This is a genomic window from Vreelandella glaciei, from assembly GCF_013415125.1.
In the GTDB taxonomy this organism is placed as follows: Bacteria; Pseudomonadota; Gammaproteobacteria; order Pseudomonadales; family Halomonadaceae; genus Vreelandella; species Vreelandella glaciei.
Map to the genome: position 1 here is coordinate 1 of NZ_JACCDE010000035.1, position 52,568 is coordinate 52,568.

The window sequence follows — 52,568 nt, forward strand, 5'->3', positions numbered from 1 at the left end:
ACGCCTGACGACCATAGCACGCGTGAACCACCTGATCCCTTGCCGAACTCAGCAGTGAAACCGCTTAGCGCCGATGGTAGTGTGGGGTCTCCCCATGCGAGAGTAGGTCATCGTCAGGCACTTATTAAGAAAAACCCCGAGCACTCTGTGTTCGGGGTTTTTTGTTGCGTGGAAGAAAAGCAGGGATCTCCCCATGGAGAGCAGCAGGGAGCCGCCTTCCGGCTGATTTTTTTGTTGGGCGTTAGGCATGCATGGCGCGTAGCACCTTTTAGTCCAACTTATTTATGAGGCGGGCTTAATGCTCTTCATGGGCTGCTGCGGTACGGAACCATCCATCCGATGAAGTTTTGATGTACTTCGCGACTATGAAACTAAGCCCGCTTTTCAAGCTCTTTAGATAAAGAGTGGAAGATGGCAATCATCGCTTTGTCGGCTGTGAACTATTGCGATTTACTAGCGAGATGAAGAGCCTCTTTGGCACGGGTTGGCCAAGTTTTTTCGAGCATGTACAAGGACATATGCTGACCGAGCTGGATTTTAAACTGATTTGGCCGTGAGCTGAATACCATTGAGTTCTATGCCCAAGACTATAATGTTATATATTTTAATATGAGCCGAGTCTACAGAACTACATTGGTATAACAATGTAGTTACGCTCAGGTTTGAGCCTCCTCTTAACGTTTCTTAAACCGACGCAGCTTATACCCTAAACCCTTCAACAATATGCTCGGCCAAGCTATTAATAATCGGTGACTGGGTTGGGGAGGTGCGCAATAAAACGATGGATGATTCGGGTAATTCGGGAAATCCTTCTTTTTTACCCAATATCTGCATATCGGCGGTGACTAAGCTGCGCATCCAGGCAGACACTGCCAACCCCGCCCCCACAACTGCCTGTAACGTCGCTAAGCTCGGGCTGCTGTAAGCGACGCGATAGGCCCGGTTAGCGCGATCCAGCGCATTACAGGCATGGCGGCGACAAAAACAGGGTGCCTCAAATAGGGCAAGCGGCACCGGCGTCTGTAAATGTGTGCAATGACTCTCAGCCGAGACCCACACGGTAGCCTCACGCCTTAAAATGGTGCCAATTTCGTCGCCTATCTCCCGCGTCATAATAATCAGGTCTAGGCTCCCCTGCGGCTGCTGGGAGAGCACTGATGAGGGTGCGCAGTGCACATCGACATCCACCAGCGGCCAAGCTTGGGAAAAGGTTTTCAGAATGCCGGGCAGAAAACGCATCACATAATCATCCGGCACACCCAGGCGGACACGACCCACCATATCGGGTTGGCGCAGAAGCGTTAGCGCCTCTCCCTGCAGCGAAAGAATTTTGCGCGCATAGCCCAGCAGCGTATGTCCTTCGCTGGTCAGTTGCAGCGGCTTGCTCTGACGCACAAACAGCGGGCGCTGAATAACGTCCTCTTCCAGCCGCTTAATTTGCATACTCACGGCGGATTGCGTGCGGTTCACCGTTTGGGCAGCACGGGTAAAACCGCCCTGGTCAACAATGGCAACAAAGGTACGCAGCAGTTCGTGATCAATCGTGGGTAGCATCGCCATAGATATCAATCTTATTGATGTGGTGCATAAAGAGTATTCGTTGGATTGATTGTAAGTGCTGCTCAATACTTGTTCCAACACTTTATCACCGCGCTAAATGAGTAGGGCGATAAAGCAGGCAAGCACCGCAGATGGGAGGGGTTGAAATGGAATGCTTACTACAAAACCAGCAGGTCGATAGCCGTCAGCAGATCGATCAACGTCAACAAGTTGAACAGCACCCATGCCGCGTAACATGGCGAGCTAGGTTTAATCGCTGGCGCCAGCTTAGTCGCGAGCGTGATGCCTTGCGCCACTTAAGCGACGATATGTTAAAAGACATTGGCATCAGCCGCGAAGCCGTTCAGCGGGAAGCACGCCGCCCGTTTTGGGATGACAGTGGCTGGCGCCGCTAATGCCTCAAGCCATGCCAGCCGTGACGCGTTTGTGATACCTTGTTGTCACTTAAAAATGCTGCATGAGTTAGTTGCAATTTATGGATGTCAATCAGCGTATTATTTCCCGCCTAGCGACTGAGCTAGGCGTTCGTCCCGAGCAAGTATCCGCCACGGTGGAGCTACTGGATGGCGGCGCCACCGTGCCGTTTATTGCCCGTTACCGTAAAGAAGTCACCGGCGCGCTGGACGATATTCAACTGCGCCAGTTAGATGAACGCCTGCGCTACCTGCGCGAGCTGGAAGAGCGCCGTGCCACCGTGATCGCCGCCATCGATGAGCAGGGTAAGCTGGACGGCCCGCTGAAAGCGAGCATTGACGCTGCTGAAACAAAGCAGCGACTGGAAGATTTATACCTGCCCTTCAAGAAGAAGCGTCGTACCAAAGCGCAGATTGCCCGCGAGGCGGGGCTTGAACCACTGGCCGATGCGCTGCTGGCCGATCCAACGCTTACTCCGGAAAGCGAAGCAGAAAAGTATCTGCGACCGGCAGAGGGTGATATTCCCGCCATCGAGGATGCCAAGGCCGCCCTGGATGGCGCCAAGCAGATTCTAATGGAGCGCTTCGCCGAAGACCCCGAACTGATCGGCCAACTGCGTGAACGGCTTTGGCAAGAGGGCGAACTCAGCGCCCGCGTGCTGGAGGGCAAGCAGCAGGAGGGCGCCAAGTTCTCCGACTACTTCGAGCACGATGAAAAACTCGCTAAAGCGCCTTCTCACCGCGCTTTGGCAATGTTCCGTGCCCGTAACGAAGGCGTATTGAGTCTGTCGATTCGTCTACCCGGCGAAGACGACGCCCCTATTCATCCTGCCCAGTTAGCGATTGCCAAGCAGTTTGGTATTAGCGACCAGGGCCGTGCAGCGGATAAATGGTTAGCCGAAGTCGTACGCTGGACCTGGCGCGTGAAACTCTACACGGCGCTTGAAACCGAGCTATTGGGTCGCTTACGTGAACAGGCAGAGCTCACCGCCATTGAAGTGTTCGCGGCAAATCTAAAAGACCTGCTGCTAGCCGCACCGGCGGGGCAGAAAGTGACGCTTGCTATCGATCCCGGTCAACGCACCGGCTGTAAGGTCGCTGTGATCGATGCCACCGGGCAGTTTGTCGACCACACCACAATCTACCCGCACGCACCACAAAACCGCTGGGATGAGTCTCTCAGCGTGCTAGCTAAATTAGCGAAGCAGTATGGCGTGCAACTCATTGCCGTGGGTAATGGCACCGCCAGCCGCGAAACCGATAAGTTGGCGGGCGAGTTGCTTAAAGCCCTGGCGCCTGACTATCGCTTAAGCAAAGTGATGGTCTCGGAGGCGGGAGCGTCGGTTTACTCTGCGTCCGAGTACGCTTCACGAGAAATGCCGGATCTCGACGTTACCGTTCGTGGCGCTGTCTCCATCGGCCGTCGTCTCCAAGACCCGCTGGCCGAGCTGGTGAAAATCGAACCCAAATCCATCGGTGTGGGTCAGTATCAGCACGATGTTTCCCAGGTACAGCTATCGCGTAGCTTGGAAGTCGTGATTGAAGACTGTGTAAACGCCGTCGGCGTCGATCTGAATACCGCCTCCAGTGCACTGCTTTCACGGGTGGCTGGGTTAAGTGCTGCGCTGGCTGAAAATATCGTTGCCCAGCGCAACGTCAAAGGCGCCTTTAAAAACCGCAAAGAGTTGCTAGAAGTCAGTCGCCTGGGCGCGAAAACGTTCGAGCAGTGCGCCGGTTTCTTACGCATTCATAATGCTGATAATCCCTTGGATGCCAGCGCCGTTCACCCCGAGGCCTACCCCTTGGTAGAGCGGATCGCCAAGCAGAGCGGCCGTGAAGTACGCGGTTTAATCGGCGATAGCGCTGCGCTAAAAGCGTTAAAGCCTGCCGACTTTGCCGATGAGCGCTTTGGTGTGCCCACGGTGAGCGATATCTTGAAAGAGCTGGATAAACCCGGCCGTGATCCGCGCCCGGAATTTAAAGCTGCCGAGTTCCGCGAAGGTGTCGAAACACTTAACGATCTTAAGCCCTCAATGGTGCTCGAAGGCACGGTCACCAACGTGACACATTTTGGAGCTTTTGTGGATATCGGTGTCCATCAGGATGGCTTGGTGCATATCTCAGCACTATCGGACCGCTTTATCGACGACCCACGTAGCGTGGTCAAGGCGGGGGATATTGTGACGGTTAAAGTCATGAGCATCGATATTCCCCGCAAGCGGGTTGGGCTATCCATGCGTCTGGATGACCAGCCGGAGGCCGAAAACGCTAATAAGGACAATGGCTCCCCTAAAGATCAACCCAGCGCTAACCGTAAGCATTCTCGGGGGCAGCGCAATAGTGCTAAATCTGCCGAAACGGAAGCGCCCATGGGCGCACTCGGTGCTGCGTTGCTAAAAGCACGCGGCGGCAAATAGTCGCGCGCCTTGAAAAAACCATGGTTGCCGCCATATCCTGTTGTCTATTTTGAGACAGCGATGATGGCGATGCCACCTGACTACACCAAGGCCCGCTCACCGCGGGCTTTACTGACAAGGAGTGTTCACCTTGCCTGAACCACTCACTGTGCCATCCGCGCTGACCGCGCAAGTTGAACGCCTAATCCCCAGCGCGCGCCTTGGTCGGTTGGGCCGCCTGCGTCGTGGGCTTGAAAAAGAGGGGCTGCGGGTTGATGCCAATGGACACATTGCCCAAACGCCGCACCCGCACGCGCTGGGCTCCAAGTTAACCCACCCGCATATCACCACCGACTATTCAGAGTCGCTGCTGGAGTACATCACCCCGGTCTACTCCCAGCCGAGTGAAGCGCTGTCGTTTCTGTCTGACCTGCATACTTTTACTTATCACCACCTGCAGGATGAATGGATCTGGCCTGGCAGTATGCCTTCAAGGCTGTCCGGTAACGACAGTGTGCCGATTGCCGACTACGGCTGCTCCAATGTCGGCACCATGAAGCATGTCTATCGCAAGGGGCTGGACATACGCTACGGCCGCATCATGCAGGCGATTGCGGGTGTTCACTACAACGTATCGTTGCCCGATGACATGTGGCATGCCCTGCGCGAGATGGAAAAAGCCACCAATATTCCGTTCAACGATTACCGCTCCACCCGCTATTTCGGCATGATCCGTCACTTCCGCCGCCATAGCTGGCTGTTGCTGTACCTTTTCGGCGCTTCACCGGCCATCGATAGAAGCTTTTTGCCTGACGACAAAAAAGTGCCTGAAAAGCTGCAGTCACTCAGCGACGACACCTATTTTGCGCCCTACGCGACGACGCTACGTATGTCCGATTTGGGCTATCAAAACAAGGTGCAGTCGCAGCTCAAAATCTGTTTTAACTCGCTCTCGAATTACGTCAACACCCTACGCCACGCGATCTCTTCACCGTGGCCTGATTATGAAAAAATGGGTGTTAACGTCGATGGCGAATGGCGGCAGCTAAACGCCAATATTCTGCAGATTGAAAACGAGTACTACAGTGATATTCGCCCCAAACGGGTCGCCAAACACAACGAAACCCCCAGCCAGGCACTCGAAGCCCGCGGCGTGGAGTACATCGAAGTTCGCTGTTTGGATCTAAATCCTTTTGATCCACTTGGCGTAACGGAAACGCAGATGCGCTTTGTGGACACCTTCTTGATGTGGTGCCTGCTCAGCGACAGCCCGTGGATCTCCGATGAAGAGTGTGACCGCTTGGACGACAACCGTCGCTGGGTAGTCGAGCGTGGCCGCGACCCTGAGCTTAAGCTGTTTAATCACGGTGAAACGACGTCGGTGCGTGAGTGGGGCGAACAAATATTCGCCGAGATGGGGGAAGTCGCCCGCCTGTTAGATGCCGTCGAAGAGGGAAGTCCTCATGCTGACGCACTGGCAGAGCTCGCTCCACGCCTAGCAGACCCTTCGCTAACGCCATCAGCACAGGTGCTCGAACGTCTCAAAGCGAACGGCGGCTCGCTAAGTGATTTAATGCTTAGCCTGGCCCAGGAGCAGGCGGAGCAGCTGAAAGCAGAACCGATGCAGCGCAGCCGTGAAGCGCTACTTGCTCAACTGATTGAAACCTCGCACCAGCAGCAGCGCGATATTGAAGCCGCTGATAAGGAAACCTTTGAAGCGTTTCTAGAGGCCTATTTCGCTAAGGCTCGCGAGTCCCGAGCTTTGTCCGCGCTGCCATCTGAGGCTCATCAATGATCCTGCATACATATCGTTCGGTTGCCCTGGCCGGTTTGGCCTTCTGCGTTCTAATGATGGCGGTGGCGCTTGGCCTGGAGCATATCGGTGGCTTTGAGCCTTGCCCGCTATGTATCTTCCAGCGTGTCGCGGTCATCGCGGCGGGCATTGTGTTTGCCATTGCCGCCATCCACAGCCCGGCAGGGCGGGTCGGTAAAGTAATTTACGCAGTGCTGGCGCTGGCTGCCGTAGGCACCGGTGCCTTTATCGCCGGGCGTCACGTCTGGCTGCAAGGCTTGCCCGCCGATGAAGTGCCTTCCTGTGGTCCCGGGCTTGATTACATGATGGACATCTTGCCCATGCAGGATGTCGTGGCCATGGTGTTAACGGGCTCGGGCGAGTGCGCCAATATCGATTTCTCGTTGCTCGGCCTATCACTGCCCGCCTGGACGCTAATCGGATTTGCCATTCTGGCAATCGCCCCGCTGCGTATGCTGTTGATGAAAAGCCGGGGTTAGTAGGGCGTCAGCGATAAGGAGACGTACATGCTTTATCAACATTTTGCGACTCAAGAAGAGATCGATCGCGCCTACGAACCGATGATGGGTCGTGACCCGGCGGTGTTGGTAAAGGATTGGCGTGAGCGCAGTGAGGCATCAAGAGTTAACAACCGCACAACGCTCGATCTGCCTTATGGCCCAACGCTTGCTGAGCGCATGGATCTCTTTCATGCCGATGCATCTCATGACGAGCATCCAAAAGCCCCGGTGCATGTGTTCTTCCACGGCGGCTACTGGCGCTCGCTGAGCCATCGTGAATTCAGCTTTATTGTCGATGACTTGGTGAATGCCGGTATCACCGTCGCGGTGGTCAACTACGCGCTCTGCCCACAGGTTCGCTTTAGCGAACTGGTGCGGCAGAGCCAAGCAGCGGTGGCCTACATTTATCGCCATGCCGCTGAGTTGGAAGTTGATCCTGAGCAGCTGAGTATTTCGGGACACTCGGCGGGCGGGCATTTATGCGCGATGTTAATGTCGACGGACTGGGAAGGCACCTTTGGCTTACCCAACCAGTTGATTCGCGGCGCGCTCTGTATCAGCGGTTTATACGACCTGCGGCCATTTCCTTGGTCATGGCTGCAGCCCAAGCTTCAGCTTAGCGGGCGCGATGTGCAGGAGTTCAGCCCCTTATGGCTACCGTGCCGAGTGCCTGCGCCTATCAAGCTGGTAGCAGGGAACCTGGAGTCTGAGGAGTTCGAGCGCCAGATGAGCAGCTATGCTGAGCATTTAAGCCAGCAAGGCCAAACAGTGGCTCAGCAGCTTCTTCCCAACGTAGACCACTTCTCGATTCTTGAGCACTATCTAAACGATGGTTGTTTTGTTGAGTGGATTAAAGGGTTTCACTGCTAATACCAAGCAGCGTCCAGTTAGGGCGCTGAAAGTTCGGCTTCCAGCGAGGGGCTGGGGCAGGGTATAGCGGGGGTCTTTTTCCAGGGATGGAAAAAGTAGCGCCCATGGATGGGTTCACAGCGCCCCCGCGGCACCCTGCCGCTGCCCCTTACTCATAACGCTATACGGCCGGAATCACCGCAGTCGCTTCGATTTCTACCTTGGCCTGATCTTCGACAAGCCCCGCCACCTGAACCATCGTCATTGCCGGAAAATGCTTGCCCAGCACCTCGCGGTAGGCGGCGCCCACCTCCTTAAGCCGCGCCAAATACTCCCGCTTATCCGTCACATACCAGGTTAACCGCACGATATGCTCCGGGCCTGCATTAGCCTCTTTTAAGATCGCCACGATATTTTGCAGCGCCTGGTTCACTTGCACGACAAAGTCATCACTTTCAAATACCTGGTCGGCATTCCAGCCAATCTGGCCGCCGACAAACACAGTTTGGCCCGAAGCCAGCACGCCGTTAGCGTAACCGACCGCTGCTTTCCAATGCGAAGGGTGAAGAAGCTGATGAAAGTTGGCGTCACTCATTATGGCTATCCTTATAGGTTATCAACGGTAATATGCTGGCGTATTGCCTCTGTCCATGGCATCGGCTTACCGCTACTTAAATCCACAAATACCAGGGTTGAATCACTGGTTAAGCGCTTTTGCTCTCCGCAATAAGCGACAATCTGCAGCGTTAAACTGCTGCGCCCCATGGACTGAACCCTTAACTCAAAGGTCAGCCGTTCGCCTAATCGGCTAGGCGCATGAAACTGGGTATCGATAGCAGCAGTGGGCACGCCCGTACCGGTCTCCACATGCAGTTGGTTAAAGTCGTGGTGCACGACCTCCTCAAACCAATCCTCTACCACCGAGTTGATCATCTCGAAATAGCGAGGGTAAAAAACGATACCGGCCGGGTCACAGTGCTGAAAACGAACCTTCCGCTGCGTGGTAAACGCCATTATTATTTTCCTCCCTACACACCCAGGTAACGGTCACGCACAGCACTGTCCAGTGCCGCTGGTTTCCCATCCCACACCGTGCTGCCCTTTTCAAGAATGGTGCAGCGGTCAGCGATAGGCAGAATCTCGCTTAACGACTTATCCACCAACAGCGTGGCCTGGCCTTGCTCTTTAAGCAGCCGAATCGCTCGCCAGATCTCCTGGCGAATGACCGGCGCCAAGCCTTCGGTGGCTTCATCAAGTACTAGCAAGCGCGGATTGGTCATCAATGCCCGGCCAATGGCCAGCATCTGCTGCTCACCGCCAGAAAGGGTTTTGGCCATTTGTGCTCGGCGCTCCTCCAAACGCGGAAACAGCGTTGCCACTTTTTCCAGCGTCCACTCGCCGGGGCGAGCGGTGACCAGCAGGTTTTCGCGTACCGATAAATTGGGAAAGCAGCGACGACCCTCCGGCACCAAGCCAAGCCCTGCCTTGGCGATGCGGTAAGCGGGCAAACGGCGTATCTCTTGAGATTCAAATTCAATAGTGCCGCGGGTAGCTTGCGTCAGACCAAATATCGAGCGAATGGTGGTGGTTTTACCCATACCATTACGGCCCATCAACGCCACCATTTCCCCGGCGTTCACCTCAAGGTTGACGCCAAAGAGCGCCTGGGAGGGGCCATAAAACGTTTCAATGTCAGCAACCTTAAGCATCAGAATCTCCCAGGTAGGCTTCACGAACGCGCGGGTCCTGCCTAATCGCCTGGCTATCGCCGTGGGCGATAACGCTGCCAGAGACCAGCACCGAGATGCGATCGGCAAGCCGAAACACCGCTTCCATATCGTGCTCGATTAGCAAAATGGGCACTTCCAGCTTTAGCGTTTCCAGCAGCTCGGTCAGCTTCGCCGAACCTTCCGGGCCCAGGCCCGCCATGGGCTCATCCAGCAAAAGGGCGCGGGGCTTAAGGGCCAGGGCGCAAGCCACCTCCACTTGACGGCGCTCACCATGGGAAAGCTCAAAGACCGGCGTCCAGGCGCGATGGCTAAGCTGCATGCGCTCCAGGGCCGTATAAGCGGGTTCAAGCAGGTGCCGGTCACGGGCGACGGGTTTCCAGAAGCGAAAGCTATGACTCTGCAGCGCCTGAACGCCCATCATCACGTTGCGCATCACCGAAAGCGGCTCAGCCAGCGAGGAGACCTGAAAACTACGTCCCAGCCCCAAACGGGCGCGTTGGGCAATGCTCATACCGGTGATTTCGGTATCAGCTAGAAAAACGCGGCCCTCATCCGGGCGTATATTGCCGGCAATTTGGCCGATCAACGTCGATTTACCCGCCCCATTGGGCCCAATCAGGGCGTGGATTTCTCCTGGCTTAAGATCCAGCGAGACATCACCGGTTGCCTGCAACGCCCCAAAACGTTTATTCAGGTTTTGCAGTGAAAGAACGATATCACTCATTGCGCTCCCTCCCAGCTAACCAACCCATCACCCCGTGTTTGGCGAACAGCACCACGCCAAGCAGGACTAAACCCAGGAATAGCTGCCAATACTGGGTAACGCCTCCGAGGAATGTCTCCATCATTACAAACAGCACTGCACCGGCCAGCGGGCCATACAGGCGCCCTACGCCGCCCAGAATCACAATCACCATCAGTTCACCGGAGAAGTGCCAACTGAGCATGGTAGGGCTAACAAAGCCATTTAGATCCGCATAGAGCGCACCGGCAAGCCCGGTAATTGCCGCAGAAATCACAAACGCCACCAGGCGAATGGGGTAGGGGCTAATCCCAGCAGTGGCCAAACGCACATCGTTAAGCCGCGCCATGGTGAGTGCTGCACCAAAACGTGATTTCATCAGCCGTGAGGTGATCGCCATCGCCAGTATTAACCCGGTGAAGCAGATCAAAAAATAGGTTAGCGCATCGCTGCTATCGACCACCGGAAGAGTATTGCGTATATAAATCGGCAGGCCGTCTTCGCCGCCATAGGTTGGCCAGGAGTTGGCAAAGTAGTAGATCATCTGCGCAAAGGCGAGGGTGATCATAATGAAATAGACCCCCGTGGTGCGCAGCGAGATAGCGCCGATGGCTAGCGCCAGCAGTCCGCACAGCAGCATAGCGGCGAGCCATATCACTAGTAAGTTGTCGCTGCCCGGCACGCTGAAAGGCCACGTCATAAAGGGGGTCAAATCAAAAGCGTGATAGGCACTGATGCCCGCCACATAGCCGCCTAGGCCGAAATAGGCCGCATGGCCAAAGCTTACCATGCCCCCATAGCCAATCGCCAAGTTAAGCCCGACGGCGGCCATAGCAATAATGGTGATCCGCGAGGCCAGATTGACGTAATAAATTTGGCCAGAGAAATAAGCCACCACCGGTAGCAGTAATAGCAGGCCGAGTAGGGTCATCTGAACCAACCCTTTGCGGTCAAAGTGGCGGTCCGCTTTGGGCGCTGGCGCAGCGTCAACTGTGGTACCTCGCGACGCGCTATTCGAAAGGGAAGTGTTATTAGTCATTGGCAGAGAACAGTCCCTTAGGCTTGAAGGCGAGAATAACGGCCATGAGGATATAGATCAGCATCGCGGCCAGCGCCGCGCCGACACCTGTCGCCTCAGAGGGCGGCATAAACGCACGGAAAAAGATCGGCAAATAGACCCGCCCCAACGTATCGACCACACCCACCAACAGGGCACCCAGTAGCGCCCCTTTAATGGAGCCGATACCACCAATCACGATCACGACGAAGGCCAAAATCAGCACCGGTTCACCCATGCCTACCTGTACAGACTGTAGCGCCCCCACCAATGCACCGGCTAAGCCTGCCAACCCCGCGCCCAACGCAAAGACCACGGTATACAGCTTGGAAATATTCACCCCCAGCGCACCAATCATTTCGCGGTCACTTTCTCCGGCCCGAATGCGCATGCCTAAGCGTGTTTTAGAGATCAAAACGTAAAGGGCAATCGAAATAACAATGCCCACGCCAATAAGCATCAGCCGATAAATGGGATAGCGAGTATCGCCGGGCAGGGTGACAAACCCGGTTAGCCAGGAAGGCGGGCTAAGTCGCATCGGCGACGAACCAAAAATCCAGCGCGTGCCTTCCGAAAAAATCAGTATCAGCGCAAAGGTCGCTAATACCTGGTCAAGGTGAGGGCGGTGATAAAGTCGACGGATCACCAACAGCTCTACCAACGCGCCGACCATCGCGGCGGCAGCCATGCCAGCCCCAAGGCCAATTAAAAAAGAGCCCGTTGAAGCAGTGACCGCCGCCGTGGCGTAGGCCCCCACCATATAAAAAGAGCCGTGGGCAAGATTGATGAGCCCCATTACCCCGAACACCAGAGTGAGGCCGCTAGCCATCAAAAACAGCATCGTGCCGAGCTGCACGCCGTTAAGTAATTGCTCAATTAGCAGGGTAACGGACACGTTAGTTAACCTTAACGAAGGTGAAGAGAAATGGCTGGGTGTAGGCACCCAGCCGAGACGAGTTTACATTTCGCACTGCTCGTAATAGACGTCTTGAATATCTTCAATAGCAATACCAATCAGGCGATTGGTGGGCTGGCCATCGTCACCTTCCACGACTTCACGCACGTAAATATCCTGGATAGGGTGCTGGTTCGGGCCAAAGCGGAATTCACCGCGCACGCTATCAAAGTCGGCGGCCCGCAGTGCTTCGCGGAAGGCGTCTTTGTCATCGGGGTGGGCAGTTTCCAGCGCACTCAGAATCAGGTTGGCGGTGTCGTAACCCTGTGCCGCGTAAAGCGTCGGCATACGGTCATAGGCCGCCTGGAAACCCTCGACAAAGCGGTCGTTGGCTTCGTTTTCAAGGTCATAAGCCCATAGCGAAGTATTGCGTGCGCCGATTGCCGCGCTACCTACTGCCTTGATCAGGATTTCATCAAACGAGAAGGCGGCGCCAAAGATCGGCATATCAACGCCGGAGCTTTCCCACTGCTTCATAAACGAGATGCCCATGCCGCCGGGGAGAAAGAAGAACAGGCTGTCGGCATCGCTATCACGAATTTGGGCGATTTCGGCCGCGTAGTCGGTCTGACCCATCTGGGTGTAAAGCTCGCCAACGACCTCACCTTCATAGAGGTGCTTGAAGCCCGCCAGCGCATCGGTGCCCGCAGGGTAGTTGGGCGCCATGATGATCGGGCGCTCATAACCTTGTTCACGCATGTAGGCACCCATGGCGCCGTGCAGGTTGTCGTTCTGATACGCCACGTTGAAATAGTTTTCGTGGCACATGCGGCCAGCCAGGTCGGAAGGGCCGGCATTAGGGGAGAGATAGAAGGTGCCCTGACGTGTGACGGTAGGCACCACCGCCATTGCCAAGTTGGACCAGATAATGCCGGTTAGAATATCGACCTCATCACGCTGCATAAACTCATTGGCCAAGCTGCGCGCCAAGTCAGGACGGTTAGCGTCATCTTGAATCAACACTTCTACATCGTCACGGCCAGACTGCTCAAGAGCGAGCATAAAGCCATCGCGAACGTCTACGCCCAGGTGCGAACCGCCGCCTGAAAGCGTGGTGATCATGCCGATCTTGACGTCATCGGCGTGAGCCGTTACCAAGCTGGATGAGAGCAGTAAGCCAAGGCCAAAGCGGGATATCATTTTCATGGATCATTCCTCATTTTTTAATCGTTTATTGCTTAGAGGGTCATACGTTGGTGTCGGTACTATTTGTGTCGGTACTATTTGTATTGGAGCTATTCATGTCGGAGCCAGGAGAGTCAGCGCTCGGGTAATGTTCCTGGCTCAGCCGAAAGCGCTGAACCTTACCCGTGGATGTTTTAGGTAGCGCCTCGATAAAGCGTAGGGAGCGAGGGTACTTATACGGCGCGATGGTCTGCTTCACGAAGTCCTGCAACATTTGCTGACATTCTTCATCTTGCTGAAAACCATCGTTTAGAACAACAAAAGCCTCGACAATTTGGCCACGCTCCTGGCTAGGCGCCCCGATCACCGCACACTCTTTTACGGCAGGATGGGCCAGCAGCGCGGCCTCCACCTCAGGGCCTGCGATGTTGTAACCCGCCGAGACGATCATGTCGTCGTTGCGGGCGGCGAAATGAAAGTAACCCTCTTCATCCTGATAAAACGCATCGCCGGTGATATTCCAGCCTGTCTTCACATACTTATGCTGGCGCTTGTCGGCCAGGTAGCGGCAGCCGGTGGGGCCGCGTACGGCCAGTTTGCCGACCGTTCCGGGCGGGACATCCTGCATATCGTTATCAACAATACGCGCTTCGTAGCCTGCCACCGGCTTGCCGGTACAGTGGGGGCGGTGGTCGTCCAGGCGATTGGTGATGAAGATATGCAGCATTTCCGTGGCGCCGATGCCATCGAGAATCGGTGTGCCGGTTTGCTTGATCCAGTCATGATAGATCGGCGCGGGCAGGGTTTCGCCAGCGGAGACGGCAACGCGTAGGCTGCTCAAATCCTCATGGCGAGTAGGTGCTGAGAGCATCGCCCGGTAGGCTGTTGGTGCGGTGAAGACCACCGTGGCCTGATACTCGCGGATAATGTCCATCATATTAGGCGGGGAGGCGTGTTCGAGTAGCACGGCGGTGGCGCCGAAGCGCAGCGGGAAAATGGCCAGCCCGCCCAGACCAAAGGTAAATGCCAGCGGCGGCGAACCGACGAACACGTCCTCCGGCGTTACCTGCAAGACTTCCTTGGCGTAGCCGTCGGCAATCACCAACAGGTCGCGGTGAAAGTGCATGGTGGCTTTGGGTGAGCCGGTAGTGCCAGAGGTAAACCCCAGCAGCGCCACATCGTCGGCGGCGGTATCTACGGCATCAAAGGTAGCGGGTTTGCTCAACGCCAAGCGGTCAAGCTCTGCGTCGTGGTTAGCGGTGCCATCAAAGCCGACGATACGTTTGAGGGCGGGGGTAAGCTCCTGGCAGGCGATGAGCTCATCCAGCAATCGGGTATCGCACAGGGCGAGGCTGATATCCGCTTTATCGATTACCTGGCATAGCTCTTTGGTGCGTAGCATCGGCATGGTGTTGACGACCACGGCGCCTGCTTTGGTGGCGGCCAGCCAGCAGGCCACCATGGCCGGGTTATTGGCGGAACGTATCAACACTCGCTGGCCGGGAACCACGCCCAGGTCTTCGACCAGCACGTGGGCAAGGCGGTTGGTCCACTCGGTGAGCTCGCGGTAAGTGCGGCGTCGGCCATTACCCGCTAAGGCAATCCGTTCACCGTGGCCCAGGTTGAGCAGCCGATCGCACAGTTCGACGCCTGCGTTCAGGCGTTCAGGATAATCGTAGCCCGCGAGCAGAAACTCAGGCTGACCATCAGTGGGTGGCAGGTTATCCCGCGCAAAAGTATCAGCATGAGCCGACTGGATAGTCATGACCAACCTCCGTATTTGGTGTCATTGTTTATTCCTGCCAACGCCTCGAAAGAAGAATCGGCAGGGATACGGTGTCTGGCGTTGTGTTTTATTGTTTTGAGAACTGCTGTACGGCTTTTTGCTGCTTACTCCTCCGCAAGCATGCTGCGGGCGATGACGACTTTCTGTACGTCGGAAGCGCCTTCGTAAATACGCAGCGCGCGGATTTCCCGGTAGAGGCTTTCAATAATATGGCCCTTGCGAACGCCGTCGCCGCCGTGCAGCTGTACCGCTTGATCAATCACCAGCTGGGCCTGGTCGGTGGCAAATAGCTTGGCCATTGCCGCTTCACGGGTCACTCGCTCAGCGCCTTGATCTTTCGTCCAGGCAGCGCGGTAGACCAGCAGGGCGGCGGCATCCACGTTTAGCGCCATATCCGCCAGGTGGCCCTGCACCATTTGTAGATCGGAAAGCGTAGCGCCGAAAAGCTCCCGGGAGCGGCTGCGGGAGAGCGACTCCTCCAGCGCCCGGCGGGCGAAACCCAGTGCGGCCGCGCCGACCGTAGAGCGGAAAACGTCCAGCACCGACATGGCAATCCGGAAGCCCTGTCCAGGCTTGCCAATCAGGGCGCTGGCAGGCAGCACCATGTCGTTGAAACCCAGCCGCGCCAGTGGGTGAGGCGCCACCGTCTCCAGCCGTTCGCGGATCTCCAGCCCTGGCGTGTCGGCGGGCACTAAAAAGGCCGAAAGCCCCTTGGCTCCGGGGCCTTCACCGGTACGGGCAAAGACTGTGTAGATATCGGCAATGCCGCCGTTGGAGATCCAGGTCTTTTCGCCATTCAAACGGTAGCTGTCGCCGTCGCGCTCGGCGGTGGTATCCAGTTGCGCTACATCGGAACCGGAGCGCGGCTCGCTCAGGGCAAACGCGGAAATTGCTTCACCACGCCGGGTTTTTTCCAGCCACTGCTTCTGTTCATCGCTGCCGTATAGGCTGATTGCACCGGTTCCCAGCCCCTGCATGGCAAACGAAAAATCGGCCAGGCCATCATGGCGGGCCAGGGTTTCACGGATCAGGCACAGGCTGCGCACATCGATATGCTCGCCAGCGGTGCCTTGCAAAAAGCCCGCTTTGCCCAGGTCGCGCACTAGCTGGATACAGGTGGCATCCACATCGCTGTGATCGCGGGGTAGTTCAGCATGGCACCACGCCTCAAGCTGCTCGGAAAGTTCGCGATGCTGGGCCTCAAAAAAGGGCCACGCTAGAAAACTCTTGTCGCTCATCAGTCCCCCTTAAACTCAGGTTTTTGTTTGGCTACAAAGGCGTGGTAGGCGCGCTCGAAATCGTTGGTCTGCATACAGATTGCCTGGGCCTGGGCTTCCGATTCGATGGCCTGCTCCAGACTCATCGACCACTCCTGGTTTAGCTGGGTCTTGGTAATGCTGTGGCCAAAGGTCGGGCCCTGAGCCAGCCGGGTGGCGTAGGCAATGGCGTCTTCTTCAAGGGCATCCGGCTCGACCACGCGGTTGTAGAAGCCCCACTGGAAGCCCTCTTCGGCACTCATGCTGCGGCCGCTGTAGAGCAGGTCTGCGGCGCGGCCTTGACCGATAATGCGTGGAAGAATCGCGCAGGCGCCCATATCGCAGCCCGCCAGGCCCACCCGGGTAAACAGGAACGCCGTGCTGGCGCGAGGGGTGGCAAAGCGAATATCCGAGGACATGGCGATAATCGCCCCCGCCCCCACACAAATGCCGTCTACGGCGGCGATAATGGGCTTGCCGCAATTCAGCATGGCCTTGACCAGATCCCCGGTCATGCGGGTGAATTCGAGCAGGCCCTTCATATCTTTGCCCACTAGCGGGCCGATAATTTCATGTACATCGCCGCCGGAGCAGAAGTTCTCGCCGTTGGAGGTAAACACCACGGCCTGCACATCCGCGGCGTAGGCCAGATCACGAAAGGTATCGCGCAGCTCTGCGTAGCTCTCAAAGGTCAGCGGATTTTTGCGCTCAGGGCGATTGAGCCGAATAACGGCGACATCGCCACGCATTTCCCAGATAAAGTGCTCGGGGGCCAGGTCAACCATGCTCTTCATATTGTTGTTCTCGCCTGTCAGTGATTAGTGGGTATCGTCAAGAGAAGCCGGTAAGCGGTGGAGCAGCTCGCCGATATGATGGGCATCCTCTTCGGTCACCCCTTCGAACAGCGCGTTGATCCAGCGCTCATGCTCAATGGCCATGGCACTGAAGCTCTCGCGGCCAGCGCCGGTCAGGCAGACCCGCGTGGCGCGACGGTCGCCCTCAATGGCAATACGTTCCACGGCGCCATCCTCCACCAAGCGATCGATGATGCCGGTGACATTGCCGTTGGAAACCCGCAGCCGCTTGGAGAGCTCGTTCATTTTTAGGCCCTCCGCACTGGCGTACAGGGCCGCCATGACATCAAAGCGGGGGAGTGTGGAGTCGTGCTCGGTACGCAGTCGCTCACGCAGCTCGGACTCCACCTGACGGGTAACCCGCAGCATGCGCAGCCATAAGCGCAGGCGTTCTTTACTTAAGCTTTCTGCCGTCATACTTCGCCCCCTGAGATGGAAATCGCCTGGCCGTTAATCGCGCCGCTGTTAGGCCCGCATAGCCATAGGGCGGTAGCGGAGACCTCAGCAGGAGTGACTAAACGTCCGGTGGGGTTGGTAGATTGAAAGTGCGCGGTAGCCTGTTCGGCGGACTGACCTGTTTTGGTCACAATGTTCTCGACGCTGGCGGCCAGCAGCGGTGTATCGGTAAAACCGGGGCAGAGCGCATTGACGGTCAGGTTGCGGGTGGCGGTTTCAGCCGCTAGTGAACGCACCAGGCCCACCACACCGTGTTTGGCCGCGCAGTAAGCGCCCACGTAGGCGTAGCCCTTCAGGCCAGCCGTGGAAGCCACGGCAATCAGTCGGCCGCCATCGTTCAGCTGTTTCAGTCCTTCACGCAGGGTTAGAAACACCCCGCTGAGGTTGACGTTCAGCATGTGCTGCCACTGCTCGAAAGAGGTCTTGGCGAAAGGGGCGCTTTCCGCGGCCCCGGCGTTGGCGATCACGATATCGACGCTGCCCAACTCCTCGAAGAGCGCCACCATGGCGGCCTCATCGGTGACATCCACCACGGCGACATGGATGCCTTCGTGCTGCTCGGCGACCGCTTGCAGGGCAGCTTCCCGGCGGCCGGTAATCGTGACCTCGGCGCCCGCTTGGGCAAAGGCCAGGGCCATATCGGCACCAATCCCGCTGCCACCGCCGGTAATCACAGCTTTCTTGCCGGTCAAATTCATATCCAACCCTCGCCACGTTCAGCCAAGCGCTGCAACTGATCGGCGCCTGCTCGATAGGGGGCAGGCCACTCCACTTCGCTGTCACCTAAGCCAGCGGCAACGTGCAGTAGCCAATAAGGGTCAGCCAGGTGAGGGCGGGCGATACAAACTAAGTCAGCGCGCCCAGCAATAAGAATCGAGTTCACATGGTCGGCCTGATAGATATTGCCCACCGCCATGGTGGCAATCGATGCTTCGTTACGAATCCGGTCAGAGAAGGGGGTCTGGAACATGCGCCCATAAACGGGCTTTGCCTGAGTCGAGGTCTGCCCGGCAGAGACATCGACGATATCCACCTCAGAATCGCGCAGCCGTTTGGCGATTTCCACCGCATCGTCCGGGGTGATGCCTTCTTCGCCGCACCAGTCGTTGGCAGAAATACGCACCGAAAGCGGCTTATGAGCGGGCCAAACGCGGCGCACGGCGTTGATCACTTCCAACGGGTAACGCAGCCGATTATCTAAAGCGCCGCCATACTCATCGTTACGATGGTTGGTCAGGGGTGTGATAAACGAAGAGAGCAGGTAGCCGTGGGCGGCGTGAATCTCGATCATATCGAAGCCCGCGCGGTCAGCCATTTGCGCTGCGCTGACGAACTCGTCGCGGATGCGATCCATATCCTCGCGATCCATCGCCTTCGGCACCTGGTTGCGCGCTGCCCAAGGTTGAGCAGAGGCTGACAGTATTGGCCAGTTGCCCTCCGCCAGCGGGGCATCCATCTCCTGCCAGCCGAGTTGGGTAGAGCCTTTAGGGCCGGAGTGACCTATTTGGGCACACAGCTTGGCGTTGGTTTCCGCGTGAACAAAATCACACAGGCGCTTCCAGGCTACTTCATGCTCGGGGGCGTACAGCCCTGGGCAGCCGGGGGTAATACGCCCAGTGGGGCTGACGCAGGTCATTTCGGTATACACCAGTCCCGCACCGCCTTTGGCCCGCTCGGCGTAGTGGCTAAAGTGCCAATCGGTTGGGCAGCCATCCACGGCTTTGTACTGGGCCATGGGCGAGACCACGACGCGATTAATCAGCGTCATCTCTCGCAGTTGGTAGGGGGCAAACATCGGTGCGCGGGCGCTGTCTGGATTGCCCGCCTGGGTTTGAAACCAGCGCTCGGCGCTCTCCAGCCACTCGGGGTCGCGCACCCGTAGGTTTTCGTGACTGATGCGCTGGGAGCGGGTCAGTAACGAGTAGTTGAACTGCACCGGGTCGAGATCCAGGTAGCGCTCTACCTGCTCAAACCACTCGGTGGAGTTACGTGCCGCGGACTGTAAGCGCAGCACCTCGAAACGGCGGTCTTCTTCGTAGCGGGCGATGGCAGCTTCCCTACTGCTTTCACTGTGTAAGCAGTTAGCCAGCGTTATGGCGCTTTCCAGGGCGAGTTTGGAGCCCGAGCCAATCGAGAAGTGGGCAGTCGCTGCGGCATCGCCCATCAGTACTACATTCTCATAGCTCCAACGCTCGCAAAGCACCCGTGGAAAGTTGATCCACGCCGAGCCGCGTATATGGTTGGCGTTGGTCATCAGCGCATGGCCATCAAGATGCTTGGCAAAAATACGCTCGCAGACTGCAATCGATTCCTGCTGGCTCAGCTCACCAAAGCCAAACGCCTGCCAGGTGGCTTCACTGCACTCGACAATAAAAGTCGCCGTATCGTTATCAAACTGGTAAGCGTGGGCCCACACCCAGCCATGCTCGGTGTGCTCGAAAATAAAGGTGAAAGCGTCGTTAAAGGTCTGGTGCGTGCCCAACCAAACAAATTTACACGCCCGCACATCAATATCGGGTTTGAAATGCTCAGCATAGGTTTGGCGGGTGCGGGAGTTCAGGCCATCGGCCGCCAACACCAAGTCATATTCTTGCCGGTACTGTTCAATGGCGTCTTCTGTGGCATCGGTTTCAAAACGCATGTCTACGCCGAGTTCGCGGGCGCGCTCCTGGAGCAGAATTAACAGCTGGCGGCGGCCAATACCGCAAAAGCCGTGGCCGGTGGAGACGGTTTTGACGCCTTTATGAACAACTGCAATATCATCCCAATAGGCGAAATGCTCACGAATTCGCTCTGCGCTAACCGGGTCGTTGGCTGCCAGGTTGTCTAGGGTTTCATCTGATAACACCACGCCCCAGCCAAAGGTATCGTCTGCACGGTTACGCTCAAACACCACGATCTCATGGGAAGGGTCCTGCAGTTTCATACTGATGGCGAAATAAAGGCCAGCAGGCCCTCCACCCAGGCAGGCAATTCTCATTATTTTTCTCCACAGGGAAATACACTCTGTTTTTGAAGATAGGAGAGGTATGTATAAAATTCAAGCTTAAACTGTTTATGTTTAAAATACTTTTCTATGCAGACACTTGGTGACCGTAAAGCGGCTTTGCTCGCAATGCTGGCTGGAAGATGAGAGCATAAATATAGGTAAAACGTGGCAAGACCAGTTGTTTGAGAACGCTGGTTATCAGCCATAGAAGAAAGCGTTATGGGTAATAAACGTTTAGTACCAAGGAAACCGTACTTGCCGGGATTGACAGCGATAGTGGGAGGCGCGACTCTAAGCCTATTCATTGTCCTGAGCGGCACTGGTACTTAAAAGATTAGTAGTTAAAAGGTGAGTTAAGGAGAAAGCCCCATGCTCGAAGATTGCAAAAATGCCCTGGAGCGCTGGGGAGGCGTGCATGTTTTGATTGACCGCTGGTTAGATCAGCGTCGTCAGCTGTTAGTCAGCTTTATTGAACTGAAAGAAGCATGTGACGCTGAACTGGAAGCCGTCAGCAAAGCGCCTATTGATACGTTCAGTGAGCAATTAATGGACTATATCAGCGCTGGTCACTTTGAAATTTATCCTCAGCTGTCGGAAGAGGCGCAGGCCTTCGGCGATGAGGCCGCGCTGGTCATTGCAGAGAAGTTGCTCGAACGTTTAGAAATGTCGACTGAGATGGTCTTGGAGTTCGATACCGACTTCGGTTCAACCCTCAGCTGCGAACAAAATATTGCCCGGCTACCGGCCTGGATCGATCGCCTGGCCCGTGGCCTCACCGAACGCTTTGCATTGGAAGACCAGTTAATTGCGCGCTTACACGCTGCGCACAGCCCGCAAAGCACCAAAGCACCTGCTTAACTAATTCTTGCCATGTAATGAGGGGCTTATGCGATGAGCCTCTTCTATGTCATTGCGTATAGGGACTCCTCCCCGGTTGCAAGCTCCGATGATGAACAACATAAGCCGATGCGTGCGTATAGTCGGTCTCTTAATGGGGACGCTATCCCCTGACCCTGATGAACGTCGCGCACCTTCTCTCCTCAACGAGGCGTAGGCTTTTTCAGCCATCGCAATGAGCAGGTTTTGAGAAGGTCGGTCTGACCTGTTTTTCATCGATCGTTGCCCGGCAACAAGGTAGCCGCCTGTCGGCGCTTAGCCGCTGATGGTGCTACCGCTTAGCTCACCATCAGCGCGGAACCGTCGTTAAACTCTCTACAATAGGACTGTCCGCTGTGCAGAACCGCCCAGGCGGTTCGCACTGTCTTGTTCGCTAACGCGACAGCCGCTTTGTTCTTGCCAACGCGAGCGACCAGGGATCGTAGCCAACGACTTTTAGCATCCTGTTTGTCACCCACGGTGTTGATGACCGAGTGTGCGCCACGTATCAGGGCGGCTTTCAGCGAGATTTGCCCCGTTCGGCCAATGCCCTTGATCTTCGCGATGCCACCACTGCTGTGTTGTGTCGGCGTTAACCCCAGATAGGCTGACGCTTGGCGACCTTTCTTGAACGCGTCGCCGTTACCGAGGGCGCTATAGAGCTGGGTGGCGACCACCGGCCCCACTCCCTCAATCGCCAACAGTTGGCGACAAGGCATCACCGCACGGCTCATCTGCTCCACGCGCTTATCCAGTGACTGAATGCGCTCGTTGAGTCGATCCAGCTCCGCCATTTGCTCGGCAATCAAGTCACGCATCAGCATCGAAAGCTCGTTATCGGCATCTTCTAGGGCGAGCCAGACACGTTGCTTTAATGCCTTCTGACCACGACCGCTGATAATCCCGTACTCCTGTAATAAGCCATGAACCTGGTTGATCAACTGGGTGCGCTGATGAATGTACCTTTCCCGAATGCGGTGCAGGCTCTGAATATCCTGCTGCTCGACGCTTTTGAGCGGTACAAAGCGCATGTCTGGGCGCAAACCCGCCTCTACAATAGCGAGAGCGTCATTGGCATCTGTCTTGTGCCCCTTGCGAAAAGGCGTCACAAACTGGGGCGAAATGAGGGCAACGGTATGGCCGAGGGCCTGCAGCTGTCGCGCCCAATAATGCGATCCACCGCACGCCTCCATGAACACCCGACAGGCCGGTTGGCGGCGCATAAAATCCAAGACCTGATGCCGTTTAAGCTCTTTGTTGACCTGAACACGCGAGGAGTGTGTGTCGACAACACACACTTGAAAAACACGCTTTGCCAGATCAATACCGATTATCTTATGCTTGTTCATGACTCTTCCCCTCCGCATTGAAGTGGTTCAACTATCAATGTAGCTCTCTGAAGCTTCGAGAGGGGAGGAGTCCCTTTCATTGAGGAGCGCAGCGACGCGGCAATCTCTTTGGCTGTAGCTCAATCCCGAGATTGCTTCGCTTCACTTGCAATGACATGAGGGCTGGCAATGGCACGTTTATCCGCCATTAATGATGTCTACGCAGCTTCCCTCCAATCACCAACATACAAGGCGTAAGCAGCAGCGTGAGTGCGGTGCCGAAGGTGAGGCCGCCAGCGATGGCGCTCGACATTTGTGTCCACCACTGGGCGGAGGGCGCATTAAAGCCGAGGGCAGGGGTAAACAGATCGACATTGATTCCCAGCACCATCGGCATCAGACCTAAAACCGTGGTAATCGCCGTTAACAGCACCGGGCGCAGGCGTAAACAGCCCGCTTCCAGTGCGGCCTCGCCGGGCGTCATGCCTTCCCCGCGCAGCTCGTTGTAGGTATCGATCAACACGATATTGTTATTAACCACAATGCCCGCCAGAGCAATCACCCCCATCCCCACCATGACAATGCCAAAAGCCTGTCCGGTTATCAGCAGCCCCATCAGCACCCCCGCGGTGGAGAAGACAATTGCCGAAAGCACCAATCCCGCCTGATAGAAACTGTTGAATTGGGTCACCAGAATCAGCGCCATCAAACCGATAGCGATCATGAACGCGCTGGCCAGGAACTGCATCGACTCCTGCTGATCCTCCTGCTCGCCCGCCACATTGACCATTAAGCCATCAGGCAGGCTATCGCTACCCGCCTCTAACAGCGCCCGCAGGCGCTCATCGGCAAGATAACCGGGAGCGAGATCCGCATCGACGGTAATCGCCCGGCGGCCGTCGATACGGTTCAGGGTGCCCACTTTGGGGGCCGGTTCCAGGGTTACAAAATGCGAGATAGGCACCTGCCCCCGCTGGGTATTGATGGTCAAGCGCTCCAACTGATCCAGCGAACGCCAGTTTTGCGGCAGACGCACGCGGATATCCACCTCATCGCTGACTTCGGGCGGGCGATAGCTCGCCACTTGCAGGCCTGTAGTCAGCAGCTGCACCGCGCTACCAATGGTGGTGACATCAGTGCCCATGCGCGCCGCTGCTTCACGATCCACATTAACCCGCCACTCCACCCCCGGCACGCTACGGTTATCCTGAATGTCGGTAAAGCCACCCAGATCGCGCATTAACTGGGTAAGTTGGTTAACCCCTGCATCGGCAACGTCAGGATTCGTGGCGCTCACTTCCAGCACAATCGGTTTGCCGCCACCAGGGCCCATCTCCTGCTCCTGAAACTCCAGCGTAATACCGGGAATATCCCCTGCGCGCTCTGCCATATCGTCCAAAATAGCCTGGGCAGGACGGCGCTCATGCCAGTCGATAAACTGGAACTGCAGCATGCCGATCACGTCATTGCCCATCTGTTCGTTGGGCACCGCAAACGAGCGCGCATACAGCGCCCTCACTTCGCTCATGCCAGATAGCTGCGCTTCCACCCGCTGAACGATGGCATCGGTCTCGACGGCAGAAAAATCGCCCCGGGCGCGTACCAGCACCTGGGCGCTGTCAGGTTCCACGCTGGGGAAAAAGTCGACGCCGTGGTTGAAGCGTGCATAGCCGGTATACAGCAGCGCCATTAACAGCACCGTCACCAGCAGTACCCAGGCTGGGTGCTTGAGTAGCCTGGACAACAGGTGGCGATAACCCCGCCCAAACGACGTCGTCGCTTCTTCATGGTTGTTATCTGCATGTGTCGCGTCTGTTTGTTTGGCCTCCGATCGCGTAAACAAGCGCCCCAGCGTGGGCAAAAATATCAGTGCCATGGCCAAGGATGCTAAAAGGCACAAAATCACCGTGGCGGGCAGGTACTTCATAAACTGGCCGACCACGCCGGGCCAGAACAGCAGGGGAATAAACACCGCGAGCGTAGTGGCGGTCGAGGCGATGACTGGCCAGCTCATACGCGAAGCCGCGTTAAGCCACGCCTGATGGGGTGTTTGACCATCACGTAAATGGCGATCAGCAAGCTCACTGACCACGATCGCGCCGTCCACTAGCATGCCCGCCACCAGAATCAGCGCGAACAGCACCACGATATTGAGCGTGAAACCAAATGCCCACACCAGCAGGATGCCGGTCAAGAAGGCGCCGGGAATGGTCAGGCCTACCAACAGCGCCATGCGCCAGCCCATTACCGCGACCACCACAATCAGTACCAGTACCACGGCGGTGAGTACGTTGTTGAGCAGCTCGGAGAGCATATTTTCAACAGTGGTCGACTCATCCAGAATTGTGGTGAAGCGAAGCTGCTCAGGCAATAAATCATCGGCTTCCACCAGGCGCTCACGCACCGCGCCAATGGTGGCGATGATATTGGCCCCGGCACGTTTGGAAACTTCCAGCACCACCGCAGGCTGATCATCAATCCGAGCAAAGCCTTCCGGCTCTTTATAAGTAGGGTTGATCCAGGCCACATCGCCAAAGGTGACGACGCGATCCTCGTCCACCTTGACCGGCATATTCATGACATCCTCAAGGGACTCAATAATGCCGGGGACCTTCAATGCCAAGCGTCCCGCGCCGGTATCCAAGCTGCCTGCCGCCACCAAGCGATTATTGCGCGATACCTGGTTAAACAGCGCATCAAAATCGACCCCATAACTCTCTAACACTAGTGGATCAACGACAATCTCCAGCAGGTCTTCTCGCTCACCGGCTATGTCCACTTCCAGTACATCGGCGATGCCTTCGATCTCTTCCTGCAGGCGCCGTGCGATCGTCATGCGTTCGCGGGTATCCAGTTGCCCGGAGAGGCCGATAGTCAACACCGGAAATTCCGACACATTGACTTCCATGACCCGTGGCTCATCGGCCTCGTCAGGCAGCTCGCTGCGGGCGATATCTACGCGATCACGCACGTCGGTTAGCGCGGTATCGGGGTCAAAGCCAGGGTCGAACTCCAACGTAATCGAGCCATGGCCTTCGCTGGACTGGGCAGTAAACTTGCGCAGCCCCTCAATGCCGCGCAGTTCCTGCTCCATGGGGCGTATCAGCAGCCGCTCACCATCCTCGGGACTCACACCCTCTAGCGACAGCGAAACGTAAATCATCGGGATGGTGACGTCGGGATTGGCTTCTTTAGGGATCATCTGCCAAGCAGTGATGCCCGCCAACAGTAGGCTCACTAACAGCAGTAGTGTCGTGCGGGTGTGGTCTAGCGCCGCATTAATCAACTGGCGCATGAACGCTATCCTGTCCGGCTTGCGATTGCGAAATAATGGCGTCTTCAACCGGCACCGGTGTCACCGTTTCGCCGGCATCCACCATGCCAGCGCCTAGCGTAATGAGGCGCAGCGGGTCGGGTAGGCCGGTCACATAGGCGCGCTGTATATCGGCGCTTACCAGTTCTACGGCGGTCTGCTGCACCTGATCGTTCTCATCCAGGTGCTTGACGGCCAGTTGGCCCTCACTGTTCAAACTAAGCAGCGCAGGCGACAGAGTGTGCACCTGGCGGGGCGGCAGCGTAATCGTCAGTTCCGCGCTACCACCGGCTAGACGTTTACCCGCCGGGTTATCGAGGGTGGCTTCGATGTAAAAAGTGCGCGTGGCCTCTTCGGCACGGTGGCTGATAAAGGTCAGCTCGCCCTCCAGATGGTCGCCATTCAGCAGTCGCGCGGTGACCGGCAATCCCTCGCTCAAATCGCCTACCTGCTGCTGAGACACCCAGGCTATACCCTTCAACCGGCGATCATCCACCAACTGTGCCCACTCTTCTCCGGGTTGTAATAGGTCGCCTACCTCTACCTGCACGCGATCGATCACACCATCAAAAGGCGCAGTAGGGCGGCTGTCATCCAGTTGCTTCTGCAGTTGGGCCACCGACGCGGCGCTGGCGCTGAGGGAACTCTGTAGGCGCAAAAGCTCGGGCTGTGAAATCAACTCCCGCTGGCGCAGGTTGCGCGCCCCGGCATACTCCGCCTCGGCTACGGCTAGTTCGTCCTGGGCTTGCTTGAGTTGCTCGGGCAGGGCGTCGTTATCCAGTACCAGCAGCCTGTCGCCCGCCTCAACGCGGCTACCTTGGGCCACCGGTTTTTCGGCCACAAAGCCTGCGACGTTGGCACGCAGGGTGGTTTCGCGTTCAGCGGTCAACTGGCCTTGGATGATCTGTTGGGGAATAAACGGCGTACTCTGCTGCAGCGCAATTTCGACCCGTGGCCCCGTGTCGTTGCGGGGAGAGGCTTCCGGCGCACTGGTTTGAAAGCGCTGAAAATTACCAAAGGCGAGCCATAACACCAGCACCAGCACCAGTAAGCTAGCCAACGCATAAGAGAAGGGGATTTTCCGCATGGAGCGTCCATGTCCTTAGCAAAACAAGAAAGGAGGGCATAAAGCCGCAGATACCATAGCGCAACTCAGCCTTTTCAGCGAGCAGCAAGCCGTTGAGCGAATGGCAAGCGTGGTAAATGGGTAGTAGTCTCATGTCTGATTGAGTTTTTGCTCGACTGGGCATAACATCTTTGCGTCTTGAGTTCTGTTAAGCCACTCCTCAGGCGAGAACCATCCCTAGGCGAACCAATCAAGGAGCAATGATGAAAGATCCAGTACGTATTGCGATTACCGGCGGCGCCGGTCAGATCAGCTATTCTCTTATTTTCCGCATCGCCGCTGGCGACATGTTGGGGCCGGATCAGCCTGTCATTCTCCAGCTTCTGGAAATTCCCCAGGCAATGGACGCCCTGAACGGCGTGGTAATGGAAGTCAATGACTGTGCCTTCCCGCTAGTACAAGACATCGTTGCTACCGACGATCCGAATGTCGCGTTCAAAGACGCCGACTTCGCCCTGCTGGTTGGCGCACGTCCGCGTGGTCCGGGCATGGAGCGTAAAGACCTGCTGGAAGCCAACGCCGCGATCTTCTCCGTACAAGGTAAAGCGCTGAACGACCACGCTAGCCGTGACGTGAAAGTGCTGGTTGTGGGTAACCCGGCTAACACCAACGCGCTGATCGCTTCCTGCAACGCGCCGGATCTGGACGCTGGTCAGTTCACCGCCATGACGCGCCTGGACCACAACCGCGCCCTAACCCAGCTGGCACAGAAAACCGGCAAGCACGTCACTGACGTTGAAAACATGATCATCTGGGGCAACCATAGTGCCACCCAGTATCCGGATCTGGCCCAGTGCAAAGTCGACGGCAAAGCAGCGTTCGATCTGGTTGAGCGTGACTGGTACGAAAACGATTTCATCCCCACCGTGCAGCAGCGCGGCGCGGCGATCATCAAAGCACGTGGCGCTTCCTCTGCCGCTTCTGCTGCCTCTTCCGCCATCGACCATATGCACGACTGGGCGCTGGGCTCCAAAGGTATCGTCAGCATGGCGATTCCCTCTGACGGCAGCTACGGCATCGACGAAGGCATCATCTACTCCTACCCAGTGCGTTGCCAGGGTGGCAAGTATGAAATTGTTCAAGGCTTCGAAATTGACGAGTTCAGCCAAGAGAAGATGAAAGCCACCGAGAAAGAACTGCGCGAAGAGCGTGCAGCCGTCGAGCACCTGCTCGGCTAAACGCACCCGCTGACGCTGTAATATAAGCGGCAATCAACGCAACCCGCCCCTGCAAGCATAGCTTGCAGGGGCGGGTTGTTGGGCGGAAGAAAAGCAGCCGACAAAAAATGGCGCTCAAGTCTTACAACAAAGTAAATTATCAGGTCAGAGCAACCTTTGGCGGGGACACTACAAACCCGGTTATGGTCGCTATATTCGCCATCGGATCGCCATATGGATGCGGAATAGCATGGAGCCTTTTTCGGCCATGGCGAATGACCCCTGCTACGGGTTGGTTCTGCGCTAGTCCAAGATTGTTTCTAGTGCTTCAATCAAGCTATCCATCTCATCATCGGTGCCGATGGTGATGCGTAGGAAGTTGTTGAGGTCTGATGTATTAAAATGGCGCACCAGGATACCCCGCTCACGTAGGTCCATAAATAGCTGAGCACCTGCATAATCAGGGTGTTGGGCAAGCACGAAGTTAGCCTTCGAGGGCAATACCTCAAAGCCTAGCGCTTCAAGACGCTGATGGGTACGCTCACGCGTGGTAATGACATGCTCGCGGCAGGCTTCGAAATGCTCGACATCTTTCAGAGCGGCGATGCCTACTAAGCTTGCTAAGCTATCCACTGGGTAAGAGTTGAAAGAGTCTTTTACCCGCAGTAAGCCATCAATCAATTCCTCAGAACCCACCGCATAACCCAGCCGCAAGCCTGCCAAACTGCGGGACTTAGAAAACGTACCGGTGACAAGCAGGTTAGGGTAGCGATCAATCAGCGTTACAGCACTCTCTGCACCGAAATCGACATACGCCTCGTCCACCAGCACTACGCGATCTGTGACGCGCTTAAGCAGTGCCTCTATCGTCGCGAGCGAGTGAGCGTGTCCGGTAGGGGCGTTTGGATTAGCGAAAATAACGCCGCTGCGGTTAGTCGCCGCCGCAAGCGCATCAATATCGACTTCCCACTGCTTATTGAGCGGATGCTTACGCAGCTCAACGCCATAAAGATTGGCGTAAACAGGGTAAAAGCTATAGGTAATGGCAGGCAAGTCAAGCGGCGCCTGATGGCAAAAGAAGGCCTGAAATGCGAACGCCAACACTTCATCGGAACCGTTTCCGACAAACACTTGGCTGCTGGCTACCTTAAATGTCTCCGCCAGCGCTTCACGCAGTGCTTTAGAGGTAGGGTCAGGGTAGAGGCGCAGATGGTCTGTTGCATAATCGCGCAGTGCCTTACCGACGCCTGGAGCAGGTGGGTAAGGGTTTTCATTGGTATTGAGTTTAACAAGCTTCTCGCGTGGCTGCTCACCGGGCACGTAAGGCGTAAGTTCGCGAACGGCCGGACTCCAGTATTGGCTCATGAGGGTAACCTGATTATCCTAGCAAGGTATGCCATGGTCGCTTGAAGGCCAACTCAGCGCAAGCATTCGCATCGCGCTAGGGGTGTGCGTTGCACCTTGAAGCGGTTATGCTGTCACAAGTGCGCGTAAATGAATGTGATGTCCAACACGAGATGAAGGAGACACTCTATGCAACTTAAGAGTTTGCTAGCCGGTTCGGCTATGTTGGCACTATTAGCTGGCTGTGCAAGCGGTCCGATGGAACAGCAGCAAGAGGAAGCAGCGACCGCACAGGCTAATTACCAGGGCTCGCTACCTTGCCGCAACTGCGATGGTATCGATCTGGATGTCACGATGATGGGTGAAGAGATGAGCGCGATGGAAGAGCGCACTTTCACACTTAACGCTACCTACCGGAACCATCCCCAAACCCCTCCCGATGAAAATTATGCGGGTAACTGGGAAGTGCTGACCGGAACGCCGTCTGACCCAGACGCCACCGTTTACGAACTGACGCCAGATGGCGATGGCCAAATCTATTACTTCATGCGTATTGATGAGAGCACGCTGGAATTGATTGACCCAGAACGTCGTCGTTTTGAAAACGGTGAAATGCTGCAGCTAAAGCGCCAATAACGCGCTAGTCAGCAGTATCAAAGGCGGCCACTGGCCGCCTTTTGTGTTTGTCGAGGCAAGGCCTGACGCGAGTGGCAATGGTCAGTGGCTTTTAATGCAGGTGGCAACGTAGTGAATGTTGTCAAATAGCGACAGCAACAGTAGGAGTGTAATGGCAGTGGCCAAAGCTAAAAGCGCCTTTGTATGCACTGAGTGCGGCGCTGAATATCGCAAATGGCAAGGGCAGTGTAGTAGTTGCCAAGAGTGGAACACTCTAAGCGAGGTGCGTTTAGAGAGTGCGCGCCCTGGTGGCGGAGCAGCCTCTGGGCGCTCAGGCTACACAGGTGATCTCTCGCGAGAAGTGATTGATCTTGGCAATGTTGATCTCAGCGAGGTTCCTCGCATGAGTTCCACGTTCGCTGAGTTTGACCGCGTGTTAGGCGGCGGGCTGGTACCCGGCTCGGCGGTTCTGTTGGGCGGGAATCCTGGTGCAGGTAAATCAACGCTGCTACTACAAACGGCCTGTAAGCTAGCCCAGCAGCGCCGTATTCTCTATGTGACGGGGGAGGAGTCGCTCTCTCAGGTAGCCATGCGTGCCCACCGCCTGCAACTGCCCACCAACGGTTTGAAAATGCTGGCCGAGACCAGTGTGGAAACTATTCTGGCGGTATCTGAGCGTGAAAAGCCGGAAATCCTAGTGATCGACTCGATCCAAACCATGCATCTGGAAGACATTAGCTCAGCGCCTGGTGGCGTTGCTCAGGTGCGCGAGTCAGCCGCCGCGTTAACGCGCTTTGCCAAGAAGACCAATACCGTTCTGCTATTAGTGGGGCACGTGACCAAAGACGGTTCGCTGGCGGGTCCTAAAGTCCTTGAGCATATGATTGATGCGTCGCTGTTATTAGAAGGCGGCGCAGACTCACGCTTTCGCACCCTGCGGGGTCAGAAAAACCGCTTTGGTGCCGTTAACGAGCTAGGCGTCTTCGCGATGCTTGAGCAGGGTCTTAAAGAAGTCAAAAACCCCAGCGCGATTTTTCTCTCCCGCCAAGAAGTGCAAGCGCCCGGTAGCCTGGTGATGGTGGTTTGGGAAGGTACGCGGCCAATTCTGGTCGAGGTGCAGGCACTGGTAGATGAGTCTGCGCTTGGCAATCCCCGCCGGGTAGCTGTTGGCGTTGATCAAAATCGCCTGGCCATGCTGTTGGCAGTGCTCAACCGCCACGGTGGCCTGTTTACCGGTGACCAAGACGTATTTCTGAACGTTGTCGGTGGTGTCAAAGTGCTTGAAACCAGCGCCGATTTGGCAGTGCTGCTGGCAGTCGTATCTAGCCTGCAAAACCGCGCGTTGCCCAAAGAGTTAGTGGTATTCGGTGAAGTTGGGCTTTCTGGCGAAATACGCCCAGTGCCTAGTGGCCAAGAGCGTATTGCCGAGGCGGCCAAACACGGTTTTCTGCGTGCCATCGTGCCGCGGGCCAATGCACCCAAGCAGGCGCCAAAAGGCATGGAAGTGATCGCCGTGGATAAGCTCAGCGATGCGCTGGAAGCACTGTAGCATGTGCCATACTGCGTTAAACTGATGATATCCCCTAAGTGCCAAGGAGAGACACGATGAGTTCGATTCGCTTGACCCAATATAGCCACGGCGCCGGCTGCGGCTGCAAAATTGCCCCGGACGTGCTGGATGGGATTCTAGCCAAAGCGGGGCCAACTGCGGGCCATAAGCAGCTTATTGTCGGCAATCAAGGACGCGAAGATGCTGCCGTGTATGATCTGGGCGATGGCCGCGGCATGATCGCCACCACGGATTTCTTCATGCCGATTGTTGATGATCCCTTTGATTTTGGGCGTATCGCGGCGACCAATGCGATCAGCGATGTTTACGCCATGGGCGGCACGCCGGTAATGGCGTTAGGCATTCTAGGCTGGCCGTTGGATAAGCTTAGCGCTGAAGTGGCTGGTGATGTGATGGCCGGCGCGCAGGCGGTGTGCCGGGAATTAGGTGTTGCCCTGGCCGGTGGCCACTCTATTGATGCCCCAGAGCCCATTTTCGGGTTGGCCGTTAACGGCTTGGTCGATCTAGACAAGCTCAAGCTTAATAGCACCGCCAAACCTGGTGATCTGCTGTTCTTAACCAAGCCGCTGGGTATCGGTATGTTAACCACCGCCGAAAAGCGTGGCTTGCTGGAAATGGGCCACCATGGCCTTGCCCGCGAAACCATGCTCAAGCCTAATAGCATTGGCATAAAGCTTGCCGATGTGAAAGGGGTGAACGCCATGACTGATGTGACCGGTTTTGGCTTGGCCGGCCACCTTGCCGAAATGTGCCAGGCCAGTAATGTGATGGCCCAGATTGATTTCCGTAAGCTGCCGCGCTTAGCCGAGGCAGAGTCCTACCGTCGCCAAGGCGCAGTGCCTGGCGGCACATTGCGCAATCGTGATGCGCTGGGGGAGAGCTTGCCCGCCATGGATGAAGCCCACTGGCAGTGGCTGTGTGATCCACAAACCTCTGGCGGACTGCTCATTAGTGTCGATCCTGCCTGGGAAGATGACGTTGAGCGCATTGGCCGCGAATTCGGTCTGTCATTACACTCATTCGGGGTAATGAAAGCGCGCCAAGGTAAAGCCTCTATTGAGGTGGTCGGGTGACGCTAGCCACCCGACCAGCGGTATTAAGCCTAATCAAAGAAGAGCGGCCGCTAATAGATGTGCGCGCCCCGGTCGAGTTTGCCCAGGGCGCACTGCCTGGCGCCGTCAATCTGCCGTTAATGATTGACGCTGAGCGTCATCAGGTAGGTATCGCCTATAAACAGCGGGGCCAAGCCGCGGCGATTGCGTTAGGCGAACGCTTAGTCAGCGGTGAGGTCAAGCAAGCTCGAATTGCAGCGTGGCAGGCGTATTTAGCCGAGCGTCCAGATGCATTGATTTACTGCTTTCGCGGTGGGCTGCGCTCACAAATTGCTCAGCAGTGGTTAGAAGATGCCGGCATCTCAAGACCACGCTTGGAGGGTGGTTGGAAAGCCATGCGCCAAGCGCTATGTGAGCGTATTGAGACGGCCGCGCTGCAGCCGATACTGGTGGTCGCAGGGCTGACTGGGTGTGCAAAAACGACGTTGATTAATCAGCTCGATAAAGGCGTTGATCTCGAAGTCTTCGCGCACCATAAAGGCTCTGCTTTCGGGCGCAGGCCGGAAGAGCCTGCCACACAAATCAATTTTGAGCATGCGCTGGCCAAACGATTAATCAGCTTAACTGAAAGGCTGGTTATCGAAGATGAGTCCCGCCAGATTGGCAGTGCCAATATTCCCTTGAGCTTCTGGCGAGCATTGCAGCAAGCGCCCCGTGTGCGTATCGAAATGCCGCTGGATTGGCGCCTTGCTCAAATTCAGCAGGATTACATTATCGATTTAGAGCAGGCCTATGCCGCTCGCTATGGCGCCTATCAGGGCTGGCAGTTGATGCAGGCGCAGTTAAGTAATGCGCTGATCCGTCTGGGCAAGCGTTTGGGTAATGCACGGCTGCAGCGTTTGCAGCGGCTTCAGGCACTGGCGTTTAACGAGCATGCCCACGGTAATCCTCAGGCCCATGAAGCGTGGCTCGCGCCACTGCTTACCGAGTACTACGACCCGCTCTACCGCTATCATTTAGACAAGCAGCGCGAGAGCACACCACCAGAAATCCATGTCGGTGATTGGGAGAGCTGCCTGGCGGTTGCCAGGCAGTGGAACCGATAATGGCTGCACGGGGTGCTGTTAGTTCGTTTTTAACCACTGGGTCATCACGCGGTCAAGCAGCGGTGCTAGATGAATAAAGCGATTGGCATCCTCAAGGATTTGCGCATCGTCCTGAACATAGCGGGCGGCGGTAGGTGAGGCGCTGGGCCGCTCGGCCTCGCTCAACAGGTGGTTAACGCTGGCAGGCGTGGCTTCCAAATGGCATAGCAGGCTGATGACGCGGCCGCTATCCCAGGTAAACCCCTGCAGCGGTGCGGCTTCACTGCCCCCCAGGGCAAAGGCATCATCGGGCAAGCTGAAGACATAACGATGCCACATAAAGGCGCAAAACGACTCGGGCAAATCCAGTGAGCTTTCCGGTGCCAGGGTGACCGTATGCCACCCGGTTTCAGCGTAAGTGCCGGGAGCTACCACTGCGCCGAGCGCTTGTGCTATCCAGTGAGCGCCAATGCCAATCCCCAATAACGGTTTTTGACCATCCAAGTAGCGGTTGATCAGTTTATCTTCTGCTTTAAACCACGCTGGTGATTGGCTGAGTAGCGTTTCAGGCCCATCAAGTGCAATCAGTGCATCAGATTCGTTTGGGCGGGGCGTTAACTCGCCAGCATAGAGATGAAAAACGGTGTAACTATGGCCCATACTGGTAAGCCAGTCGGTTAAACGGGCGGGGCCATGGTCAGGGCCGTGCTGTAGCAGATGAATATGCATGGTAATCTCCTCGCCGGCCGTACAATCATCAAAGCGTTAGGGGATCGCCCCAAGCGTAGAGAGACGATAACGTACCCGCCACATTTCACCAATATCCCACGTAAAGCGATCCAGGAAATCAGTATGGTGCCGAAACCTCAGGGCTTTTATTTACGGCTGCAAGAACTCCCACTACCGGCCCAGCAAGCCTTTATGGCGGCGCTGTGTGAGCGTTTGCTGCCTAACTATGTGCTGTATGAGCAAACCACAGGCCACGGCGATAGCCATACGCTGCGTACCGTGCTGAGTTTGGTGTGGGAACGGCTTAATGTGCCCAATGCCAGTATCGACTTTGCTCGCCAAGCGGAGAAGCTCGCCGAATGTGAGCCTTCCGAAGAGGATGACAGCTTTGGCGCTCGGCGTGCGCTGGATGCAGTGGTATCGGTCTCGGCGCTGCTGGACACCCTACAAGGCGACTCCCCAGAGGCCGTGCTGGATGTTAGCCGCACATCCCGAGCGGGCGTGCGTGCCTTTATAGAGCTCACTGAAGGTGAGGTTGACGCACAAAAACTGGCGCTGATTATTCGCGACCATCCGCTGATGGCCGACGAGAACGACTTTCAGGATGCCGTATTGGAAATGGTCAGCGAACCGCTGGATAAAGCGGCACTAAAAGAGGTGCGTGAATTAGGGCGCAACGGTGGGGTCAGTAATCTTGGCTTATCGCTTGAAGATACCGGGGCTTAAAGCCCCGGCAGGCTTACGTCTTAAAGGCTATGTTCTCAAAGACATGCTCTTAAAAACTAAAGCCGCATTTCGATACCGCGTTCGGCCATGTAGCGCTTTGCTTCAGGGATGGTGTATTCGCCAAAGTGGAAAATACTGGCGGCCAGCACCGCGTCGGCACCGCCTTTCAGTACGCCATCCACCAGGTGATCCAGGTTGCCTACACCGCCAGAGGCAATCACTGGCACGCTCACCGCTTCAGAAATCGCGTGAGTCACGCCCAGGTCAAAGCCAATCTTGGTGCCGTCGCGATCCATGCTGGTGAGCAGTAGTTCGCCCGCTCCGAACTCCACCATCTTCTTCGCCCACTCAACGGCGTCAAGGCCTGTGGGGCGGCGGCCACCGTGGGTGAATATCTCCCAGCGGGGTGTTTCGCCCTCTTTCGAGACGCGCTTGGCATCGATCGCCACCACAATGCACTGGCTACCGAAACGCTCGGCAGCTTCGCGCACAAACTCAGGGTTGGTGACCGCGGCGGTGTTGATCGAGACTTTGTCCGCCCCGGCGTTCAGCATGGTGCGAATATCGTCACAGCTACGAATCCCGCCGCCCACAGTCAGCGGAATAAACACTTCGCCAGCAATGCGTTCAACCATTTCCACCGTTGTGTCGCGGTCTTCGTGGCTGGCGGTAATGTCAAGAAAGGTGATCTCGTCGGCGCCCTGCTGGTTATAACGCTGGGCAATTTCCACCGGATCACCGGCATCGCGGATACCGACGAAATTGACGCCTTTGACTACGCGCCCGGCATCGACGTCCAGGCAGGGAATAATGCGTTTGGTGAGGCTCATGAACCGCCTCCCGTTAGCTGGTCGCTCAATCGCTGTGCTTCGGCGACATCCAGGCTGCCTTCGTAAATTGCCCGGCCGGTAATCGCACCCAAAATGCCGCTATCGGCAACTTCGCAGAGTGCTTTGATGTCGTCCAGGTTGGTCACACCGCCGGAAGCAATCACCGGTAAGCCGCCTTCACGGGCAAGTGCTGCGGTGGCTTCGACGTTGACGCCTTGCATCATGCCGTCGCGAGCAATGTCGGTGTAGACGATGCTGGAGACACCATCGTTAGCGAAGCGCTTGGCCAGCTCAGTCGCCTTGATCGTTGATACTTCAGCCCAGCCGTCGGTGGCGACATAGCCATCTTTGGCATCAAGCCCAACAATCACATGGCCTGGAAAGGCGCGACACATTTCGCCAACGAAGTCGGGCTCTTTTACTGCCTTGGTACCGATGATCACGTAGGCGACACCGGCACTTAAATAGTGCTCGATGGTTTCCGCACTGCGAATGCCACCACCAATTTGAATCGGCAGGTTCGGGTAGGCACGGGCGATAGCGGTAACTGCGTCACCGTTCACCGGCTTGCCTTCAAAAGCACCGTTCAAATCGACTAAATGAAGGCGGCGGGCGCCAGCCTCTACCCATCGTGCGGCCATGGCTACTGGGTCATCACCGTAGGAGGTCGCATCTTCCATGCGACCCTGCTTCAACCGGACACACTGGCCGTCTTTGAGATCAATAGCGGGAATTACCAACATACAAAATCCTCTCAGGGCGTCCAGGTGACAAAGTTTTCAAGCAGGCGAAGGCCCGCGCGAGAACTTTTTTCCGGGTGAAACTGCACCGCGAAGGTCGAATCTCGACCAATCGCGACATGGGCGTTTACCTTGCCGTATTGGGTCGTACCAAACACCTGGGCATCGTCATCCGCATTTACGTAGTAGCTGTGCACGAAGTAGAAGTGCTCACGGTTATCAATACCTGCCCACAGAGGGTGGTCGTGATGCTGCTCGACAACATTCCAGCCCATGTGCGGTACTTTCAAACGCTGCTCGTGGGCGTCGCGCATATCACCAGGGAAACGGTCCACGCTGCCTTTAAAAAAGCCCAGGCACTCAACGCCGCCATTCTCTTCACTGCGCTCCAGCAACATCTGCTGACCCACGCAGATACCCAGCAGCGGTTTGGCCTGACGGGTGAGAATATCCTCCACCAGCCCGCGTAACTCGGTGCGCTCAAGCTCGCCAACGCAGTCACGAATAGCTCCCTGGCCAGGTAGCACCAAGCGCGTCGCGCCAAGAATACGTCGCGGGTCGCGGGTGATGACTACATTCTCATGCGTCACATGCTCCAGCGCCTTGGCCACGGAATGCAGGTTGCCCATTCCATAGTCGATCACAGCAATGGTCATGAAGCGCTCCTTGTGGAGGTAGAGGGATAGTAGCTAGCGGCATCGCTTGTCACATAGCTCGTCACATAGCGCAGCATTACAAGCTCCCTTTGGTGGAGGGCATTTGGCCTGCCATGCGGGGGTCTTCCGCCACGGCCATACGTAGCGCTCGGCCGAAGGCTTTAAAAATCGTTTCTGCCTGGTGGTGAGCATTAAAGCCTTTGAGGTTGTCGATATGCAGCGACACGCGAGCGTGATTGACGAAGCCTTGGAAAAACTCCCAGAACAGCTGGGTGTCCAAGCTACCGATGGTATCTCGGGTGAACTCAACATTCATGTAAAGCCCCGGCCGGCCGGAAAAGTCGATCACCACCCGAGAGAGTGCTTCATCAAGGGGTACATAGGCGTGACCATAGCGGTAAATGCCGCGCTTATCGCCAATGGCTTCAAAAAAAGCCTGGCCTAGCGTAATACCCAGGTCTTCTACGGTATGGTGGTCGTCAATATGCAGGTCGCCAGTGGCATTGATGTCGAGATCGATCATCCCATGGCGGGCAACTTGATCAAGCATATGATCCAAAAACGGAACGCCGGTTTGGCAGCTAAGACGGCCTTCGCCGTCGAGATTGACGCTGACGTTGATCTGGGTTTCGTTGGTGTCACGGCTAACCGTGGCAATACGCGCTGACATGTTGCATCTCCTGCGCTAAGGCGCACTCTGAGGGATTACCCTGAGGAACGATCCTGTGAAATGGCCGGTGGCTTTGTATCAACTTACCACTGTGGATCAGGGCATAACCTGTGGCGAAGCAACCATTATAGTGAATTGGCGCCCTCATCCGCTACAATGCGCGAAATGTAGCTGCAATCAATTGCAGCAGAAATAGCAGCCAGGCTGCTTTGGCGAAGAGGATTTCACCATGCCGGTGACACTGCACCACGTCGACCAGGCCCGTTGGGAAGCCGATGAGCAAGTGCGCCTTGACCTAATGCGCATTTATGAGGATGCGCCCCAAGAGCGCATGCCCACCCCAACGGTTGAGCCATTTATTGAACAACATTTTAAAGGTCAGCATTTTTTTGCCTGTGCCCATTTCAATGATCGGCTGCTGGGGGCTGTCGCCGTGCAAGAAGGCGAAGACCGGGCGTGGTGGTTGTCTGAGCTCTGTGTGCGTAAAACTACGCGCCGCCGTGGCGTCGGTTCGCGCTTAATGGCGCTGCTTGGCGAGCAAGCCAAACAGGAAGGCCGTGTATTGCGGATAGAAACCTCCACCTTACCATTGGCTGACCGCGTGCTGCTTTCCAAATTAGGCTACCGGCCTATGACCAATCCAGAAACGCCAGTGCCGGGAATGCCCGCCACCAGCGATTTTGTTGAGTTAGACCCACAAGGGAAAGGGTAAATGAAACAGCTATTACGTATTTTGCTGGCAGCGGTCGGTATTATTGCCATCGTTGCGGTCGCCGCCGTGGTGTATGTCACCACTTTCCTGGACCCCGAAGATTTCAAACCTCGTTTAACGGCTGTCGTGGAAGAGCAAACCGGGCTCAATCTTGCGCTGGAAGGTCCCATTGCGTGGTCATTCTATCCTCGTATCGGTGTGAGTGTAGAACAGGCCCGTGCCTGGTTGCCCGAGCAAGCTGAAGAAAGTGCCGCCTTCGCCGCCATTGATCGTGCCGAAGTCAGCGTAGCATTCGGTCCGCTACTGCGTGGAGAAATTGCTGTAGACGGCCTCACGCTGGACGGTATGCGCCTTAATTTAGAGCGCGACGCTCAAGGCGAAGGCAACTGGGAACCCTTGCTGGAGCGACTCTCCGAGCATAACGACGGCACCGCTGAAACGGTGTTGGCGCCCGCCAGTGCAGGGCCTAATGCTGATGCGGGAAGTCTGGCAGTGGTGTTGAGCATCGCCAGCGTCGAAGTGAAGAATGCCGATATTCGTTTCCGCGATGCACAAACCGAAGCGCTGTGGCGAATGCAGCAACTCAATATTTCAGGCAGTAACGTCAACCCGGTGCGCGCCTTCCCGCTCAAGGCAATGTTTACGCTGACCAAGCATAACCGGCTGGATGCCGAAGTGCTGGAGCGCACCCCTGACCTGAGCAGCGAGATCAATCTCGAAACCCGCGTGCGGCTTGGCTTGGCAGACGAGCTTTTCGTGCTGGAAAATATGGCGCTAACCACGCGAACGACGCAAGGTGCAGGGAGCGAACCACAACAGCTCAGCTTAAAAGCGGCTGAATTGGTCGCCCGCATGGGGGAGCAACAGCTTTCGATCACAGAAGGGGTGCTTGAAGCAGGCCTGCGCAACGCGGATAACTGGCAAGGTAGCCTGGCGCTGGCACTTGCCTTTGGTCTGGAGAGTGATTGGCAAGCACAAACGGCGCAGTTAAAAAACCTGCAGCTCACCGGGCCGGATGGCCTAAAAGTTAGTGGCCACCTCAATGTTGAGCAACTGCGCGATGCCCCACGCTATCGCGGTCAGTTAACCGCGGCCCCGTTTACGCTGCGCCCCTGGCTGACTCGTGCTGGCATTACGCTCACCACAGCGGGCGAGGCCGCACTTAGCGATGTGGCCATGACCAGCCCTATTGAAGGGGATGCTGAACAACTCTCTTTGTCTAGCCTCTCGTTGGTGGTCGATGATAGCACCTTTACTGGCGAGCTGACCGCCGCGTTGGATGGCTCGCGCCTAGCGTTTGATTTAGCCGGTGATCAATTGGATCTGGATCGCTATCTACCCGGTGCCGCTACCGCCGAGCAGGCTAGCCGTAGCCTGCTGCGTAAAGCCTTTGCTCAGGTTTCCAGCACATTAGTGCCGCAATCGCTTCTTACTCGGCTGTCACTTGAGGGTGATTTAAGCGTCGATAACCTCATCTTGGCAGGATTAACGTTCAATAACCCTAGCTTACAACTGCGTGGTGACGACGGTCTTCACCGGCTAACGGCATTTGAGTCGGGCTTCTACGAAGGCGAGCTCAGCGCTACCGGTCAAGTCGATGCCACGGGCTCTATTCTGGAATGGGCGCTTTCGCCAACCATTAACAGCGTTCAGGTGGCACCGTTGATTGAAGCCATCAGCGAAGGAGAGGAGCCGTCACCACTGCGCGGTCGCTTTAATTTATCTGGCGGCCTTACGAGTCAAGGCAATAGCCGCGAAGCGCTCATCAGCAACCTTAATGGGGACCTGACGGCTCGTCTGAACGATGGGGCTATTTTAAATACCAACATTTCCCAGCAAATGTGTGAACTGGTAGCCCAGTTAGGAGGCGAGGGCACGCTGCGCGAATGGCACACCGATACCCGCTTTGAGCGTTTCGATGCCACCTTCCAAATCAGCAATGGTTTAGTCGAGAGCGACGATCTACTGATCACTCTGCCCGGCATTGATGTTCAGGGGGAGGGCGAACTCAATCTTACCAGTATGAATTTTAACACCCAGGCGAATGCCCGCTTAGTAGACACCGCCGACGCGGCTTGTGAGGTGAATCCCCGCTTGGAGCAACTGCCGCTGCCCGTTCGTTGTGAAGGACATTTAGGCGGTGAGCGCACTGAGTGGTGCCGCTTTGACCGTGAAACATTCCAGGTGGCGGTAGTCGACCTGCTGCGCAACGAAGCTGGCGAGCGCGTCAATGAAGAGCTGGAGGAGCGTTTAGGCGATACATTGGACCAGTTGGATGAGCGTTTAGGCGAAGGCGCTGGGAAGGAGCTGCGTGACGGGCTGCGCGGCCTGTTTAACTGAGCATTCTCACCCCAAGCAAACTGAACCGATAAGTGCTGCGCCGGCCTAACCGCCGGCGCTTTTTTATTAGCCCCTTTGATCCCCCTTTCTGTTTAAGGAGCGTGCATGGCAGATATGCCCAAACCGCGGCTGGCGGCAGACGAATTTCAACAACGCCTACTGGCTTGGTTCGACCGTTACGGCCGTCACGACCTGCCGTGGCAGTCGCCACGCAGCGCCTATCGCGTCTGGGTGTCGGAAATCATGCTGCAGCAGACCCAGGTCACCACCGTCATTCCTTACTTCGAGCGTTTTATGGCGCGCTTTCCCACCCTGGAGGCACTCGCTACCGCGCCGCAGGATGAAGTGCTGCACCTCTGGACAGGGCTTGGCTACTACGCCCGTGCGCGCAACTTGCATCAAGCCGCCCAAGTTGCGTTGGCGGAGCATGGTGGCGAATTGCCAACAGACAGTATTGACGAATTGGTGGCACTGCCCGGCATTGGCCGTTCCACCGCAGGCGCTATCATTGCGCAAAGTAGAGGGGAGCGGGCTGCCATTCTGGATGGCAATGTAAAGCGCTCGCTCACCCGGCTGCATGCACTGCCCGGCTGGCCGGGCAAGCCTACCGTGGAGCGAAAACTGTGGGCGCTGGCCGAGTACTACACGCCAACAGCGCGGCTGGCGGATTACACCCAGGCGATCATGGATTTTGGCGCCACGCTATGCAAACGCAGCAAGCCAGATTGCCCAAGTTGCCCGTTTAACGATGTTTGTTTGGCCTATGCGCGCGGTGAGCCCCAGCGCTACCCGGAATCCAAACCCAAAAAGGCGCTGCCCACACGACAAACGATCATGCTAATGCTGCGTGACCCGGAAGGCCGGGTATGGCTGGAAAAGCGCCCTCCTAGCGGTTTATGGGGTGGGCTGTGGGGCCTGCCGCAGTTTGACAAGCATAGCGAGCTCAACGATTGGCTGGAAGCTCATGCCGTTAACCCCGCGCGTGAACGTGCGGCGCCCAGTTTTCACCATACGTTCAGCCATTTTCGCCTGGAAATTACCCCGCAACCCGTGACCTGCGATAGGCTGGGTGGTGTACGCGAAAGTGGCGTATGGTACGACATCAACCATCCGCCCGCGCTGGGCTTGGCAGCCCCGGTTAAAGCGCTGCTCAGCCAGCTAACGCCATTTACCCTCAATCCCACCCCAGGCCACGCCTAAGCGTTATCTGGGGCTATAAGTAACCAGTCACTTCAAGAGGAGTACGTTATGAGTAACACGGTTTTTTGCCGCAAGTACCAGAAAGAGCTCGAAGCGCTGCCCTTTCCGCCCTTGCCGGGTAAGCAGGGCCAGGAGATTCAGGCGACCGTTTCCAAGCCCGCCTGGGAAGCGTGGCAGTCGCTGCAAACGCGTTTGATCAATGAGAAGCACCTCAACATGCTCGACCCTGAATCACGTGCCTACCTTATGGAACAGATGCAGCGCTTCCTGGACAATCAGGAAACCGATCAGGCCGAAGGGTATGTACCGCCCACTCAGGCATGACTTTGCAGGTCCGCTATCGCTTCTCTGCCATGTGAAAAGTAGGGCAACTGACTTGTATTGAGTAGGGCCAGGCTTAGATGGGAAGACTCCGCAGCGCATGCTTCTCATCGCACCGGTGTAGAGCAGAACACTCCTAAGCATCCGTCTCGCAAGAAAGTTTCACAAAGGTGTTGACGAAAAGCGGCGTTTTTAGTTTAATACGCACCGTTGGCAGCGGCCAGATAGCTCAGTTGGTAGAGCAGGGGATTGAAAATCCCCGTGTCGGCGGTTCGATTCCGTCTCTGGCCACCACACTGCTGGGGTATCGCCAAGTGGTAAGGCACCGCTTTTTGGTAGCGGCATTCCCAGGTTCGAATCCTGGTACCCCAGCCATTGCCAACAAGATTTCTTGTTGATTGCAAAGCGTAACAGCGAAGCAATCATGTTCTCAAGAAAACGTGAAGCGCCGACATAGCTCAGTTGGTAGAGCAACTGACTTGTAATCAGTAGGTCCCGGGTTCGACTCCTGGTGTCGGCACCACTGAAAAAGTGGTTAAAAGTTAAGCGTCAGAGAATTAGATTAAGCCGTCCGAAAGGGCGGCTTTTTCGTACGCGCCTAAAAAGTATCTACACGTAGGTTATCCACACCTCTGTTTTTATCAGGGTGTGGATAAAGGGCTATACCGCGGTGTGTTTCTGTCAGGGTCTGTGTCTTAACAGTCGTGCGGTTTATAGCTTTAATAATAACGATTAGATATACCGTTCATTGATTTAATAAAGATGCACCGCTTCAAAGCTAGCCAACGGTTCATTGTTATCACTCGATAGTACAAGCCTTGCGCCCTCCACACGCCATGCGGTTGCCTGTTTGAGGGCGGCTAGAAAAGTGCGCTCAGTTTCCATTTGGGGCACCGGGCAGGCCCTTTTAGTGGCGGCGACTTGGTTGAACGCGATGTGTTCGTTCTCTACTTGATAGCTGCCCATTAGCGTATTACAGCCGGTGGCACCTGCTAAGCGCGAAGCATCTTGGTGCAGCACCATGTGGGCTTCTCGAAAGTTCTCTTGGCCGATGATCGGCGCGCCATCAAGCCTCACCAGCTTCCAATACGTATTGATTAACGATTCATCCGGGTGCTCCATTGTCTCGTGGTTACCAAATGTCGTCGATGAGCAGCCAGCGGCGGCAAAGAGAATACTGATCAATACGTAAAGCCTTAGCTGCCGAATCAACGCATTACTCCTTATTCAGGTGGCGGTGTATTTGGGTTTTGCTTGGTTAGGTAGATAGCTTATCGGGCTGTCCACCCTATGAATCATCGATTTCATTTCAGTCGCTGCATGCGCTAAGCACCCCTTCCATTCTCTGTTTGCCATACATCCTGCCACTGCCAACCGTCCTTATGAACGTAGGCCACCAATATTTTCTGGTAGGGTAGTGAGGCTAAATAGTCCTGGATCTCGGTGTTCGATGTCTCGACGCCTGGTAAGTCGGCATAGCCCTTAAACGCAGGAATATCAGGGATATGTTGGCTAGGGTGAATGAACGCACTGCCAAGCGTATCCAGAAATTGCTCAATTGCTTTTCGTGTGATCAATAACTGCTCACGCGAAGTGGGGTCTAGGCTGGCGCTGGCAAAGCAGGCAATGGCAATGGCTTGGTATAAGCGTGCTATGGCTAGCGAAAGCGCTTTGCTACTGGTCTCGCTGTGATAATAGTGCAGGATTGGATAGGCTAAATGTTGCTGGCCTAAGGTACTGATGGACTGTTGTAACGGCTGGAGTTGGCTAACTAATGTTGCAAATTTTCCGTCGCCGCTTGTAGACGCAAGTATTTGCTGTGGATTTTCGCCCAGTGCGCTGATGGTCAGGGACGTTTGGCGTTTTTGAATAACATGGGTGATGATATTCAAAATATAAGTAATCGATAGCGTAAAAAGGAAAAAGCCGTTAGCTGCAGCCAAAACAGGTGGAAGACGCCAATTATCATTACCGGCAACAAAGTCACCATAGCCCAACGTTGTGAGGGTGTAGCCCGTATAGTAAGCGCGCTCAACTAAGCTAGCGGTAGCGTTTGAAGAAGACAGCACCACGGCCTGCGGTGAACTACAAAACAGTAAACACCAACCCAGCCAAGCGACTAGAAACCATGTCAGCAGTAGTGCCATTGTTATCCATGGGCCCGTAGAGGACAACATGGTATGGCTTTTTCGCCGACGATGAATACCTAGTAGCATAAACCATAGCCCACTGACCAACCGGTTAGTCAGTGGGCCTGAACTGGATACCGATAAAGTGGTGCGAATCGCGTCGTAAACCACCAGCAAAATAAGTAAGGTGCCTATAACCCCCATTAACGTGCTTCCAATCACTACCAATGCTCCTTTGATATAAATGTGCCACTACCTTGCGGCGGCTAGTTCACCATTAATGTCGCTATTCCCGCCAAGTAGAGGCCGATAATGACCAGGCTTTCAAAGCCGATACGGCCAGGCCCCTGCTCTTGGCGATGCAGCAGGCCCAGCATTAATACGCCTGTCATTAACACCGCGAGAGCAACCCATAACATTACCTGATCGGGAATGACGTGATAAATTGAGCCGCCGCGATAAGCCACATCTGACGCGGCGGCAAACAGGGTATCAAACGCATTACCGCCAATAATGCCTGCCACCGCGAGGGTTAGCGCCCCACGGCGCACCGCCGCAACCGTTGTTACTAGCTCAGGTAATGATGTCACTATTGAGGTCAGCAGAACGCCGACAGCCGCTTGGCTAAGGCCGGTTTCTGCCGCAATCACCGTAGCGCTTCGTTCCAGTAGCCAGCCGGTGATGCCGATCGTAAGCGCAAGACCTACAAACAGCAGCCATAAACGCACCAGCGTTAGCTTTCCGGGCGACTCATCGGGCTGGTCTTCACGCGTTTCACGCGTACGAGTCGGGGACCACATCGGGCGGGTTTGGGCATTTTTAACCAGCTTTAGCCCAAACAGGTAAGCAATAAATAACAGCGGTGTGATGGGGTGTACTTGCCAGAAAGTCCATTCGGGCGTAAAGCGACCTAACAGCAACAGACTGAGTAAGCACAGCAGTAGGGCGCCTTGAATCAGGTTGCCAAGGGAGGCAGCGGCGTGTTCGAGATTAGCGCGCCGATATACCATGTCAGCGATCGTTAAAAATAGCGTTTGAACAGCGATACCACCCAGCGCATTACTCATTGCCAGTTCAGGTTTATCGGTCCAGGCGGAAGAAACCGACACCACAATGCCTGATAGTGAGGTAGCCATCCCAAGTAAGACAGCACCAGCTATCGCCTCACCTAACCCGGTGCGGTCAGCTAGGTCGTCAACAATTCGTGCCAGCCGAGTACCAATGATGCCAATAACGACTGCGCAAACGCTGAACAGTGCAAAAGCGACGGTTAGCGACATATCACTAAGTAATGTGAGCATAAATGAACCCGGTCAGGGTATCTCGTCTCGGGAGTTCGATAATGGTGAAAAGCTTTACAATATCGGCGATTTGATTCAGTTTTCACTGGGCCAAGCCGTCACCACTACCTCATAAATACGCCAATCGTAATGGTTTAAAAACTGAGCAGCGTCGCGTAAGTGTTGAGCCAAATTCTCATCGCTATGGGGCACCACAAACGCTTCGCCGCTAAAGATGTGCCCTTCCTCACGTAAGCGCACGGCGGCACTGGCGACCCACCCCATGGCACATAATTGCTCTTCCAGCTCTTCAGCAAGGTGTTCCGGTTCAGTTTTAGAAGTAAAACGGGGTCTTCGGTCGAGAAGGTCACCCACCGCCTCCTTCACATTAGTCACGCCATCCTTGGTGACATCAAGCGCGATAAGCGCACCTGCCAACGCATCCGCCCACCATAGGCCAGCGCCAACGCCGACGATTCCTGCGATAGCGGCAAGCCCCGTCATCCAATCCGCCTTACTCATCTTGCCATCCACAAACACCGTTTTTTCATGCACTTTTTTAGCGGCTTTCATCTGTAAATGGCCGATGATGACCGGTGGGATGACGCTATAAATCAGCGCACCAATCATTAACCACCCCATCCAGAAAGTAGTGCCGAAGAACTCGACGGCGCCAATGCTGGGGTGCTCCATTTTGGCGAGCTTCAGCAGCGAATCAAGCAGCAGGATACTGCCGAGTAGCGCCAACGCCGTGGCTGCACAGAGAAAAGCGATACTGGTAGCTCGCTGATAGCCATAGGGAAAGACTTCATTAGGCGCTCGGTTGCGATAACGCATGGCGACCAGAAAAGCGATAGGAGGAATTAAAGAGAGCATGTCTTCAAACCAAGCTACTCGCATGGCCTGACTACTGCCTAGCACTAAAGCCAGTACGCCGACGATGGAAATGCGAAACCCCAGGTTCCACCATTCAAGCCGCACGAGGTAATCAAGGTCTTTCTGTTTATCAGGGGGCAGTTGATACGCTTGCCTTACTTTCATTGCGTCGCCTCCAGTTGCTGCAGTCGCTGCTCAATGTTGGAGTAGCCATTAAGGTGGCGTTGCAATGCCAGCATCCAAGCGTTCTCACCTTTGGGCAGCGCCATTACCTGCTTATCGGTAATGATCTCCCAGGGGCCGGCTACCAACCCGTGCGCCGATAACCACCAAGTAGGCCCGGCAACGGGTCCCTCGGCACGGGTGATACTGGCAACTTTGATCGGCTTGGCATTTCTTTCTTTAAGGGCTGTATACATATGATTAACAGGAGGAATAGCGACTTCAAGACCCTCTAGCGAAGTGGGCAACGGTATCCCTGACGGAAAACCGACGGTATAGCGGCTTTGATAATAGGGGCGGGTCAGCGCCGCTTGTTGGCTCAGGCGGGAGCTATTCGTTAATCCCCCTATTACCAGGTCAAGTTGACGATGCTGCAGAGCGGCTAGCAACCTATCTTCACTGCCCCAATGCCAGCGGATTTCTGCATTAAGCCGTTCCGCCAATGAGCGGATGATGTCTGGTTCTAGGCCAGCAGGGCCGTCTTCACGGCGGACCACCCAAGGCGGGTTTTCAGTCAATCCGACTTCCAGCGCCCCTCCTTGGAGTCGTTCCATCGTATGTTCTATGTCTTGGGGATAGCGGCACCCTGGTAAGGCCAGCGCTAACAATACGCCTAATACAACGATTAAAAGTGCGCGCTGAGACCCAAAAAAGCCTTTCCCTTTTTTGGTTTTCATAGCGAACTCCCTGATAACATTGACGCTGCCCAGCGATAACGGCTAGGCAGCGTCAATGCCTTAATGGTAATTAATGTTTATTTAGTTCAGCTAAAGTAAGTGCCCGTTAGCCGTTAATCACAACTGATGGGGCGCCTCTGCTAATTAGGGTCATTCTTCCCGAGCGTAAAATCCGGCGGATCGCTGGCCGGGAAGCTTTCATCGCTCATTTCATCGACATGTTCCTGTTGCTTGCGAAAAGCATTGAGCTTTACGAATTCACTCAATGGCTTTGCTAGCACCCAGTGCTCGTCTTGGCGGGTTAATTCCTGATTAGGCACGCTGTAGGTATTGCCATCGCTGGCTTCAAGCGCTACCCGCTTTAGGTAATTATCTTTAATAAAGTGGCCGATAAGCTGTTGCTTATCATCATAAACTGGATTTTTCACGGTAACTACCTCATCAGGTAAACGTAACCATAGCGGTCAAGAAAGGCTCAATGCTCGACTGAGATCGAGGCTATTCGCTGCTCTTTGGATCGACCTCATCTGTTTTTTTATCAATATTGTCTTTATGCGCTTTTTTCTCCTTCGCCAGCTGTGCGCCAGAAAAAGGGGCTGCCTCAAGAGAGGTGTTATGGCTTGGTGAAGAGTTTTTATCAGCTTTCTGATTATCGACGTTTTCGTCGGGTCGAAAGGGCTGGGGCTCTTCATGATGGGAGCCTTCATGCCCAGCTTGCTGATTGTCAGTAGGCATGTCCTTATCTAGCAGTTGCTTGGCCTTCTGACGCTCTTCGCGCTTATCAGTGGATTGACGGTTCATGATTTCCCTCCTGGATAATGTCGCCGTAAGATTTATATCAATGGTCCTAAGAAATGCTGACTAACGGTTTTCTTGCAGCGCATTTTTTAAGTTTGGCGGCGTGCGCGCCGGCTTGCCTAATGCTTTGAGCCCATGGCGGCGCCTTCTACCCCATTAATGCCTCCTGAGATGAGGCGCTTTAGCAATAAAGCTCTTCGAGAACTGTTTTAAAGACGCTTTGATCGTCTCCAGAGCATCCGGATCCCCATGCAGCATTGCTGACATATAGGCCTTTGCCTGTTGTTTGGAAATATGAGGTGGAATGGGGGGAATGTCAGGATCTGTATGAAAATCAATAACGGTGGGGCAGTTATTGGCAATGGCCTGATCCCAAGCGCTACCAATCTGCTCTGGATCGGTTACTTCAATGCCTTTCAAGCCAACCAGGTCGGCATACTGCGCGTAGGAAAAGTCAGGCAAGTCCTGTGATGCTTCATATTTAGGGTCGCCATCCTGAACACGCATTTCCCAGGTAACCTGGTTAAGATCGCGGTTATTAAGGACGATGACAATGAGCCGTGGATCATCCCAGCGTTTCCAATATTTACCAATAGTGAGCAGTTCAGCATTGCCGCTCATTTGCATGGCACCGTCGCCCACAAAAGCGATTGAAACACGCTCAGGGTAAGCAAATTTGGCTGCGATGGCGTAGGGCACCGCGTTTCCCATGGTTGCCAGGCCGCCGGAAACCGAGCCGCGCATACCGTTACGAAACTTAAGATCGCGCGCATACCAATTGGTAGCCGAGCCGGAGTCACAGCTGAGCAGGCACCTGTCGGGCAAGCGCTGTGAGGCTTCCCAAAACACGCGTTGTGGGTTGATGGGGTGTGCGTCACCCATCGCGCGTTCACGCAGCAGCTCCCACCATTCGGCGACATCGGCTTCAATCGCCTGCTGCCAATCACGATTACTTTTATGCGTTAGCAGAGGGATCAGGGCCTGGAGCGTCAGGCGAGTATCGCCGGTGAGGTTGACGTCCATGGGGTAACGCATGCTCAACATGCGGGGTTCGATATCAATCTGCACGCCGCTTGCTTGGCCCTCGGGCGGTAAAAACTCCGAATAGGGGAAGCTAGAGCCAATCATCAATAACGTGTCGCACTCTGCCATGAGTGTCCAACTGGGGTTGGTGCCTAGCAGCCCAATCGAGCCCGTTACGTAAGGAAGATCATCAGGCAGCACATCTCGCCCCAGCAAGGCTTTAGCAACACCGGCGCCGAGGCGGGTGGCAACTTCTTCAACTTCTCTCTCGGCACCTCTAGCCCCCGCGCCGACTAAAATAGCCACTCGCTCCCCGGCGTTGAGTATGTCTGCCGCATGGGCCAGGGAGTGCTCGTCGGGTATCACGTTGGCGGACGTATAACCCACGCCAGAGTGAACGGTGCCATGGGCATGTGCGGGGATCTCAACCGCTTTTTGAGACTGTAAGTCGTTGGGTACCACAATGGCGGTAACGGTACGTTCACCGGCGGCGATGCGCATGGCGCGATCAATCAAATGACGAACCTGCCCAGGGCTAGTCGCCAAGTGTACAAAATCACCTGCCACATCCTTAAATAAAGAGACCAAGTCCACTTCTTGCTGGTATTCACCACCTAACGCTGTGCGGGCCTGCTGGCCTACGATAGCGACGACCGGTATGTGATCTTTTTTAGCGTCGTAAAGGCCGTTAAGTAGATGTATCGCGCCCGGCCCGGAGGTAGCCATGCAAACGCCCACCTCGCCGGTATATTTTGCATAGCCACAAGCCATGAACGCTGCCATTTCCTCATGCCGTGGCTGCACAAAGGTAATCGAGTCGTCAGCGCGATTGAGCGCGCCCATCAATCCATTATTACCGTCCCCGGAATAGCCGAAAATATGCGATACCTTCCACTGTTTCAGCCTATCAATGATGAAGTCGCTGACTTCTTGTGTCATCCCTGACCTCCTATCTCATACCGTGGTGGTTAGTTTAGGTAACCGTTATTAAAAAATGTTTGAAATTAAGGGGCCTTCTTTGGTGGTGGTAACAGGCAGAAAGGAGACGGTGCTGCTACCTACGGCTTTACATAAACGTCAAAACTCTCTCTATAAACTGGCGCAAGCTAAACAGCCAATATAGTGGTAAATGTGCTCTGTTAGTCAACTACCCCATCTGAAGCAATATACGTTACTGTTCAAACCTATAAATCAACCATTACAAATATTTAAGAGGAGTTAAATACTAGTTGCGAGCATGTAATCATACCTAAAATACTGTAGGCATTCGGTGGGTGTGGCGTCCAGCTGCTGGGTAAGTAAAAGTTATCTTTAACATAAGTAGAAGATTTTCTACAATTTTATTGCTACTCGCCCCTCCCCGTCATGCTCCCTCAAGGGAAGCGTTAATATTTTACATTGGTGAGCTGACAGAAGCAGTGGTGGCTTTCCGGTTATTGTTCCAGTGGGTGAGCAGTCACCCTTTCAGTAACGCTATTATAAAGCTAAAAAAAAATAACTAATTAGTTTTGCTGATAAATAGTTGTTTTATAACGTATGTTGTTAAATATTTTTTGTTTTTAAGCCGTATTTTAAAAAAAGTTTAAATGCCGTTTGTGTTTGATTTATTTTAAGCGGTTTTTTTGATAAATATTAAAAAGGACTATTTAAAGTTCAGATAGCTTGAAGTGCTCAGCTTGGTGACTATTCTCCATATTGCTCGATTAGAAAAGGCTCAAGGATGAGAGGAAGTTAACCAACAAGGGAGGGAACCCTTAATGGTTATCGCATTGGAAGCTACCAACATACTTAAGGAAGAGCCTTAAGCATACTGTCAGGGAAAGGAATTCCTGACAGTCTACCTACAAGGAGTGCAACCTATGTTTCATCATTCCGCAAAATTGCAGTATCCAGTGAAAGTCGATAAGCCTAACCCTGAGTTTGCGATGCTGCTTCAGCAGGCCATTGGGGGTATCGAAGGCGAAATCCGCGTTGCGATGCAGTATTTTTTCCAGGCAATGGGCGCGCGTGGCGATGATCGTATTCGTGACATGCTGATGTCGACAGCGACAGAAGAGTTATCGCATATCGAGATGTTGGGGCACGCGGTTGCGCTTAATTTAGAAGGGGCGCCGGTTTCTTATCAGGAAGCCACTGCGAAAGACCCAGTCATGAATGCCATTCTAGGCGGTGCCAATCCACGCCATTTATTATCCTCTGGCCTGTCCGCTATGCCGGTCAACGCCAATGGCGTACCGTTTGATATGAGCCATGTTTATGCAACCGGTAATATCGGCGCTGATATGTTGGCAAACGCCACCGCGGAAGCTGGCGGCAGGGTACTTGCCTCGCGCTTATATAACTGGACTGATGACCACGGCATGAAAGATTTCTTATCTTTCCTCATTGCCCGCGATACTTACCATCAGCAGCAGTGGTTAGCTGTTATTGAAGAGATGGGCGGTATGAAATCGCAGTTGCCTATTCCCAACTCGACGCCTGAAGATCATGAGAATATGCAACACTCCTACTACTACCTGAATACGCTGCTCGACAAAGAAGCACCGAAAGGCCGGTGGGCTGAAGGCCCCTCTCTAGCCTGGATTTCTCATAGTACCTCAGCCAGTACCGCACTCAGGCTGTAACACCGCTAAACACCTACTGGCTCGACTTACATCGGCTACTTTTTAACCACTTTCCGTCCTTCAGACAC

At 55.3% G+C, this 52,568-nt stretch carries 48 protein-coding genes, 3 tRNA genes and 1 rRNA gene; 21 read left to right on the forward strand and 31 right to left on the reverse strand.

Annotation, left to right across the window (positions count from 1 at the left end; all coding sequences use genetic code 11):
• Positions 1-3: 3 nt before the first annotated feature.
• Positions 4-119: ribosomal RNA gene (rrf, locus tag HZS80_RS19350) — 5S ribosomal RNA — on the forward strand.
• A 580-nt stretch (positions 120-699) separates the two neighbouring features.
• Here the strand turns inward: rrf and HZS80_RS19355 are convergent.
• A complete protein-coding gene (locus HZS80_RS19355; RefSeq protein WP_035556836.1) occupies positions 700-1,560 on the reverse strand; it encodes a LysR substrate-binding domain-containing protein in 861 nt (286 codons plus the stop codon).
• 146 nt (positions 1,561-1,706) lie between these two features.
• On the opposite strand from HZS80_RS19355, the gene HZS80_RS19360 reads away from it, so the two are divergent.
• From HZS80_RS19360 to HZS80_RS19380, 5 genes are all read left to right on the forward strand, one after another.
• Positions 1,707-1,955 (forward strand): DUF1127 domain-containing protein, encoded by a 249-nt coding sequence (locus HZS80_RS19360; protein ID WP_035556833.1) that lies wholly within the window; start codon positions 1,707-1,709, stop codon positions 1,953-1,955.
• An 80-nt stretch (positions 1,956-2,035) separates the two neighbouring features.
• Positions 2,036-4,390, forward strand: a complete 2,355-nt coding sequence (locus HZS80_RS19365) for a Tex family protein (protein ID WP_179917018.1) — start codon at positions 2,036-2,038, stop codon at positions 4,388-4,390.
• A 130-nt stretch (positions 4,391-4,520) separates the two neighbouring features.
• Positions 4,521-6,164 carry a glutamate--cysteine ligase gene (gshA, locus tag HZS80_RS19370; RefSeq protein ID WP_179917019.1) on the forward strand — a complete coding sequence of 548 codons (1,644 nt, stop codon included), beginning with the start codon at positions 4,521-4,523 and terminating at the stop codon, positions 6,162-6,164.
• Positions 6,161-6,661 (forward strand): disulfide bond formation protein B, encoded by a 501-nt coding sequence (locus tag HZS80_RS19375; protein ID WP_008957649.1) that lies wholly within the window; start codon positions 6,161-6,163, stop codon positions 6,659-6,661. The genes gshA and HZS80_RS19375 overlap by 4 nt, the downstream gene beginning before the upstream one ends.
• 27 nt (positions 6,662-6,688) lie before the next feature.
• Positions 6,689-7,552: an alpha/beta hydrolase gene (locus tag HZS80_RS19380; RefSeq protein WP_179917020.1), complete on the forward strand. Its 864-nt coding sequence runs from the start codon at positions 6,689-6,691 to the stop codon at positions 7,550-7,552.
• A gap of 160 nt (positions 7,553-7,712) precedes the next feature.
• Here HZS80_RS19380 and HZS80_RS19385 read toward each other — a convergent pair whose 3' ends face one another.
• From HZS80_RS19385 to HZS80_RS19445, 13 genes are all read right to left on the reverse strand, one after another.
• Positions 7,713-8,126: a RidA family protein gene (locus HZS80_RS19385; protein ID WP_035556822.1), complete on the reverse strand. Its 414-nt coding sequence runs from the start codon at positions 8,124-8,126 to the stop codon at positions 7,713-7,715.
• 11 nt (positions 8,127-8,137) lie between these two features.
• A complete protein-coding gene (locus HZS80_RS19390; RefSeq protein ID WP_179917021.1) occupies positions 8,138-8,545 on the reverse strand; it encodes an acyl-CoA thioesterase in 408 nt (135 codons plus the stop codon).
• Positions 8,546-8,559: 14 nt separating this feature from the next.
• Positions 8,560-9,240 carry an ABC transporter ATP-binding protein gene (locus tag HZS80_RS19395; protein ID WP_179917022.1) on the reverse strand — a complete coding sequence of 227 codons (681 nt, stop codon included), beginning with the start codon at positions 9,238-9,240 and terminating at the stop codon, positions 8,560-8,562.
• Positions 9,233-9,985 carry an ABC transporter ATP-binding protein gene (locus tag HZS80_RS19400; protein WP_179917023.1) on the reverse strand — a complete coding sequence of 251 codons (753 nt, stop codon included), beginning with the start codon at positions 9,983-9,985 and terminating at the stop codon, positions 9,233-9,235. The genes HZS80_RS19395 and HZS80_RS19400 overlap by 8 nt, the downstream gene beginning before the upstream one ends.
• Positions 9,978-11,042: a branched-chain amino acid ABC transporter permease gene (locus HZS80_RS19405; RefSeq protein ID WP_179917024.1), complete on the reverse strand. Its 1,065-nt coding sequence runs from the start codon at positions 11,040-11,042 to the stop codon at positions 9,978-9,980. The genes HZS80_RS19400 and HZS80_RS19405 overlap by 8 nt, the downstream gene beginning before the upstream one ends.
• On the reverse strand, positions 11,035-11,955 hold the full coding sequence (locus HZS80_RS19410) for a branched-chain amino acid ABC transporter permease (RefSeq protein WP_035556806.1): 921 nt from the start codon (positions 11,953-11,955) through the stop codon (positions 11,035-11,037). The genes HZS80_RS19405 and HZS80_RS19410 overlap by 8 nt, the downstream gene beginning before the upstream one ends.
• Before the next feature lie 63 nt (positions 11,956-12,018).
• Positions 12,019-13,161, reverse strand: a complete 1,143-nt coding sequence (locus HZS80_RS19415; protein WP_035556802.1) for an ABC transporter substrate-binding protein — start codon at positions 13,159-13,161, stop codon at positions 12,019-12,021.
• A 40-nt stretch (positions 13,162-13,201) separates the two neighbouring features.
• The gene (locus HZS80_RS19420; protein ID WP_179917025.1) at positions 13,202-14,905 is read right to left on the reverse strand and encodes an AMP-binding protein; all 1,704 of its coding nucleotides are present in this window, start codon (positions 14,903-14,905) and stop codon (positions 13,202-13,204) included.
• A 125-nt stretch (positions 14,906-15,030) separates the two neighbouring features.
• Positions 15,031-16,164, reverse strand: coding sequence for an acyl-CoA dehydrogenase family protein (locus tag HZS80_RS19425; RefSeq protein WP_179917026.1), 1,134 nt, complete (start codon positions 16,162-16,164; stop codon positions 15,031-15,033).
• Positions 16,164-16,976 (reverse strand): enoyl-CoA hydratase family protein, encoded by an 813-nt coding sequence (locus tag HZS80_RS19430; RefSeq protein ID WP_179917027.1) that lies wholly within the window; start codon positions 16,974-16,976, stop codon positions 16,164-16,166. Before HZS80_RS19430 ends, HZS80_RS19425 begins: the two co-directional genes overlap by 1 nt.
• Positions 16,977-17,000: 24 nt before the next feature.
• Entirely contained in the window at positions 17,001-17,453 is a 453-nt protein-coding gene (locus HZS80_RS19435; RefSeq protein ID WP_179917028.1) for a MarR family winged helix-turn-helix transcriptional regulator, read from the reverse strand.
• Positions 17,450-18,190: an SDR family NAD(P)-dependent oxidoreductase gene (locus HZS80_RS19440; RefSeq protein WP_179917029.1), complete on the reverse strand. Its 741-nt coding sequence runs from the start codon at positions 18,188-18,190 to the stop codon at positions 17,450-17,452. Before HZS80_RS19440 ends, HZS80_RS19435 begins: the two co-directional genes overlap by 4 nt.
• Entirely contained in the window at positions 18,187-20,472 is a 2,286-nt protein-coding gene (locus tag HZS80_RS19445) for a bifunctional salicylyl-CoA 5-hydroxylase/oxidoreductase (RefSeq protein ID WP_179917030.1), read from the reverse strand. The genes HZS80_RS19440 and HZS80_RS19445 overlap by 4 nt, the downstream gene beginning before the upstream one ends.
• A 378-nt stretch (positions 20,473-20,850) precedes the next feature.
• On the opposite strand from HZS80_RS19445, the gene rsd reads away from it, so the two are divergent.
• Positions 20,851-21,339: a sigma D regulator gene (rsd, locus tag HZS80_RS19450; protein ID WP_179917031.1), complete on the forward strand. Its 489-nt coding sequence runs from the start codon at positions 20,851-20,853 to the stop codon at positions 21,337-21,339.
• Between the two features lie 317 nt (positions 21,340-21,656).
• On the opposite strand, the gene HZS80_RS19455 is transcribed toward rsd, so the two are convergent.
• From HZS80_RS19455 to HZS80_RS19465, 3 genes are all read right to left on the reverse strand, one after another.
• Positions 21,657-22,706 (reverse strand): IS110 family RNA-guided transposase, encoded by a 1,050-nt coding sequence (locus tag HZS80_RS19455; protein ID WP_179917032.1) that lies wholly within the window; start codon positions 22,704-22,706, stop codon positions 21,657-21,659.
• 187 nt (positions 22,707-22,893) lie between these two features.
• On the reverse strand, positions 22,894-25,980 hold the full coding sequence (locus tag HZS80_RS19460) for an efflux RND transporter permease subunit (RefSeq protein ID WP_179917033.1): 3,087 nt from the start codon (positions 25,978-25,980) through the stop codon (positions 22,894-22,896).
• Complete coding sequence (locus tag HZS80_RS19465; protein ID WP_179917034.1) at positions 25,964-27,085, reverse strand: efflux RND transporter periplasmic adaptor subunit; 1,122 nt, start codon at positions 27,083-27,085, stop codon at positions 25,964-25,966. The genes HZS80_RS19460 and HZS80_RS19465 overlap by 17 nt, the downstream gene beginning before the upstream one ends.
• A 242-nt stretch (positions 27,086-27,327) precedes the next feature.
• Between HZS80_RS19465 and HZS80_RS19470 the strand changes: the two genes are divergently transcribed.
• Entirely contained in the window at positions 27,328-28,302 is a 975-nt protein-coding gene (locus HZS80_RS19470; protein ID WP_022519687.1) for a malate dehydrogenase, read from the forward strand.
• A gap of 282 nt (positions 28,303-28,584) precedes the next feature.
• Here the strand turns inward: HZS80_RS19470 and hisC are convergent, their stop codons facing one another.
• Positions 28,585-29,646, reverse strand: coding sequence for a histidinol-phosphate transaminase (gene hisC, locus HZS80_RS19475; RefSeq protein WP_082072549.1), 1,062 nt, complete (start codon positions 29,644-29,646; stop codon positions 28,585-28,587).
• A gap of 168 nt (positions 29,647-29,814) precedes the next feature.
• Here hisC and HZS80_RS19480 point away from each other — a divergent pair, with 168 nt between their 5' ends.
• The 4 genes from HZS80_RS19480 to mnmH all read left to right on the forward strand — a co-directional run bounded on the left by HZS80_RS19480 (position 29,815) and on the right by mnmH (position 33,968).
• The gene (locus HZS80_RS19480; protein WP_008957637.1) at positions 29,815-30,261 is read left to right on the forward strand and encodes a copper resistance protein NlpE N-terminal domain-containing protein; all 447 of its coding nucleotides are present in this window, start codon (positions 29,815-29,817) and stop codon (positions 30,259-30,261) included.
• A 157-nt stretch (positions 30,262-30,418) separates the two neighbouring features.
• A complete protein-coding gene (radA, locus tag HZS80_RS19485; RefSeq protein WP_008957636.1) occupies positions 30,419-31,789 on the forward strand; it encodes a DNA repair protein RadA in 1,371 nt (456 codons plus the stop codon).
• Between the two features lie 56 nt (positions 31,790-31,845).
• Positions 31,846-32,883 (forward strand): selenide, water dikinase SelD, encoded by a 1,038-nt coding sequence (selD, locus tag HZS80_RS19490; protein ID WP_035555808.1) that lies wholly within the window; start codon positions 31,846-31,848, stop codon positions 32,881-32,883.
• Complete coding sequence (gene mnmH / locus HZS80_RS19495) at positions 32,880-33,968, forward strand: tRNA 2-selenouridine(34) synthase MnmH (protein WP_179917035.1); 1,089 nt, start codon at positions 32,880-32,882, stop codon at positions 33,966-33,968. Before selD ends, mnmH begins: the two co-directional genes overlap by 4 nt.
• Before the next feature lie 18 nt (positions 33,969-33,986).
• On the opposite strand, the gene HZS80_RS19500 is transcribed toward mnmH, so the two are convergent.
• Positions 33,987-34,676 carry a type 1 glutamine amidotransferase gene (locus HZS80_RS19500; RefSeq protein WP_179917036.1) on the reverse strand — a complete coding sequence of 230 codons (690 nt, stop codon included), beginning with the start codon at positions 34,674-34,676 and terminating at the stop codon, positions 33,987-33,989.
• A gap of 123 nt (positions 34,677-34,799) precedes the next feature.
• Between HZS80_RS19500 and HZS80_RS19505 the strand changes: the two genes are divergently transcribed.
• Positions 34,800-35,402, forward strand: coding sequence for a YjaG family protein (locus HZS80_RS19505; protein ID WP_035555802.1), 603 nt, complete (start codon positions 34,800-34,802; stop codon positions 35,400-35,402).
• Positions 35,403-35,458: 56 nt separating this feature from the next.
• Here the strand turns inward: HZS80_RS19505 and hisF are convergent, their stop codons facing one another.
• The 4 genes from hisF to hisB all read right to left on the reverse strand — a co-directional run bounded on the left by hisF (position 35,459) and on the right by hisB (position 38,298).
• Positions 35,459-36,232 carry an imidazole glycerol phosphate synthase subunit HisF gene (hisF, locus tag HZS80_RS19510; RefSeq protein ID WP_008957631.1) on the reverse strand — a complete coding sequence of 258 codons (774 nt, stop codon included), beginning with the start codon at positions 36,230-36,232 and terminating at the stop codon, positions 35,459-35,461.
• Positions 36,229-36,975: a 1-(5-phosphoribosyl)-5-[(5-phosphoribosylamino)methylideneamino]imidazole-4-carboxamide isomerase gene (gene hisA / locus HZS80_RS19515; RefSeq protein WP_179917037.1), complete on the reverse strand. Its 747-nt coding sequence runs from the start codon at positions 36,973-36,975 to the stop codon at positions 36,229-36,231. The genes hisF and hisA overlap by 4 nt, the downstream gene beginning before the upstream one ends.
• 11 nt (positions 36,976-36,986) lie before the next feature.
• Positions 36,987-37,628, reverse strand: coding sequence for an imidazole glycerol phosphate synthase subunit HisH (gene hisH / locus HZS80_RS19520; RefSeq protein ID WP_035555799.1), 642 nt, complete (start codon positions 37,626-37,628; stop codon positions 36,987-36,989).
• Positions 37,629-37,704: 76 nt separating this feature from the next.
• Complete coding sequence (hisB, locus tag HZS80_RS19525) at positions 37,705-38,298, reverse strand: imidazoleglycerol-phosphate dehydratase HisB (protein ID WP_035555798.1); 594 nt, start codon at positions 38,296-38,298, stop codon at positions 37,705-37,707.
• Between the two features lie 229 nt (positions 38,299-38,527).
• On the opposite strand from hisB, the gene HZS80_RS19530 reads away from it, so the two are divergent.
• The 7 genes from HZS80_RS19530 (at position 38,528) to HZS80_RS19560 (ending at position 43,394) form a co-directional block, all read left to right on the forward strand.
• Complete coding sequence (locus HZS80_RS19530) at positions 38,528-39,010, forward strand: GNAT family N-acetyltransferase (protein ID WP_008957627.1); 483 nt, start codon at positions 38,528-38,530, stop codon at positions 39,008-39,010.
• Positions 39,011-41,350, forward strand: a complete 2,340-nt coding sequence (locus HZS80_RS19535; protein ID WP_179917038.1) for an AsmA family protein — start codon at positions 39,011-39,013, stop codon at positions 41,348-41,350.
• A gap of 105 nt (positions 41,351-41,455) precedes the next feature.
• A complete protein-coding gene (gene mutY / locus HZS80_RS19540) occupies positions 41,456-42,550 on the forward strand; it encodes an A/G-specific adenine glycosylase (RefSeq protein WP_179917039.1) in 1,095 nt (364 codons plus the stop codon).
• Positions 42,551-42,598: 48 nt separating this feature from the next.
• A complete protein-coding gene (locus HZS80_RS19545) occupies positions 42,599-42,874 on the forward strand; it encodes an oxidative damage protection protein (protein ID WP_008957624.1) in 276 nt (91 codons plus the stop codon).
• Positions 42,875-43,089: 215 nt separating this feature from the next.
• A tRNA-Phe gene (locus tag HZS80_RS19550) sits at positions 43,090-43,165 on the forward strand.
• A 6-nt stretch (positions 43,166-43,171) separates the two neighbouring features.
• Positions 43,172-43,246: transfer RNA gene (locus HZS80_RS19555), tRNA-Gln, on the forward strand.
• Positions 43,247-43,318: 72 nt separating this feature from the next.
• A tRNA-Thr gene (locus tag HZS80_RS19560) sits at positions 43,319-43,394 on the forward strand.
• Positions 43,395-43,624: 230 nt separating this feature from the next.
• Here HZS80_RS19560 and HZS80_RS19565 read toward each other — a convergent pair.
• The 8 genes from HZS80_RS19565 to HZS80_RS19600 form a co-directional block, all read right to left on the reverse strand.
• The gene (locus tag HZS80_RS19565; protein ID WP_179917040.1) at positions 43,625-44,083 is read right to left on the reverse strand and encodes an META domain-containing protein; all 459 of its coding nucleotides are present in this window, start codon (positions 44,081-44,083) and stop codon (positions 43,625-43,627) included.
• A gap of 113 nt (positions 44,084-44,196) precedes the next feature.
• The gene (locus HZS80_RS19570) at positions 44,197-45,222 is read right to left on the reverse strand and encodes a potassium channel family protein (protein WP_179917041.1); all 1,026 of its coding nucleotides are present in this window, start codon (positions 45,220-45,222) and stop codon (positions 44,197-44,199) included.
• A gap of 44 nt (positions 45,223-45,266) precedes the next feature.
• Positions 45,267-46,301 (reverse strand): sodium:calcium antiporter, encoded by a 1,035-nt coding sequence (locus HZS80_RS19575; RefSeq protein ID WP_035555791.1) that lies wholly within the window; start codon positions 46,299-46,301, stop codon positions 45,267-45,269.
• A 75-nt stretch (positions 46,302-46,376) separates the two neighbouring features.
• Positions 46,377-47,321: a cation efflux transmembrane domain-containing protein gene (locus tag HZS80_RS19580; protein ID WP_179917042.1), complete on the reverse strand. Its 945-nt coding sequence runs from the start codon at positions 47,319-47,321 to the stop codon at positions 46,377-46,379.
• On the reverse strand, positions 47,318-48,055 hold the full coding sequence (locus HZS80_RS19585; protein ID WP_179917043.1) for a substrate-binding periplasmic protein: 738 nt from the start codon (positions 48,053-48,055) through the stop codon (positions 47,318-47,320). The genes HZS80_RS19580 and HZS80_RS19585 overlap by 4 nt, the downstream gene beginning before the upstream one ends.
• A gap of 140 nt (positions 48,056-48,195) precedes the next feature.
• Positions 48,196-48,483 carry a hypothetical protein gene (locus HZS80_RS19590; protein WP_179917044.1) on the reverse strand — a complete coding sequence of 96 codons (288 nt, stop codon included), beginning with the start codon at positions 48,481-48,483 and terminating at the stop codon, positions 48,196-48,198.
• A gap of 70 nt (positions 48,484-48,553) precedes the next feature.
• Positions 48,554-48,856: a hypothetical protein gene (locus HZS80_RS19595; RefSeq protein WP_035555783.1), complete on the reverse strand. Its 303-nt coding sequence runs from the start codon at positions 48,854-48,856 to the stop codon at positions 48,554-48,556.
• Between the two features lie 153 nt (positions 48,857-49,009).
• Positions 49,010-50,815, reverse strand: coding sequence for a thiamine pyrophosphate-requiring protein (locus tag HZS80_RS19600; protein ID WP_179917045.1), 1,806 nt, complete (start codon positions 50,813-50,815; stop codon positions 49,010-49,012).
• Positions 50,816-51,735: 920 nt separating this feature from the next.
• Between HZS80_RS19600 and HZS80_RS19605 the strand changes: the two genes are divergently transcribed.
• Complete coding sequence (locus HZS80_RS19605; protein ID WP_179917046.1) at positions 51,736-52,500, forward strand: manganese catalase family protein; 765 nt, start codon at positions 51,736-51,738, stop codon at positions 52,498-52,500.
• Positions 52,501-52,568: the final 68 nt, after the last annotated feature.

What these genes read in the sequence shown, in the direction of transcription:
- HZS80_RS19355 (WP_035556836.1), bottom strand. Translation starts at nt 1,560, where the DNA reads ATGGCGATGCTACCCACGATTGATCACGAACTGCTGCGTACCTTTGTT.
- HZS80_RS19360 (WP_035556833.1), top strand. Translation starts at nt 1,707, where the DNA reads ATGGAATGCTTACTACAAAACCAGCAGGTCGATAGCCGTCAGCAGATC.
- HZS80_RS19365 (WP_179917018.1), top strand. Translation starts at nt 2,036, where the DNA reads ATGGATGTCAATCAGCGTATTATTTCCCGCCTAGCGACTGAGCTAGGC.
- HZS80_RS19375 (WP_008957649.1), top strand. Translation starts at nt 6,161, where the DNA reads ATGATCCTGCATACATATCGTTCGGTTGCCCTGGCCGGTTTGGCCTTC.
- HZS80_RS19380 (WP_179917020.1), top strand. Translation starts at nt 6,689, where the DNA reads ATGCTTTATCAACATTTTGCGACTCAAGAAGAGATCGATCGCGCCTAC.
- HZS80_RS19385 (WP_035556822.1), bottom strand. Translation starts at nt 8,126, where the DNA reads ATGAGTGACGCCAACTTTCATCAGCTTCTTCACCCTTCGCATTGGAAA.
- HZS80_RS19390 (WP_179917021.1), bottom strand. Translation starts at nt 8,545, where the DNA reads ATGGCGTTTACCACGCAGCGGAAGGTTCGTTTTCAGCACTGTGACCCG.
- HZS80_RS19395 (WP_179917022.1), bottom strand. Translation starts at nt 9,240, where the DNA reads ATGCTTAAGGTTGCTGACATTGAAACGTTTTATGGCCCCTCCCAGGCG.
- HZS80_RS19400 (WP_179917023.1), bottom strand. Translation starts at nt 9,985, where the DNA reads ATGAGTGATATCGTTCTTTCACTGCAAAACCTGAATAAACGTTTTGGG.
- HZS80_RS19405 (WP_179917024.1), bottom strand. Translation starts at nt 11,042, where the DNA reads ATGACTAATAACACTTCCCTTTCGAATAGCGCGTCGCGAGGTACCACA.
- HZS80_RS19415 (WP_035556802.1), bottom strand. Translation starts at nt 13,161, where the DNA reads ATGAAAATGATATCCCGCTTTGGCCTTGGCTTACTGCTCTCATCCAGC.
- HZS80_RS19420 (WP_179917025.1), bottom strand. Translation starts at nt 14,905, where the DNA reads ATGACTATCCAGTCGGCTCATGCTGATACTTTTGCGCGGGATAACCTG.
- HZS80_RS19425 (WP_179917026.1), bottom strand. Translation starts at nt 16,164, where the DNA reads ATGAGCGACAAGAGTTTTCTAGCGTGGCCCTTTTTTGAGGCCCAGCAT.
- HZS80_RS19430 (WP_179917027.1), bottom strand. Translation starts at nt 16,976, where the DNA reads ATGAAGAGCATGGTTGACCTGGCCCCCGAGCACTTTATCTGGGAAATG.
- HZS80_RS19435 (WP_179917028.1), bottom strand. Translation starts at nt 17,453, where the DNA reads ATGACGGCAGAAAGCTTAAGTAAAGAACGCCTGCGCTTATGGCTGCGC.
- HZS80_RS19440 (WP_179917029.1), bottom strand. Translation starts at nt 18,190, where the DNA reads ATGAATTTGACCGGCAAGAAAGCTGTGATTACCGGCGGTGGCAGCGGG.
- HZS80_RS19445 (WP_179917030.1), bottom strand. Translation starts at nt 20,472, where the DNA reads ATGAGAATTGCCTGCCTGGGTGGAGGGCCTGCTGGCCTTTATTTCGCC.
- rsd (WP_179917031.1), top strand. Translation starts at nt 20,851, where the DNA reads ATGCTCGAAGATTGCAAAAATGCCCTGGAGCGCTGGGGAGGCGTGCAT.
- HZS80_RS19455 (WP_179917032.1), bottom strand. Translation starts at nt 22,706, where the DNA reads ATGAACAAGCATAAGATAATCGGTATTGATCTGGCAAAGCGTGTTTTT.
- HZS80_RS19460 (WP_179917033.1), bottom strand. Translation starts at nt 25,980, where the DNA reads ATGCGCCAGTTGATTAATGCGGCGCTAGACCACACCCGCACGACACTA.
- HZS80_RS19465 (WP_179917034.1), bottom strand. Translation starts at nt 27,085, where the DNA reads ATGCGGAAAATCCCCTTCTCTTATGCGTTGGCTAGCTTACTGGTGCTG.
- HZS80_RS19470 (WP_022519687.1), top strand. Translation starts at nt 27,328, where the DNA reads ATGAAAGATCCAGTACGTATTGCGATTACCGGCGGCGCCGGTCAGATC.
- hisC (WP_082072549.1), bottom strand. Translation starts at nt 29,646, where the DNA reads ATGAGCCAATACTGGAGTCCGGCCGTTCGCGAACTTACGCCTTACGTG.
- HZS80_RS19480 (WP_008957637.1), top strand. Translation starts at nt 29,815, where the DNA reads ATGCAACTTAAGAGTTTGCTAGCCGGTTCGGCTATGTTGGCACTATTA.
- selD (WP_035555808.1), top strand. Translation starts at nt 31,846, where the DNA reads ATGAGTTCGATTCGCTTGACCCAATATAGCCACGGCGCCGGCTGCGGC.
- HZS80_RS19500 (WP_179917036.1), bottom strand. Translation starts at nt 34,676, where the DNA reads ATGCATATTCATCTGCTACAGCACGGCCCTGACCATGGCCCCGCCCGT.
- HZS80_RS19505 (WP_035555802.1), top strand. Translation starts at nt 34,800, where the DNA reads ATGGTGCCGAAACCTCAGGGCTTTTATTTACGGCTGCAAGAACTCCCA.
- hisF (WP_008957631.1), bottom strand. Translation starts at nt 36,232, where the DNA reads ATGAGCCTCACCAAACGCATTATTCCCTGCCTGGACGTCGATGCCGGG.
- hisA (WP_179917037.1), bottom strand. Translation starts at nt 36,975, where the DNA reads ATGTTGGTAATTCCCGCTATTGATCTCAAAGACGGCCAGTGTGTCCGG.
- hisH (WP_035555799.1), bottom strand. Translation starts at nt 37,628, where the DNA reads ATGACCATTGCTGTGATCGACTATGGAATGGGCAACCTGCATTCCGTG.
- hisB (WP_035555798.1), bottom strand. Translation starts at nt 38,298, where the DNA reads ATGTCAGCGCGTATTGCCACGGTTAGCCGTGACACCAACGAAACCCAG.
- HZS80_RS19530 (WP_008957627.1), top strand. Translation starts at nt 38,528, where the DNA reads ATGCCGGTGACACTGCACCACGTCGACCAGGCCCGTTGGGAAGCCGAT.
- HZS80_RS19535 (WP_179917038.1), top strand. Translation starts at nt 39,011, where the DNA reads ATGAAACAGCTATTACGTATTTTGCTGGCAGCGGTCGGTATTATTGCC.
- mutY (WP_179917039.1), top strand. Translation starts at nt 41,456, where the DNA reads ATGGCAGATATGCCCAAACCGCGGCTGGCGGCAGACGAATTTCAACAA.
- HZS80_RS19545 (WP_008957624.1), top strand. Translation starts at nt 42,599, where the DNA reads ATGAGTAACACGGTTTTTTGCCGCAAGTACCAGAAAGAGCTCGAAGCG.
- HZS80_RS19575 (WP_035555791.1), bottom strand. Translation starts at nt 46,301, where the DNA reads ATGCTCACATTACTTAGTGATATGTCGCTAACCGTCGCTTTTGCACTG.
- HZS80_RS19580 (WP_179917042.1), bottom strand. Translation starts at nt 47,321, where the DNA reads ATGAAAGTAAGGCAAGCGTATCAACTGCCCCCTGATAAACAGAAAGAC.
- HZS80_RS19585 (WP_179917043.1), bottom strand. Translation starts at nt 48,055, where the DNA reads ATGAAAACCAAAAAAGGGAAAGGCTTTTTTGGGTCTCAGCGCGCACTT.
- HZS80_RS19595 (WP_035555783.1), bottom strand. Translation starts at nt 48,856, where the DNA reads ATGAACCGTCAATCCACTGATAAGCGCGAAGAGCGTCAGAAGGCCAAG.
- HZS80_RS19600 (WP_179917045.1), bottom strand. Translation starts at nt 50,815, where the DNA reads ATGACACAAGAAGTCAGCGACTTCATCATTGATAGGCTGAAACAGTGG.
- HZS80_RS19605 (WP_179917046.1), top strand. Translation starts at nt 51,736, where the DNA reads ATGTTTCATCATTCCGCAAAATTGCAGTATCCAGTGAAAGTCGATAAG.